The sequence below is a fragment of the uncultured Parvimonas sp. genome (assembly GCF_963524015.1).
In the GTDB taxonomy this organism is placed as follows: domain Bacteria; phylum Bacillota; class Clostridia; order Tissierellales; family Peptoniphilaceae; genus Parvimonas.
In genome coordinates this window covers 1-45,871 of the sequence record NZ_CAURDT010000008.1, presented here as the reverse complement: position 1 = coordinate 45,871, position 45,871 = coordinate 1, and the positions used below count along the sequence as shown (strand labels likewise).

Annotated in this window: 30 protein-coding genes and 1 pseudogene; all 31 read right to left on the bottom strand. The window is 29.6% G+C overall.

The window, feature by feature from the left end; genetic code table 11:
* Window positions 1-514: ORF6N domain-containing protein (locus tag RWJ08_RS06890; RefSeq protein WP_313961555.1), on the bottom strand; the 514-nt coding region annotated here is incomplete at its 3' end.
* 13 nt (window positions 515-527) lie between these two features.
* Window positions 528-2,051: a recombinase family protein gene (locus tag RWJ08_RS06885; RefSeq protein WP_313961554.1), complete on the bottom strand. Its 1,524-nt coding sequence runs from the start codon at window positions 2,049-2,051 to the stop codon at window positions 528-530.
* A gap of 1 nt (window position 2,052) precedes the next feature.
* On the bottom strand, window positions 2,053-3,735 hold the full coding sequence (locus RWJ08_RS06880) for a recombinase family protein (RefSeq protein WP_313961553.1): 1,683 nt from the start codon (window positions 3,733-3,735) through the stop codon (window positions 2,053-2,055).
* Window positions 3,736-5,400 carry a recombinase family protein gene (locus RWJ08_RS06875; RefSeq protein WP_313961552.1) on the bottom strand — a complete coding sequence of 555 codons (1,665 nt, stop codon included), beginning with the start codon at window positions 5,398-5,400 and terminating at the stop codon, window positions 3,736-3,738.
* 144 nt (window positions 5,401-5,544) lie between these two features.
* Window positions 5,545-5,775: a DUF6870 family protein gene (locus tag RWJ08_RS06870; protein WP_313961551.1), complete on the bottom strand. Its 231-nt coding sequence runs from the start codon at window positions 5,773-5,775 to the stop codon at window positions 5,545-5,547.
* A gap of 463 nt (window positions 5,776-6,238) precedes the next feature.
* Complete coding sequence (locus RWJ08_RS06865) at window positions 6,239-6,649, bottom strand: sigma-70 family RNA polymerase sigma factor (protein WP_313961550.1); 411 nt, start codon at window positions 6,647-6,649, stop codon at window positions 6,239-6,241.
* A gap of 249 nt (window positions 6,650-6,898) precedes the next feature.
* A complete protein-coding gene (locus RWJ08_RS06860; protein WP_009530038.1) occupies window positions 6,899-7,507 on the bottom strand; it encodes an MptD family putative ECF transporter S component in 609 nt (202 codons plus the stop codon).
* A gap of 29 nt (window positions 7,508-7,536) precedes the next feature.
* Window positions 7,537-8,235 carry an energy-coupling factor transporter transmembrane protein EcfT gene (locus RWJ08_RS06855; RefSeq protein WP_009530037.1) on the bottom strand — a complete coding sequence of 233 codons (699 nt, stop codon included), beginning with the start codon at window positions 8,233-8,235 and terminating at the stop codon, window positions 7,537-7,539.
* Between the two features lie 5 nt (window positions 8,236-8,240).
* The gene (locus RWJ08_RS06850; protein WP_040012624.1) at window positions 8,241-9,710 is read right to left on the bottom strand and encodes an ABC transporter ATP-binding protein; all 1,470 of its coding nucleotides are present in this window, start codon (window positions 9,708-9,710) and stop codon (window positions 8,241-8,243) included.
* A gap of 2 nt (window positions 9,711-9,712) precedes the next feature.
* Window positions 9,713-10,318 (bottom strand): annotated as a pseudogene (locus RWJ08_RS06845) (ABC transporter ATP-binding protein); the annotation flags it as partial.
* A gap of 95 nt (window positions 10,319-10,413) precedes the next feature.
* Window positions 10,414-11,457 (bottom strand): Fic family protein, encoded by a 1,044-nt coding sequence (locus RWJ08_RS06840; protein WP_313961549.1) that lies wholly within the window; start codon window positions 11,455-11,457, stop codon window positions 10,414-10,416.
* A 145-nt stretch (window positions 11,458-11,602) separates the two neighbouring features.
* Window positions 11,603-13,123, bottom strand: a complete 1,521-nt coding sequence (locus RWJ08_RS06835; protein ID WP_313961548.1) for a recombinase family protein — start codon at window positions 13,121-13,123, stop codon at window positions 11,603-11,605.
* The gene (locus RWJ08_RS06830; RefSeq protein ID WP_313961547.1) at window positions 13,116-14,864 is read right to left on the bottom strand and encodes a recombinase family protein; all 1,749 of its coding nucleotides are present in this window, start codon (window positions 14,862-14,864) and stop codon (window positions 13,116-13,118) included. The genes RWJ08_RS06835 and RWJ08_RS06830 overlap by 8 nt, the downstream gene beginning before the upstream one ends.
* The gene (locus RWJ08_RS06825) at window positions 14,857-16,575 is read right to left on the bottom strand and encodes a recombinase family protein (RefSeq protein WP_313961546.1); all 1,719 of its coding nucleotides are present in this window, start codon (window positions 16,573-16,575) and stop codon (window positions 14,857-14,859) included. Before RWJ08_RS06825 ends, RWJ08_RS06830 begins: the two co-directional genes overlap by 8 nt.
* Before the next feature lie 98 nt (window positions 16,576-16,673).
* Window positions 16,674-16,841, bottom strand: a complete 168-nt coding sequence (locus RWJ08_RS06820; RefSeq protein WP_313961545.1) for an aminoacyl-tRNA hydrolase — start codon at window positions 16,839-16,841, stop codon at window positions 16,674-16,676.
* Between the two features lie 465 nt (window positions 16,842-17,306).
* On the bottom strand, window positions 17,307-17,705 hold the full coding sequence (locus RWJ08_RS06815; protein ID WP_313961544.1) for a sigma-70 family RNA polymerase sigma factor: 399 nt from the start codon (window positions 17,703-17,705) through the stop codon (window positions 17,307-17,309).
* A gap of 387 nt (window positions 17,706-18,092) precedes the next feature.
* The gene (locus RWJ08_RS06810; RefSeq protein ID WP_313961543.1) at window positions 18,093-19,838 is read right to left on the bottom strand and encodes an ABC transporter ATP-binding protein; all 1,746 of its coding nucleotides are present in this window, start codon (window positions 19,836-19,838) and stop codon (window positions 18,093-18,095) included.
* Window position 19,839: 1 nt separating this feature from the next.
* Window positions 19,840-21,546, bottom strand: a complete 1,707-nt coding sequence (locus tag RWJ08_RS06805; RefSeq protein ID WP_313961542.1) for an ABC transporter ATP-binding protein — start codon at window positions 21,544-21,546, stop codon at window positions 19,840-19,842.
* Window positions 21,547-21,553: 7 nt separating this feature from the next.
* Entirely contained in the window at window positions 21,554-22,240 is a 687-nt protein-coding gene (locus RWJ08_RS06800) for an alpha/beta hydrolase (RefSeq protein WP_313961541.1), read from the bottom strand.
* 16 nt (window positions 22,241-22,256) lie between these two features.
* Window positions 22,257-28,010 carry an amino acid adenylation domain-containing protein gene (locus RWJ08_RS06795; RefSeq protein ID WP_313961540.1) on the bottom strand — a complete coding sequence of 1,918 codons (5,754 nt, stop codon included), beginning with the start codon at window positions 28,008-28,010 and terminating at the stop codon, window positions 22,257-22,259.
* Window positions 28,011-28,087: 77 nt separating this feature from the next.
* On the bottom strand, window positions 28,088-29,167 hold the full coding sequence (locus RWJ08_RS06790) for a Gfo/Idh/MocA family oxidoreductase (RefSeq protein ID WP_313961539.1): 1,080 nt from the start codon (window positions 29,165-29,167) through the stop codon (window positions 28,088-28,090).
* Between the two features lie 41 nt (window positions 29,168-29,208).
* Window positions 29,209-30,597, bottom strand: a complete 1,389-nt coding sequence (locus tag RWJ08_RS06785) for an ABC transporter ATP-binding protein (RefSeq protein WP_313961538.1) — start codon at window positions 30,595-30,597, stop codon at window positions 29,209-29,211.
* The gene (locus RWJ08_RS06780) at window positions 30,594-31,274 is read right to left on the bottom strand and encodes an energy-coupling factor transporter transmembrane component T (protein WP_313961537.1); all 681 of its coding nucleotides are present in this window, start codon (window positions 31,272-31,274) and stop codon (window positions 30,594-30,596) included. The genes RWJ08_RS06785 and RWJ08_RS06780 overlap by 4 nt, the downstream gene beginning before the upstream one ends.
* Complete coding sequence (locus RWJ08_RS06775; protein ID WP_313961536.1) at window positions 31,274-31,867, bottom strand: MptD family putative ECF transporter S component; 594 nt, start codon at window positions 31,865-31,867, stop codon at window positions 31,274-31,276. The genes RWJ08_RS06780 and RWJ08_RS06775 overlap by 1 nt, the downstream gene beginning before the upstream one ends.
* A complete protein-coding gene (locus tag RWJ08_RS06770) occupies window positions 31,860-32,975 on the bottom strand; it encodes a saccharopine dehydrogenase NADP-binding domain-containing protein (protein WP_313961535.1) in 1,116 nt (371 codons plus the stop codon). Before RWJ08_RS06770 ends, RWJ08_RS06775 begins: the two co-directional genes overlap by 8 nt.
* Complete coding sequence (locus tag RWJ08_RS06765) at window positions 32,975-40,684, bottom strand: non-ribosomal peptide synthetase (RefSeq protein WP_313961534.1); 7,710 nt, start codon at window positions 40,682-40,684, stop codon at window positions 32,975-32,977. The genes RWJ08_RS06770 and RWJ08_RS06765 overlap by 1 nt, the downstream gene beginning before the upstream one ends.
* On the bottom strand, window positions 40,674-42,158 hold the full coding sequence (locus RWJ08_RS06760) for an AMP-binding protein (protein WP_313961533.1): 1,485 nt from the start codon (window positions 42,156-42,158) through the stop codon (window positions 40,674-40,676). The genes RWJ08_RS06765 and RWJ08_RS06760 overlap by 11 nt, the downstream gene beginning before the upstream one ends.
* Window positions 42,118-42,858 carry a 4'-phosphopantetheinyl transferase superfamily protein gene (locus RWJ08_RS06755; protein WP_313961532.1) on the bottom strand — a complete coding sequence of 247 codons (741 nt, stop codon included), beginning with the start codon at window positions 42,856-42,858 and terminating at the stop codon, window positions 42,118-42,120. Before RWJ08_RS06755 ends, RWJ08_RS06760 begins: the two co-directional genes overlap by 41 nt.
* Window positions 42,842-43,576 (bottom strand): thioesterase domain-containing protein, encoded by a 735-nt coding sequence (locus RWJ08_RS06750; RefSeq protein ID WP_313961531.1) that lies wholly within the window; start codon window positions 43,574-43,576, stop codon window positions 42,842-42,844. The genes RWJ08_RS06755 and RWJ08_RS06750 overlap by 17 nt, the downstream gene beginning before the upstream one ends.
* Window positions 43,576-44,634, bottom strand: a complete 1,059-nt coding sequence (locus tag RWJ08_RS06745; protein ID WP_313961530.1) for a class I SAM-dependent methyltransferase — start codon at window positions 44,632-44,634, stop codon at window positions 43,576-43,578. The genes RWJ08_RS06750 and RWJ08_RS06745 overlap by 1 nt, the downstream gene beginning before the upstream one ends.
* Window positions 44,635-45,002: 368 nt before the next feature.
* Complete coding sequence (locus RWJ08_RS06740; protein ID WP_313961529.1) at window positions 45,003-45,614, bottom strand: TetR/AcrR family transcriptional regulator; 612 nt, start codon at window positions 45,612-45,614, stop codon at window positions 45,003-45,005.
* Window positions 45,615-45,871: the final 257 nt, after the last annotated feature.

The window sequence follows — 45,871 nt, the reverse complement described above, 5'->3', positions numbered from 1 at the left end:
CCTTATCTTCCACATTCATTAAATCCCGTCTTAAATCCTGCATTTCTACGACATTGCTTGTAATCTGCATCGAAAGTTGTAAAAACTCTCTTTTCCCAATCAACCCTTGATTTTCTACAATGTAGTCTTTCATTTGTTTGAAAGTACGAACTAAAGCTCTACTTTGCCTTACTACAAGATCACCCTTTAATACAGTCATCAACATATAGATTCCTTGCTCTGTAAAGACATAAGGATTGTACTTAATATTACTACCTCGTCCGGTGCCTCTGTTCAAGGTGAAATTTTTGCACCTTGAAAGTTCTTCAACTTCTTGAGTTGTTAGTTGAAACATAAAATCTTCGCCTTCAAACTTCTCAATATTATTCTTGACTTGCCTGTTGAAATTTTTCGTTTCATATCCATAGATTTCGGCTAATTCAAAATCAAGCATAACCTTTTGTCCCCTAATAATATAAATCTTTTTTACAAGGGATTCATGATTTACAATCATCATTTCATCTTTTTTATCCATTTCTTTGTCCTCTTTATTCAAATTTCCAAACAATCTCCACCTTGTCCTTGTCATAAACATAGATTTTTTTTATCACTTCGTTGATCCAGTCTAAAACAAGTTCTCCTTCGGATACTGCTTCTCTTAACTTATCGACATTCAAATGATGTCTTGAAACTGTATTTTCTTGTATCTTGTTCTCTATAATCGATATTTCCTGCTCGATATTCTTTGCTCTTTGTGTCAGGGATTCTCGTTTTGAGAGATATTCTTCTTTCTCCACGATCCCTTGCTTATACCTTTCATAACACTGCATTTTGGAAATTTGATTCCTTTGTTGTTCCGCTTCCAGTTTTTTCTTTCGCTCAAGCAGGCTCTCACAAATACTTTCTCTGACTCTATGCTCAATCATTCTCGTCTGTTCTTTTTCAAGAAAGCTCTCGGTATAAAGCTGAATTTCCTTTGACACGATTTCTTCCAGTACCGAGGCTTGTATCTTTCCTTTCATACAGCCACAGTCTTTTGCCTTGTACCGATACGGACAATAATATCCGTCATTTTTTCCGGAGTAAACGGTATAGCTCATCTTATGATGGCATTTCCCGCAATAGACTTTATCCTGAAGAATATGGAAATGCTTCCGTTCTCGGCTGATATATTTTGCATTGCTGCTTAATCGGTTTTGAACTTCCGCAAAGTCCTCTTGGGATATGATGGCTTCGTGCATATTTTCTCGTATAATCCAGTCCTCGCTATCTATCCATTGCCGATGATCCGATCCGACTTCATACACTCTTGTCTTTCCGCCAACAATTGCTCCGGTATAAACCCGTTGGGTTAAGAGATAGCGAACAATCTGTCCTGTCCAAATCCCCGTTCCTCTTTTCAGTCCTATGTGCTTACCGGGTGTTAAGACTTCTCTCTCATTCAAGTCTTTGGCAATCGAAAGCATACTTTCTCCGCTTAAATATCTTGCAAACACTTCTTTCACAATCGGTCTTACTGCTTCATCTACAATGAGCTGATGATAGTCGTTTTCATCTTTCACATATCCGTAGGGTGCTTTTGAGCCGAAGTAATAGCCTTTCTCTTGTCTGATTTTAACGGAAGAACGGATTTTCTGTGAGATGTCCTTGGAATAGTAGTCATAGACAAGATTCTTAAAAGGAATTTCCAAACTGCTGATTCCGTTCTCGTTGTTCTTACTGTCATAGTTGTCATTCACCGAAATAAATCGAACTTGCATAAAGGGAAAGATCTGCTCAATGTAGGCTCCCGATTCGATATAATCTCTGGCAAAGCGAGATAAATCTTTTACGAGTATGGTCTTTACTTCATTTTTCTTTACAAGAGCAATCATCTTTTGAAATGCGGGGCGATTAAAGTTTGTTCCGGTATAACCATCATCTATGTGTTCCCGTATCTGAAAGCCTGTAAATTCTTCTTTGGAGCGGATATAGTCTTTTAAGATTTCTCTTTGGGAAGTGATACTGTTGCTTTCGTCTTGCTGATCGCCATCTTCTAAGGAAAGTCTTAAATAAAAATCTACTGTATTCATATCAGCTCCTCCTTGTCTTTCTACCGAGTTTTTCAGTAATCACAGGAGTTTCTTCAAAATTAAATTTGATTTCTATTGTGTTATCTTTCCCTATAAAGATCTTATCAATGATGCTATCTACAAAGTCTTTATCCCATTTCTTTGTTTTACCTTTAAAAAGCGCTGTAAGGTACTTATGCCTTTCTTCAAGTTCAAATACTTCTTTTTCAAAGATAGCAACTTGTCTTTCTTTTAGGCTTTCGAGTTCTGCTTTCTTTTTACCCAGAAGTCCTTTTTCCCTTTCAAAATCTTCTTTACTCCACTTGCCCAAAACATATTTTTCATAATACTCACTTTGAAGTCTGCTAAAGCCTAAAATTTTTCTTTCAATTTCAGTTATTTCTTTTTCCTTTTTCTTATCCAACTCTATTTTAAGATTGTCATAAGCATTCAGATAAGCCTTATAACTTTTACTGTTATTTAAAAGAATAGCATCAAAGGCTGCTTTAACAGTTTTTTCAAGAGTAGCCTCTGTAATAGATGTTCCGCATTTTTCTGTTGTAAATTCTCTGAACCGATTACAGCTAAAATAAAATACAGTTTTATTACCGCTTTTTTGCCTGTGTACGCTCATTTTTCTCTTACAAATCCCACAATAGAGTTTTCCTCTAAATACTGTATCATCCTTAGCATTCTTATTTTCTTTTCTGCTATTTTTAATGGAATTAGATTTTGAGGAAATTTTCTCCTGTACCTTTTCAAATGTATCAAGCGAGATAATTGCTTCATGGGCATCTTCTGTTATTGTCCAATGTTCTTCGTCAAGCCTTTCTCTCTTTTTACCTTCAAATAAATGCTTTTGATTTCTGCCTTGAATGAGTGTTCCTGTATATACACGATTTTTAAGCACTTGTAATATTGTTGTTGGCATCCAAGCTCTTATAAGTTCATTTTCATCAGCTTTAGCTTTTCCAAACTTCCTATAATCAGTTGCTATATATACTTTCTTTTCAAGCAGTAACTTTGAAATATCAAGTGTACTAAATCCCTTCAAATACGCATCAAAAATTTCTTTTACGATGGAAGCTGTATTTTCATCAACATATAACCGTCTTACTCCATCTTCATCTTTTCTTGCTGTATAGCCATAAGGAGCCGCACCACAGATGAATCCGCCTTGTTTGATCCTCATCTGATGAGAGCTTGATACTTTCTTTGAAATGTCTTTTGCATAAGTTTCATTTACAATATTCTTCAAGATTACCTCAAGAGATTTATTGGGATTTTCCATGTGAAAGGTATCCAGATTGTCATTAACCGCAATAAATCTTACTCCAAGAAACGGAAATATCTTTTCAATGAAGTTTCCAAGCTCCGTATAATTTCTTCCAAAGCGGGATAGGTCTTTTACAATAATGCAGTTGACTTTTCCCGTCCTTACTTCTCCCATAAGTTTTTCAAAGTCAGGTCTTTCAAATTCTGTCCCTGTCTTTGCGATGTCTTTATATATTCCAACCAAATTATGACCATCATTTTTCTTTATATAACTTTCACAAAGAGCAATTTGATTTTCAATGGAATCACTCGGCTTTTCTTTTTTATCTCTTGATATTCTTGTGTAAATCGCTGTTTGAAAACTGTTTCCGCTTTCTTTGCTTAACAGAGCTTCTTCCGCTTTTGCCCGCCTGTTCGCTGTCCTTGCCATCTACACCACCTCCTTCATCAGCTCGGAGGATTGCTTTGTGTAGTCGCTTAACTTATCCAGTATATCTGTAGTTTCATCATAGTTAAAATGGATTTCTATCCTTTTTTCTTCCAAAACATAGATTTTATCGACAAGTCTTACAAGAAGCCCTCTTTCTAAGGTGCTTATATTCCTGTACTTTTTAATATCTGACAGGAAGTTTTTGTTTCCCAAACTCTTTTGATAGAGTCTTGAAATTTCTTTATTCTGCTTTTCTAAAATCAGTTCGCTTTCTACGATACGGTTTGTATAAAACTCTCTCATACCGTAAAATTCTTCTTCAGAAATGATTCCTTCTTTTAAGTCCTGATACAGAGCCGATTTTAAAAGTTCAAACTTTGCCTTGCTTTTCTTGGTATACTCCTGTCTTTTATCTATTTTCTGAAAAAGCTCATAAGATACTTCCATGTCCCTTACTTTTTCCGAAATGCTTTCATACTTCCCAAGAGAGTTGATATAATGGCGAATCATCTCAAGTACGCTTAGCTTTAATTCTTCCTGTTTGATTGAATGCCTGCTGCACTCTTTTCCTTTGTTGTACTGGGAGCAGATATAGTAAATAGTGGGAGTTTTCCCTCTCTTATCGACTTTCTTTGTCATCTGAGCATTACAGTCCTTGCAAAATAAAAGACCTGAAAACAAATCCGCTTTCTCCCCAACATTTTTTGCCTTTATATCACATTTCAAAAGTTTTTGGGCAATTTCAAAGTCATAAATATCAATAATAGCTTCATGATTGTCCTCGATTTCAATCCAATCGCTTCTATCCTTGGAAACCACCTTATCCAGCTTATAGTTTATCTTTTCCCGTTTTCCCTGTTGCAGTGTTCCGATATAGATTTCATTGGTTAAAATACGATTAACTGCCGGCGTATCCCATTTGGCAACCGCCTTTGTGCTGAAGCCTGTCTTATACCTTATTCCCTTTGCCTTTTTATGCTCCATCGGTGATGGGATTCCATTATCGTTTAAGTGTTTGGCAATAGAGTAGGAGCTGTACCCTTCAAGCTTCATTGAAAAGATTTTACGCACCACATATTCCGCTTCTTTATCAATTACTATTTTGTGCTTATCTTCCTTATCTTTTTCATAGCCGTAAGGAGCATAGTTTGAGATAAACTGTCCCTGTTTTCTCTTTACCTTGCAGACACTTCTGACCTTTGCGGAAGTATCCCTACAATAATTGTCATTGATGAAGCTTTTAAACGGAATGACCAAGTTCTTTTCCGTTTCACTGGCTGTATAGCTGTCATAATTATCATTTAGGGCAATAAATCTTATATCAAGAGAGGGAAATACTCTTTGCAGGTATCTTCCGCTATCAATATAATCTCTGCCGAAACGGGATAAATCTTTTACCACAATGCAGTTGATATTTCCTGTGATTACATCCTCCATCATTTCTTTAAATGCCGGTCGCTCAAAATTGATTCCTGAATATCCGTCATCTACATATTCGCCTGCAAGCTCCATCTCCTCGTTTTTATCAATGTAATCTTGGATTTGAAGTCTTTGATTGGAAATACTGTTGCTTTCCGCCTTGAAATCTTTATCGTATTTTTCGTCATCCTGAGATAGTCGAAGATACATGGCTACCCGATAGGTATCCAAAATTCTTTTAGACATAACAAAACCTCCAAACTTTCATATTCTTTTTCAAGAGAAATATGATAACTTGGAGTCTTTTCAAGCACTTATTTAAGTTGTATCCCTATTTGATTCGTATTATACCATAAATTCGTAAAAAAGTCTGCCCCTTTTATCATATTTTTAATCAAGCAGCATCGCTTTCTTTTCTAAATAGGACAAAAAGCAATCCGCTAAACTTCTTCCGTTTCCTGCATAACTGCATTTGACGATAACATTTCCGACTTTCATAAAGTACATGGAAATCGGATCAATATTCTTCTTACTTTTTATATCTTCAATGTCCGGAACGAGTCTTTGATCAATCTCTTCCACCGACATATTTTTATATCTTGTTAATTCTTCTGCATTCATTAGAAAACTCCTTTCCCTGTTGTTTTCTTTCTTTAAGTTTTTTGACATTGGTAGGTGTCTTGGCTGACAACATAGGAATCTCACCTCCGCCTCTTATTCCAGACGAGCCGGCATAAACTATTGAAGTATCATTATCACTGCTTATTTCAACGAACAGATTGCCACCTCTGTTTTTTATGTAATCTTATTTGTCGCTCGCTTTCTTGTTTCCTTGGTTTACCCAGTATTCATAAAACCGAAATCTCTCAGCAGAAAGGTCATGGCGTAAGTCATAATTCTCCACAAGCAGATAAAGTCCTACCTTGGTCTATTCAGTTGTCAAAGAACAAAATATTTGAAAGGGATTTTTCTTTCTATTTTCCAATTTGCCATAGCAACCTATCTCTTATAAAAGAAAGTAAAAGAGGTCAAACTCCCCTTCACTTTATATAAGGAAAATTTGACCCCTTTGGTTACCGAAATTCTAAATTTCTTCGATAAATTTCTTCAGCTTCGCCAAGATTTTGTTTCTTTTCTTAATCAAAGCCGGGTGTGTGATACTTTTTAGCCTTGCTACCGAGCGGACGGTTTCATCCTGAAAGTACAAACGCTCTATGATGTCCCTTTCTTCTGCATTGAGTCTTGACATGGCATTTCTGACTGCTTCAATCATCATCTGCGTTTCCACAATCTTTTCGACATCAACGCTTTCATCAATGATATTCTCTGCAAAATGTCCATCCTGATCCAAGGACGAAAAAAAGAGCAAGTGGTTTTTTCTGTCCACCTGCTCCAAATACTTTTCATGTTCTCTTTCCCGCCAGTAGACTTTGTATATCTCCTCACTGACTTTTACCTTTTGTCCGTTTACATATAGATAATATTCTTTTTTCATTTCGAAGTCCTCCATTTCTTTTGACTGACTGTTTTTCAGGCAAAAAAAGGAGGACTTCTGCATCCGGGCGTAAGAAGTCCTCTAAAATGAACGAAATTTGTTCTTTCCCTATATTTTAAATTGGTTTTTTTATGATAATTGCCAGTATCAAAAAGGTCTATTGTTTTTTTCTATATGAATGACAGACCCTAAATACATAGCAATTACCTCCATTATTTAATCCATTTTCCCCTCACTAATAAAGATTGATTAAATTACTCCCGCTTTTTCAAAATGCTTTTTCAATATTCTCATGGAAATCCATGCCCCTAAGAAGCTCGTTACAATGGTTAAGGCTACCATAGAACCATACATCTCCCAAGAACCTACCACTTGTAAGTATTGTTGTAATGCCTCATCTGTTAAATGTAAAATTTCTTTCCTCTGAACAAAATATTCTCCATGCGACATATACATTGGCAATGTAAATAAAGCAGTCTGTAATGTTGAGCCGACTACATAAGGGATTATTATTGCCTTTTTATCCCTATATTTCATTTTTGTTGCAATAATTTCTGCAATCAGCCATCCAATAATTGAAAGCCCTACACCGATTCCATTCGCCGCCATAAAGCCCGGTAAAACAATTATTGTTCCCATGATAAGAAAAGATCCTGTTTTTCTCACTTTGGATACCAAAAGCATAAATGCTATTGATACAAAAAACAGAGTGATTGGAATGTTGGCAATCGTACCGAACACTGTTAATGCAGCAATTGCTCCTGTAACAAAGAAAATCAGTAATGCAACTGCTCCAAAAATACCAATAAAGATAAAATCTTTGGCATTTAGTTTGTTGTTTTTTTGAGTCTTTTCCATAAAATTCCTCCTTAAATTTTTATCTGTTATCAGAACTGTAAGTAACACAACATACTGACAGCAATAACCGTAAATAAAGCATATCCTGCATCAATTTTTGTAAATTTCAACGGATAAATATTTGTTCTATTTTTATAATTTTCAATTCCTCTAAGTAATACCGATGTTGACAACTCTTCCGCTACTCGAATACTCCGAAATAAAATAGGAACAATCATAAACTCCAGTGAGCGGATAGGGTGAATAAAAAACTCAATTCCGGAAGTTCTAATTCCTCTGATTTTCAAACTATCCTTTAAGTATCCGTAATCCTCTCTTAAAGTTGGCATATATCTCAATATGACAATAAACGGAATTGCAACAGCATTTGGAAACTTCATCGTTTGCATGGCAGATATAACATACGGCATTGAAGTCTTTCTCTTCAAAAATTCAATCATCATCACGGCAATAACAAACTTCTGAACAAAATAGCTTATCGAAACAATTGTTAATGCCAATGTCGTATTGGGAATATGGTAAATATAGAACATCAATCCGGCAATTATTATATAAATCACGCTATATAAAACACATTCCCGATACGCTTTTGAAGTTATTAAATATATATTGCAAATCAACAGTAAAATATGTGATGATAACGGTTTATTGATAGCAAGCCCAAGTGTGATGAAAATAAATACGATGCCAAGAACGGTTCTGGGATCTAATTCTTTTTTTACATTCATTTTCATCACCTGCCTTTACTCAAAATTTCCCAAAGTTTCTTCTTGGTATCATTATTTAATTTAAAATCAGCCTCTATACTTCCATTTTGGAAATAAATTATTCTATTGCATACTGACAATAAGAATTCATAATCATGAGAGATTACAAATAAAACTTTATCAGCATCGGAAATTCCCAAAATGCTTTTTGATACTAAATCCATCGAATTTTTATCTAATCCGCTCGTAGGCTCGTCAAAAAATATCACTTTACTCTCGCTACTTACCGCAGTTGCAATGGTCAATCTTTGTTTCTGTCCCCTTGACAGAGTCATAGGATGTCTATCCTCAAAATCTGAAATTCCAAACTTTGATAAAATCTTATTTTTCTCCTCATCTGTAAGTTTTACATTAGGTTTTCCAATGCTAAGCTCTTCCTTTACGCTTCCTGCAAAAAGCTGAAAATCAGAATCCTGCATAACGAAATAGACCTTCCCTAACCTTTTTTTATATTTGAGTTTTTTACCTTGAAGAAATATACTTCCATTTTTTTCCTTTAACAAACCTGCACAAAGTCTACCAAAAGTCGTTTTTCCGACTCCATTTTCACCTATAATTCCTATAATTTCATTACCAAATGCGGTGATTGATATATCCTTTAAGATACTGTAATTTTCTGTTTTGGAATGAAAGTATGAGAGCTTTTTAACTTCCAATATAGGTGTTTCCTCTATCTTAGGCTCTTTCTGATTTACAACTTCTAAATCATTCAAATATAGACTTCTAATATCTCGATGTTCACTCTGTATCTCTATTAGATATTGTGAAGAATATTCTCCTTCAATTTTTCCATCATTAAGTACAATGATACGATCCAATAGCTCCGTAAGATAAAACAATCTATGCTCTAAAACCACTATTGTTTTTCCGGTTTTTTTTAATTCTATTAAAATATCTCTTAAATCAAAAATAGATTGAATGTCTAAATTCGCAGTAGGTTCATCGAACAAATAAATATCCGGTTTCATAGCATAACAGGATGCAATTGCCACCTTTTGTTTTTCTCCACTGGAAAGCTTAAAAATACTTTTTTCTTTTAAGTGTTCTATACCGAAAATCTGCAAGCTGTTTTTAACACGCTGTTTTATCTCATCTTTGTTCAAACATCTATTGCATAAACCAAAAGCAACTTCATTAAATGGATCCATCATAAAAAACTGACTTCTCGGATCTTGAAATACAGTTCCTACCTGATTGCCTATCTTAGAAAGCTCCAAATCATTGATTTTCTCCCCATTGATATATGCTTCACCTGTTAAAGTACCCTCATAATAATGTGAGATAAGCCCGTTAATTACTGAAGCAAGTGTAGTTTTCCCGCTGCCACTTTTCCCTGTAATTACAACAAACTCACCTTTTTTTATGTTTAAGTTTATGTCATCGAGGATTTTTTCATTAGAATTTGTAGTATATGAAATATTCTTAAGAATTATCATAACTACACCTCATACTGTGCTTTCCATAATTTTTTGTAGTACCCATCTTTCTCTAAAAGTTCCCTGTGCTTTCCTTTTTCCAATAGTTTTCCTTTTTGGAACACAAGAATTTGATCTGCCTTTTGAATGATTCTTAAATGATGAGCAATCACAAGAACAGTTCTGTCCTTTGCAAGCTCTGTAATGGCATCTTGTATCAGCGACTCATTGACAGGGTCAACATTACTTGTCATCTCATCAAGAATTAAAATCGGTGCATCTTTCAGAAACGCTCTTGCAATGGATATTCTCTGTCTTTGTCCGCCTGACAATATTCCGCCGTTTTCGCCAATATCCGTTTCATAACCTTCAGGCAAACTCATAATAAAATCATGGATTCTTGCTTTCTTTGCAGCTTTGATGATTTCTTCTTTTGTTGCCCCTTTTTTTCCTACTCTGATATTTTCCTCAATCGTATTATCAAACAGTTGAACATTCTGCATAACAATGCTGATACGATCCAAAAGTTCATCATAAGGAATATCTCTAATATCCACACCGCCAAGTGTAATTTTGCCTTGCTGCACATCATAAAATCTTAATAACAGGTTAGTTATCGTCGTCTTGCCCTACAATGTCAAGCAATTGATATTAAAATTTTGAGATTAATTTTACTCATTTTTAAGTGCTTTTTATTTTAGCTGTTTTACCTTTTACATAGAGTTTAAATCCTTACATATTTTGTTGAACGACCACTGCCTACCTGTTTTATCTTTTCATTGTCCTGTAATTCTTTTAAGGCTCGTTCTATTGTCCTTTGTGATATATCCGGACAAAGAATCACAATATCTTTTTTGGAAAGTGGCTCTAATGATTTTTGAATAACAGAAAATACTCTTTCAGGTGAAGTCAATTTTTCTTTTCCAATTAGGTTAAATCTGTCATCACACTCTTTGTATGCTTTTAAGAAAACCCCTAGCATATACTTTATGAATGGAAGTTCATCATTTTCTCCGGTATGCCATTTTTCACTGGAGTTCTGTAATTCTTCATAATAAGAATCTTTACTTTCTTCAATAAGCATTTCTATACTGATATACCTTCCAACAAAATAATCGAACTTATAAAGTAAAAGAAGTGTCAGTATTCTACTCATTCTTCCATTACCATCATCAAATGGATGAATACATAAGAAATCATGTATAAGTGCAGGTATTAGAATTAGTGGTGGAATATTTGCTTTCACTGCTTTCTTGTAAGCCTCCACCATTTCATCAAAGTAATATTCCGTTTCAAAGCTGCTTACCGGATGAAATCGTACTTTTTTATTCCCTAAAACATCTACTTCTACAATGGTGTTATCCATAGTCTTAAATTTTCCCTTATGATTTATATAGGAATAAGAATATAACTGATTATGAAGTGTTAAGATGTCATTTTTATTAAATTCTATATAGGCATAATTTTCATGGATTATATCAAGCACATGCCTATATCCTGCAATTTCTTCTTCATTTCTGTTTTTAGGTTCTGCTTTTTTATTCATCAGCTCCTTAAGTCTTGCATCATTGGTATAAATTCCTTCAATAGCATTGGAAGACTTTGTACTTTGTATTTTAGCAACATCTATCATCTTTTTTAAAATATCTGGATAATTTTCGACATAAAGTTCCTGCTTTCCCTTATATTCATGAATCTTTGCAATAGTATGATATATATTAACAGGTAAAGATAGTTCCATAAGTTTTAAATAATTAAATTTCCTCAAAACAGCACCTCCTTTTTTCATAGCCATTATATCATATTTGGCTATGAAAAATCAATAGTGGCGAGAATAATCTCGCCATTATTTTCATTTTGGCGTATTAAAATTAAAGTTGGCGAGATTATGAGTTACTTTTAATGCTATCCATCTATATTTCTACAATTTCTATTTTCCCACTTCTTGATACGATTATTTTATCAATTGAAGAGTCCACATAAACTTTCAGCAAACCTTCCTCATCTAAGACATCAATATCCGTTTCTTTCTTTGAATCAATCTTCTCCGACTTCAATTCTTCCAATCTACTCTCCAATAATATCTTTTTATCTTGGATAAGAGTTTTTTCCTTTAAATACTCATCTTTTGAAATATTTTTCTTTTTGTAGTTTTCATAAATATTTTGTAAATTACTGTTTAATATGGATATTTCCTTTAGAATATCTTCTTTTACATTCTTGTGTTCTATAACCCTCTCTTCTTTTAATGTCTTTTGAATTTTGAAATCTTTTAATTTGGGCTTTATCAATTCAATAATATCTTTCTCTTTGATATTATTTGGTGTTTTCTCAGCTTTACAGAAATAACAAAAATAACTTTTGTACTTGTATATTTTATCTGATTTTTTCTTTTGTCTACTGTCGCAGCGAAAACTCATATGTCTGCCACATTCTTTGCAAAAAATCTTATCAGAAAAAATAGAGCGATTTTTCTTCCCTGTATAAACACTAAAACTTTTTTTGGCTTTTATCTTCTTAACCTTATCAAATACTTCTCTGGAAATAATCGCTTCATGAGTGTTGAGGACTATCTTCCACTCTTCTTCAGGAAGTAAAATTCTTTTTCTTCCACCTATTTTGGTTTCTTTGTATTTATTGTATACATAATCCCCTGTATAAAGTTCATTATTTGTAATCTGTGAAATACAAACATTTGTCCAAACTCTTTTATTTATTTCACTCCCTGTAACCAAATTTTTAGCATAATCCGAAAGTTTAAGTTCTTCTTTTCGTTCAGAGCGAGTGATATAACCTTTTTCATTAAATATATTGGCAACTTGAATACAAGAATACCCTTTTAACAATAAATAAAAGGCTTCTTTCACTATAAATGCTGTCTTTTTATCAATAATAATATGATATTTATCTTTAGGATCCTTGATATATCCAAAAGGTGCTGACCAGTTCGTATTCTTTCCTTGTGATTTGATTTGTTTAAGAGAACTTCTTACCTTTTCAGATAATTCCTTGCTAAATAAATCATAATACAAGGTCTTAAACTGTGCATCTGTATCTATACCGTTCCCTTGTTCCTTTAAGGAATCATAGTTATCATTAATAGCAATAAATCGTATTTTCAAAAATGGTAATATATTACTCAAATAATCTCCAAGCAAAATATAATCTCTTGAAAATCTCGACATATCCTTTACGATTATAGTTCCTACTCTACCATTCTTTATATCATCAACAAGTCTTAAAAATGAAGGTCTGTTTGTATTAGTAGCAGAATACCCATCATCTATATATTCTTCTATTTCGCTGTCCTTCAGAGAGTTCTCATTTTCAATGTAACTTCTTATATAATCTCTCTGATTTACTATGCTTATACTTTCATCCGTTTTTTTATAATCTTCCTCTGAAAGTCTCAGATAAATAGCTATCCTATTCATTTTCTACCTCCAACTGTTTCTCCATATCTTTATCAAGGTTAAATTTAAAGTATATAGTTACTTGCTTATATTTTGAAATTTCTATATAACTAATTAGTGTATCAACCAGTTCTTTATTCACATCTATACTCTTATCCTCTAGGTAGCAAAATAGAGCTTCTATGAATTTTTTAAGTTCCTTTTTCCTTTTCTTTACATTTCTTTTTTTATCGTCCAAGATTTTCAATTTATTTTTTATTGTTTTTATCTGTCTATCTATTTTATTGCTTTCTGTTTTAAATTCACTTAAAAGAACTTCGCCCTTAACATAATTTTCGTATTGTTCCTGCAATTTAACTCTAAGAGAATCAATCTTTTTATTATTTGTATCTATTTTTAGAGAAACTTGATTTATCTTTTCAGCACTTACCTTCTCCAAATAAGTTTTGAGGTGCAGTCCTTTATCTTCTTGATTAAAACTTGAAAACAGTCTTTTTAAAGTATCAACTAAAATCCTATCCAAATCCGTTTCATAAATTCTGACATGAGATTTTTCTAAATTTAACCTATCGCCACCTTTACAATAGTAGCAATAGCAGACTTCATCATTAACTTTGAGTCCCCTTGCACGATATTGTTTTTGCAAATCTCTACTGCATACACCACAAACTATAATACCATCATACTTTCCTTCTTTATTTTGGTCTCTTTGGATATTTGAACCTGCATTTTCTTTACCATCTTTTATAGCATTCTTCAATGAATGATATGGCAATGAACCTTGATTTTTTTCTTTAATTCTTCTTACTCTTTCAAATAAATCTTTTTCAACCAGTGCTTCATGGGTATTTTTTTTTACAATCCATTCATCTTTATCACGAAACTTACTTTTTCTGCTTGAATCATGTCTATTTGAATATACTCTTTGCATTAAATTCCCAACATAGACTTCATCAGAGAGGATTTTTGATATATAAGAAGTATCCCATTGTTTTATATCTTCTTTGTCTTTAAAAACCTTACCGGTTCTTTTATATTCAGCAGGTGTCGTGTATGTTTTAGTCAATTCTCTTGCTATGTGTATATTGGATTTGCCTTGACTTGCTAAATGAAACACAAGCCTTACCACATCTGCTACTTTTCCATCTATAACCAGAACTCTTTTCCTATCAATTTTATCCACCTTATAACCATACGGAGCCATAGCTCCTATAAAAGATCCTTGTTTCATTTTTACTTCTTTGGAGGCTTTTACTTTCTTTGAAATGTCTTTGGCATATAAATCATTGAAGATATTTTTTATTGCTATTTCATAGCTCTTATCCGATTCTATACCGTCTTTGGTATCAAGGTTGTCATTTATGGAAATAAATCGAACCCCTAAAAATGGAAATACTTTTTCTATATAATTTGAGATCTCTAAATATTCCCTTCCAAATCTTGACATATCTTTTACGATGATACAATTTATTCTTCCTATCCTTATATCTTCCATCATTTCAATAAAGCCAGGTCTTTTAAAATTTGTTCCGGAATACTCATAATCCTTATATATTCTAAAAACCTTTATATCTTTTTCATCTGCTTCTTTTACACAAAGTTCTTCCTGCATTTCAAGAGAATTACTTTTATTTCTGTAATCTTCTTTTCTTTCCTGAGATAATCTTGCATAAATTCCGGCAATATATATCTTTTCAATCGCTTTTACATCTTCTGTACCTGTTTCTAAATGTGATATATGTCTATTTTTCGTTCTAGCCATAGCATACCTCACTTTCAGCATTTACAAGATTTTTATTCATAATGGCATGTATGGTTTTTAACTTTCTGTTTGTAGGCGTGCTTTTCTTTTCTGCAATATTATTCTTAACCCTTGTCTTATCAGTATTTGCCATTTCTTCAATCAAAGATAACTCTTCAGTGTGATTAAACCTAACGTCTATTGTTTTATCTTCAGCGATAAAGATTTTATCAATGAGCATTACAACGGATAATCTATCTATTTCAGATAAATTTTTATATTTGTTAATATCAATAATCCAGCTCTTATTTTCATCTATCTTATCCTTTGTATCTTCCTGTCTTTTTAACCTATACTGAATACTTTCATCTAGCTTAGTGAGTTTTTCCATATAATTTTTTCTAAAAAGTTGATATTCTTCTTTATTAATCACATCTTCTTTTAAATCAAGGTAAAGCGAAGATAAGAGTTCTTCTGTCATAGCTTTTTCTCGTTTTAATATAGGAATTTGATTGTCTTTTAGATTTATATTTATATCTATAAGCTGAACTTTGGAATATAGCTTTTCGTTAAATTCAATATATGATTTTATTATTTTAGACACTGCTTTTATCAATGTATCTTCCTTTATGCTGTGTCTTGAGCAAGATTTTTCCTTGTTATACTTTGAGCATATATAGAAAACTTCTTCTCTTTCTTTATATTTTACAGTTCTTCTAATCAAAGAACTTCCACATTCTTTACAAAACAGCATCCCGGTAAAAATATCAATTTTATCCTTACCACGAGAGTTGTTTAAATCTCTTTTAAGCATTGTATTTGCAATAGAAAAAACTTCCTTACTTACGATTGCTTCGTGGGTATCCTCTACCCTTATCCATTCTTCTTTATCTTTTCCAATTTGCTTTTTATTTTTATAGTTTAAGGTGATACTCTTTCCCTGCAAGGTGTTTCCAATATATACTTCATTTTCTATAATTCTGTTTACTGCCTTTGCCGACCAATTTCCACCTTTTATATTTTGAAATCCATTACACTTAAAGCCTTGACTTTCTTTATATTTTCTTGGAGTTAAAACACCTAAACGATTTAATTCATCCGCAATTGCCTTTGAGGAATATCCTTTAAGCTTCATATCAAATATATTTTTGATGTTCGGAGCTGCCTGCTCATCAACCACCAACTTATTATTATTTTCCTCAGATTTTTTATATCCATAAGGAGCAAATGCACTTATATAGTCTCCTTTTTCTCTTTTTATCTTCTGAGAACTCTTTACCTTATTAGAAATATCTCGGCAATAGCTGTCATTAATAAAGTTTTTTATAGGCAGTATTAGATGTGTATCGTTCATATCTGCACTTTTGCTATCGTAATTGTCATTTACAGATATAAATCTTATTCCGTTTTCAGGAAATATTCTTTGAATATATTTCCCTGCTTCTATATAATCTCTTCCAAATCTCGATAGGTCTTTTACAATAATCGTATCAAATTTCTTATCATAGGCATCCTTTATCATTTCTTTAAAATTCGGTCTATCAAAATTCGCTCCTGAATATCCGTCATCAACATACTCCTTGACCATTGTAATTTGATTTCTTTTTACATATGAATTTATAATTTCTCTTTGATTGGATATAGAATTGCTTTCTACTTTTTCTCCATCTTCTTTTGAAAGCCTCAAATACATAACTGCAATATTTTCTTTATCTACACTATTTTTAAACACAAAAAAGCCTCCTTAAATTCAATTTACATACAATAAATCGAACCAAGGCTAGGCTTCCACAAAAATATTATAACGCTCCTTATATTTTTTGTCAGCCCCTAATAGACAGAAAATTTTTCTTTGATGTATTCCTCTACTAAATTTTCTAAGCTAAATCCATTTTCATTAAATTTAACTTCGATATTCCAACCATCAATTTGATTTATTGTCTGTTTATCTTTTTTATTTGTTTCCACATCTATATTTATATCATGTTCATCACACATAATATTTTCTCCTTATCTTTAAGATTTTTAAGTTTTATGACATTGACAAGTGCATTGGCTGCAACATAGGAATTTCACCTCCGCCCCTTTTCAAGATGAGCCGGCTTCAACTGTAGAAGTATCATTATCCCCGTTAGTATCATCGCACAAGAGCTGCCACCCTCTTTTTATACAGACTTATTTATCGCTCCAAACCTTATATCCTCTACAAACGCAGGTATTCATTTAAACCAATCTTCCTTAGCAGGTTTATCTTGGCGTAAGTTGTAAATTGCTACACTAACGGTTAACGTCTTGTCTTGGTCTATTCAGTTGTCAAAGATCAAATCTATATATAACGAGGTCTAAAAGTCCCTCTATATATAAACCTTACTTTCAGAGACTTTTGTTTCCACTTTTTTAAAAATTTTTTCAAAAAAATAGAGAACAAACTATAAATTCAGTCTGTTCCCTACTTGTTAGTTGTTATTCAAGCATCTCTTTGAGCTTCTTTAAGATTTTATTTCTAAAACTGAAAATCTTCTTAGAAGATACTTGTTGTTCTTTTGCCAAATCACGAATGGTCATTTCTTTAAAATACAAAGAATCTATTACTTTTTTCTCTTCTTCATTAAGTTTTTCCAGAGCTTTATATAAATCTTCAATTCTCATTTTCGTTTCAATGATTTTTTCAATATCTACATTTTCATCTGCAATGGAATTTAAATCAATCTTATAGTCCTCAAAGCCATAGACTCTATTCTTTCTATCAAGTCTATTTAAATATGCTTCGTGATTGAGTTGTTTTTTATATACTTTATATACTTCGTCAGGTACATATATTTTCTTTCCTCTGACATAAATGTATTTATTATCATCTGCCATTTATGAAGTCCTCCTTTTTCTCCAAAATCTGAAATATGTTTTTTGTAATAAAAAAGGAGGACCTCGGCATTTTGACATGCGAAGTCCTCGTGAAAATAAGTAAATAAAAGTTCTTTGAATTTCTTTATATTCAATTTCTAATATTTTAAAAAGGGCAACAGATAGAATTTGATTTTATTTTACAAGTGTATAGATTTTCTTCTTGATATCTTTCTATTAATAAAAATACTCTATCCATATCTTTCTCCCAATTCTTAAAGAATATAAAATATACCTCCTTAAAAAATCAGCTGAGAAAATAACATTCTCAGCTAATAAAATACATTAATGTAATGTTTTTAAATGTCTTCTTAATTCATTTCTTCTATATTTTGAATTTATCTATCATTATTGCAATGCCCATTCATCAGATTGTTTCCTTCTTTCAAGAAATTCTTTATATATACCGTGTTTAGATGCAAGCTCATTATGAGTTCCAACCTGCTCTATAACTCCATCCTTTAAAACTATTATCTGATCGGCATTTTTTACGGTAGCAAGCTTATGAGCAATTATGATTGTTGTCTTACCTTTTAATAGATTTTTCAAAGCAAGCAATAATTGTTTTTCATTTTCTGGGTCTACACTTGAAGTTGCTTCATCAAGAATTACAAATTTACTGCGTTTTAACATAGCTCTCGCAATAGAAATCCTCTGACGTTCTCCACCAGATAAGTTGGAACCTCCTTCTTGCAAAACTGTGTCATAACCCTGTGGTAATTTCACGATAAAATCATGGCACTGTGCCTTTTTGGCAATATATATCATTTCTTCATCTGTTGCATTCGGATTTCCGAATTTGATATTATTTCTCACGGTATCATCAAAAAGATATACATCTTGAAAAACAAAACTAAAATTTGAAAGTAGTTCATCATATTTGTATTCCTTTATATTTAGCTTTCCAACTTTTACTTCACCGGAATTCACATCCCAAAACCTTGACATTAAATTGCACAGTGTTGTTTTACCACTTCCTGAAAATCCAACAAGAGCAGTAGTTTTTCCATCAGGAACAACCATACTTAAATTGTTAAAAAGATTTTCTTTCCCATATGAAAATGAAATATTTTCCATTGATATTTCTGCTTTATCTACTTCCGTTTTTTTACCCTCTTCAATTACAGGTAAATTTCTCAAATTGATAACACTGTTAAGATTTTGTACAGCAACCCCCTTAATACTCTGCATACTTCCCGCTAATTCAAATCCTGAAAAGACAACAAAGCTCATAACAATTAAGATAATGGCCTTGGTAGCTTCAATATTTCCCGAAAAATATCTTATAAGAGAACTAAAAATTATCGTGCAAATACCTATTTTGAATACTAATAAGAATAAGAACTGTGTCGGAACTAATATTTTTTCTACTGATAGGAACCCTTTACGACTTTCTGCAATACTTTTATTTAATTCCTTAACTGTATTTTTATCTTTCCCAAATGCTTTGGTTACTCCTATTCCTCTGACATATTCAAGCATTTTTTCGCTTAAATCCAATTTAAGCCCCAATAATTTCTCTGTTAGCTGATCAGTCTTTTTTTGTGTAATTAAATTAACTATAACCCCAACAATTAAAGTCAGTAATATAATTACAGCAGTTATAAAATCATAAGGCAGAACAAAAATAACCATTATAAGCGTTTGTATTGTCCCTACAAGTATTTGCTCAATAATCGGAACACCGATTGTTTCAAGTTCTCCTATAACCGTTGAAAGACCTCCTGCTACATTTCCCAAAGAATTTGTATTGAAATACCCCATATTCACATTTTTCAGCCGATCCCCAATATATAGCCTGTTTTCAGCACCTAAACTGTACGAAGCAATATATTTGTTCTTATCAGCTAAATATCCGAATATAATTTTACCGACCATACTTGTGGCTGCAATAGCAAAAACAATATACACATCCCTTATTAAAACGCTCTGACCTGTGAATACATTTTCGCAAATTTTAGTCAAGCAAAACAAAATTGCACCTAAAGAAATACCTTCAAACACACCCTTAAACACATCAAAAATGAGCATTCTTGTTATTTTATTTGAATATGAGCCCGAAACTTCATACAAAGTTTTTATCAATTCTCTCAATTTAGATCACCTCAATTTCTTTAGATTCTGTATATATATCCCACATTTCTTTGTATTTGCCATTCAATTCAAGCAATTCTTTATGAGAACCTTGTTCTATAATACTTCCGTTATCTACAACGATGATTTTATTCGCATTAACGATTGTAGATAATCTGTGAGCTATCATAATTACAGTCTTGTTTTCAATAAGATTATTGATAGATTCCTGAATAACCGATTCATTATCAGGATCAGAATATGCCGTTGCTTCATCAAGTAATACAATCGGGCTATTTTTTAAGAAGCTTCTTGCAATAGCGATACGCTGTTTTTCTCCACCGGAAAGATTTGCACCACTTTCTCCAACAATGGTTTCATATCCATTCGGAAGGCTCATGATGAAATCATGGCAGCTTGCTTTTTCACACGCCTTCTGAATCTCACTCATACTTGCATCTTCCTTAGCTATCTTCAAATTTTCCAAAATCGTTTTATTAAAAAGAAAATTCTCTTGAGATACATAGGTTACAAGTTCCATATTTTGTTTTAACGGCATATCATTCAAATTATTTTTTCCAATTAAAATTTCTCCGCTATTTACATTCCAAAATCCTGCAAGCAGCTTTGCGATGGTGGATTTACCACCACCCGAATTTCCGACTATTGCAGTCAATTCATTCTCATTAGCGTTAAATGAAATTCCGTTCAATACATTTTTTGACTTATTATAGGCAAACGTTACATTTCTAAATTCCACATCATAAGAGCCTATGTTTTTTGTTGTTTTCCCTCTTTTTAAATCTGGAATATCCATCACCTTATTTATCTCTTCCAATATGATTTTTATATTTGTTATTGTTTCCAAGTGACTCATAGCTTTTATCAAGGGTTTATATGAGGCATAGGACAGCAATATACACATAACGAGAGCTCCTATTTCAATGCTTCCATTCATAAAGAAATATAGGGATGCTGGCAAAACGAAGATCATGGTTGCTGGTATAGTTTCCATCGTTGCGGTCATTGAAAAACAAACACTCAAATACCAATCAAGCATTGCTTTTTTATTTTCATTAACAGTTTCTTTGAACTTTCCAAAGGACGAAGCTGACTTATTGAAAGCCTTGATTACCTTAATACCATTCACATATTCAACCATTGTAGTATTCATAGCTTTAGATGCTTCTTGATACCTTTTAGACTTTGCTTCATACCCTCGCATCATCAATGCAGAAAAAAGCAATCCTAATGGAATAGTAAGCAGATTGGCTATTCCTATTCTCCAGTCAAGAACAAAAATTATAACAATCAATACGATAGGTATAATAATATTAGCAATTACTTCTGGAATAACATGAGCGATAGGTTTTTCCATTTTATCAAGAGTTTCTACCATGAACTGTGACCATTGACCGCTACTTTTTTTTTCAACATCTCCCATAGAGATTCTGCTTAATTTTTCAGCTAGTAGTTTTCTTTTATCCTCAATAATTCTGTATGCAATATTATGTGATATGATTGTAGATATTTCATGAAATAATATATTTCCTAATAATCCCATCAATACGATTAAAAGATATGGTAAATAATTACCAATATCAGTATTATTATTAACAATATTATTAATAATAGTAGCTACAGAAAAATATGGAAGTGTGCCAAGTGCAACACCTAATATAGCTACAAAAATCGATAAAAATATATTGTATATATTTTTTTTAAACATAGAAATATCACTCCTTTCCTAATAAATTATTCATAAATAACAAGATCTCTTTTGCTATCTCTCGCCATTCACAATCAAGCATCATATCATGGCACATATCGTTATAAATAATTGTTTTAGCATTAAAAAATTGCCCTGCTTTTATGACTGATGTAATTGGAATGCACTTGTCTTTATATGAACCCAAAACCAAACATGGGATACTAATAGAATCATTCTGTTTAAAAACCTGCTTTGCCACCTGAATTCTTACTTTAAAAGGTAACTCTATAAATTTATCTAAATATTTTTCTGCATCATCAACCCTGCCAGAAAAAAACATTTCCGATTTACTTTTCCCTATACACTTATACTGAGCTTTTAACATTTCAACAAAAGTATTTATAGGTGATGTTGGAGCAATAAATATAACCCCTAATACTTTATTAGAATTTTTAAGCAAAAATCTATTAACTACGGCCGCTCCTAATGAATGTACTATTATAACAGGCTTTGTTTTCATTTTGTTAATTGTTTTTTCTAAAGAAATTACATAATCAGACATTGAAATTTTATATTTATTTTCATCTTCCATTTCTGGATAATTATTGATGTTGCATTTATATCCATTCTTTATGAAGAAATTTATAAAGTTTTCCCAACACCAATTATCATGATAAGCCCCATTCACAAAAACAATTTCTTTATTACTCATTGTTATGTCTCCTTATTCATTCTTTCAAGTAGGATATAATCTTTTCAATATTATTTTTATCGTTAATAATCGTAAAATGATCAGAGTCAATATCTATATACTCTATATCACCTATTATAGAATCATTAAGTAGTTTTATTCCTTGATGATTTATTCCGCCACTTTTTTCTTTATTGTATGACTTAAAATATACGATATTCCCAATATAATTTTGTATATTGTAATTTAATGCACGATAACCATAACAAAATTCATGAAACATTTCCTTTATTAAATCTATATTATCTGTTCCAAAAAGCTTCTCAGAATAAACCTTAAATCTTTCATTAATATTAACTCGATTTATTTTTTTCATGGTAGAAATAACATCTTCAAATTCCTCTATGATACTATCATCTTCATAAATCGAATTATCTTCTTTTAAATTTTTATCTACGCAATTTGAAATAAAATTTTCAAGTATATTGTATGGTATATTTTTTATATTAATACTACTTAAGTCAACTCCTATAGCATGTTGAAATATCATTTCTGTCAATACTTGGTTTTCGAAATTCCAATGAATTGGATATGCTTCTATTAAATACATTTTCGAAATATTTTTTCCATATAACTGTAAAGTAGCACCCACCTCATAAGCTATCATCCCACCGAAACTATGTCCAATTAAAATTATTTTTTCATATGGCAACTTCATTATCATATTAGAATATCTTTCGGATAAGATTCTTATAAAATTATTTTCATTAATATTTTTATATATCTTAGAATCTTTAATTTTAAAGACAGCTATAGCGTCCTTTATGTGTGTTTTTAAATACTCAGTAAACATTTTATATTCATCAATACACCCCATGCTAGAATGGAAGAAAATATACACTGTATTACTATCCAAATTCTCATTAATAAACTTTAAATCTATACAACTGTCTATTTCAAATACATTCGTAAAATCATCGTTCTTTTCAAATTTAGATAATACGGTACTTATAAATGGCTTATTTAGAATATTTCTTAACATTTCATCAAAATACACATCTTCTTTTAAAATATTACAACTTCTAGCAACTCCTTGTGCTATTATTAAGGAATCTGCTCCATACTCATAAATATTCTTGTTTATGTCAATTTCGTCAACATTTAGCAAAGTTTTCCATTCAGAAATTATTTCTTCTTCGACTGAAGTTTTTTCATCTAATGCTAACTTACTGTTAAAATAACTTACAATAGTTGAAAATGAAGGATTCTGAATTAATTTATTTAATAACTCTTCAAACTTTAACTTATTATTGTTATAATATCTATTGTGTATTTCAATTGTTTTAGAAATGCCTTGTGCTAATATAAGTGAATCTGCTCCATAGCTATACATATTTTTATTGTAATCAATTTCATTAACACATAACAAATCGCACCATATTTTTTCTATTTCTTCAACTATTGGTGTATACGATATTACTTTATTTTTAATAAAATTGCTTATATCAGATATCCTTGGATATTCTAAAACAAATCGTAAAACCTCATCAAATCCACTTTTTTTATTAGAATTTAATTTATCAATATAATCACATATTTTGACAACTCCTTGAGCTATCAAGAGTGAATCTGCTCCAAAATCATATAAATTATCATTTATACCTATCACATCTGTATTAAGAACATCCTTCCAGATTAGAATAATATCATCTGAAATTATATTTAATTTGCTATTTTCATTACACTCCAATTTCATACTGCTAATTTGTTTTTTGGGATATTTCAAAAGACTTTTTCTATCTATTTTGCCATTGGAAGTTAGTTCAAAATTATCAACAATTTCTATATAATTAGGAATCATGTATTCCGGCAATATTTTTTTTATTTTTTCTTTAATACTCTCCAAATCTACATACTGCTTATTTCTTTTTGCAATACATGCAAATAATGCTGTTCCTATTGCTTCCATTATTTTTTTATCTGGATACTTATAAATATTTGAAACACAATATGGTTCAAATATTTTTTCCCAATCATCTACATCAAAAAAATTTTTTTCTATTCTTATTCCATCTTTAGGCTCTGTCATCATAAATAATTGTGAAACTAATATCCACGATAAGTCTTTAGTAGGATCCATCCATAAAAACAATCCTTCTGGTTTTATGATATTCATAACACTTTTTAAACTTTTATTAATATCTTTACAATTTTCAAAAACACCAGAAGCTATTATAATATCAATACTATTGGACAAAAAATATTCATCTATGTTATTATCATTCAAATCATATTCTAAGTATACAAAATTATGATCTCTATACTTTCTTTTCGCTTCATTGATAAACATCTTAGATTTATCTGTAAAATAATACTCATAGGAGTACATATCAATTTCTTTTAAGATTTTATCAGTACTTCCACCAGTTCCCGCTCCTATTTCTAAAATCTTAACACTTGTATCTCTTTTGTTTGCAATGTATTGATTTACTATTTTTGATGCAACAAAATTCAAATCATCAAATAAAATATTTTTATTATAAAACTCCTTTAATAACTCTATGTTGTTATTAGGCATAAGAATTTTATGAGGTTCAATATTTCCATAACATACATCAAATAAATTATTAATAGAATCTTTTATATAATTGATAAATACTTTTGTATTTGGAAAGATACCATATATACTGTCTAATATTTTTATTGACTCTGATATTTCTAGTTCATCAAAGCCCTCGCCATTTTTTTCAATATATATTTTCCACCTATTTATAATCCATTCATATTCTTTTTTTAATTTAGAAGTATCTAGATTCCTTAGTACATGTTTAATTGCACCAACACAAGCAATATCAATATTTTTAAAATAACTTTCAAAAACATCTACATCTACATTTTCAAAATAATTTGCATATTCTCCAAAATCAATAATTTTATTTTCATTATTTTTGTACTTAGTATTAATTAGTGCAACTATAGATTTTTCATTATTTACTCCTACAATACTGCTTTCTACCTCATCTATCTTATTAATTGCATTTTCAATCTCATTTAATTCTATCCTATATCCATTTATTTTTACTTGAGTATCTTCTCTACCCATAAATTCTATGATACCGTCTGGATGATACATAGCCTTGTCCCCAGTTCTATACATTACATGTCCATCTTCTGGATCCGTAATAAAAGACTTTGACGTAATTTCATAATCATTAACATATCCTTTTGCCAATCCAGTACCTTTTATATATAAATCTCCCTTAACCCAAATTGGTACAGAATTTAAATTTTCATTTAAAATTTTAAATTTTTGATTTGATAGTGGTTTTCCATAAGGAATACTATCATATTCTTTATCAATTTTTTCTACTTTGTATATGTTTGACCATATAGATGCTTCAGTAGCTCCTCCTAAAGAATATAATGAAGCATCACACAAAAAATATTGTATTTTGCAAGGTAACTTTAGTGGTATCCAATCTCCACTAAGCAGAATCTTCCTTATTGTATATATTTTATAATTTTTATCTTCTAAAATATTTGTCATTAACTCCATTAAAGCTGGAACTGAATTCCATATAGTTACCTTATGTTTCTTTATTAGATATATCCAATCATTGGGATTGGTTAAACTATTTTGTCTTGGCAAAATCAATTTTGCACCAACTGATAATGCCCCAAAAATATCATACACCGACAAATCAAAACATAATCTTGAAACTCCAAGAAAAACATCTTCTTTGTTACAATCAATTCTTTCATTTACATCTTTTATAGTATTCCATGCCGCTTTATGACTTATTTCAACACCCTTAGGCTCACCAGTTGTACCTGAAGTAAATATAATATATGCCGTATCATCAACTGACACTCTAACTGGTTCAAAGTCAAGGTCTTCATAGTCAATAAGATTTTTTAATAAAAGTATAGGAATATCAATATCTAATTGTAATTCACTAATTATCATAGCGAAGTTTGCTCTCTTATTAATATTGTTAATTCTTTCTATAGGCATATTAACATCTAAAGGAACATATGTGCATCCTGCCATTAAGATACCATATACAGATATTATTTGCTCGATACCTTTTGGAAAATATATCCCTACTCTATCTCCAGGTTTTAACCCTCTTTCAATTAAATTTTTTGACAATTTAACACTTTCTTGAATTAACTCCCTATAATTCATAACCCTCTCACCATGAAACAAAATATTGCGATTAGGTTCTATTTTATACATTTCTAAAGAGTCATCATATAATAATTTAGGTTCTATTTTTTTGAATGTTTTATTGCTTTCTTCAAATACATCTGCTTGCCATTTAGGTAACTCCACAATACTAGTATTTACATGATTTATATTGGTATATCCAATTTTTTTTAATAGTATTTCCAATGTATTAAACATATCAACTATTACATCATTCCTTATTATATCTTTTCTATAATCCCAATTAAGTTTTAATTTTCCATTAATATCCATAGCTTGACAATCAATAAATACCTGTGGTGTCTGACTTAATCCGTATTCAAAATTCCCTTTAATTTCTCTTATTTTATTATCATCATATGTACCAATTGCACTTGTAAATACAATAGGCATCAATGACTTTTCATATCCATTTTTTTTGGCTATTTCTCGTATTACTTCGATCCCATTAAACATATTATGTTCTAAATCCAAAATTAATTGTTTTTGCATTTTTCGTGCATTTTCTAAAAAAGATGTTTTCTCATCTATCTTAACTTCAAGTAATGTGGTTTTAGTAAAATCTCCAACTAAAAAATGTTTTCTATATTTTTCATCTCTGCTTAATGTAGTTAAATTCAAACAGAAATGATTGTTTGTAGCCCACTTTGCAATTACAAGAGAATAGCATGTTAATACAATTGTCGTTGGTGTTAAGCGGTGTTCCTTTGCCACAACTTTAATTCTCTCCCATTGTTCTTCATTTAATTCCATTGACATTCTAGAAAATTCATTCTTTATATTTGTGTCAACATTCCTATTCATAGGTAACGATGGTGCCTCTGGTAAACTACCTATCCTATCCTCCCAATATGATTTATGAGCACCATATTTAGCAGATTCTTTTTTAATTTTTTCTTCTTTAACATACTCCCTAAATGTATATATAGGTTTTTCTGCATCAAATTGTTTTTCAAAATATGCCTTTTCGAATTCAGAAATCAAAAAAATTATACTAATCCAATCCGCGATTAAAAAATCAATAGATAAATGTAATATTGTCTTATTTATTCCATTAGACAGTTTAACTTCAAATAAAGGAGCCTTATTTTGGGAAAAAATATTATTTTCCATATTTGCTCTAATATTATTTATTCCACTGTCAAATTTTTCATCTGTAAATTCATTAATCTCAACATTAAAACTTTCAATACTCGAAATTATTTTTTGTTTTTTATCCGGAGTGAAACAAACTCTAAGCATATCATGCTTTTCAATCATTTTCGACCATATATCATTTACTAATCTTGCGTCTAGTCGTGGGTATGATATTTCCAAGTATAAATGACAAGCAACATCACCATATTTGTAGATATTTTCTCTTCCTATCAAGTAAGCTGATTGAACATCAGTTAAATCAAATTCATCATGGTATAAATCTTCACATATCAAATTCATTATTTCTTTTTTATGCTCTTTTAGATATTTTATATCATCAATCCCAAGAGCACCTTTCGGAGCCATATATTTTATTGACTTATCTTCTATTCTTAATTTAACTCCTCTATGAGTTAAGCTTTCTAAAAAATTGTTAATATCCATTCTAACCCTCCTTATATCACAAATATTATGAAATCATTCGATTTTGAAAGCGTCTTTACATATTAAATCATAGAAAATTAATGCATGTTCTCAATTTCTAAACGCTTATAGATTTTATTTTTTTTAATCTCTGGATATCCTAAAACCTCCATAATCATCTTCCACAATTTTGATATTTTAATCTCATTATTTATATAAGAATTGTACGAAGATACATTTCTTTCTCTCACACAGTTCAAGAAAAATTTTAAATCTTCTGCAATAGATTCTACCCATATATTTTCGAAGACAAATTCAAAACTATTTTCCTCTATATTTTCTGATAACATAACAGTAGTTTTGTCATATAAATTATTTGTCTTCAAGATTCCTAATTTATTATTTTCATTGTAGTTTCTATCCTCTTCTATATACATAGCAGGTAACCAATTCGTCCTTCCAAAAGCTTCTTGTAAAATTAGTGTTCCAGAATTAAAGCTGGTATTTATTTGAAAAAAAATAGGTAAATGCCCATCAATGTTACTCAAATCTATCCTATTATCTGCTAGCATTATAATTGGAATTTTTTTAGCTTCACATTTAAATAATGAAATTCCTTGCCCTATATTAACTTTAACTGCATTATAAGTTATATCTGATGACAACAAATTACTAAGTATGGATGCAACTGGATACGAAACTTGAGTCGCTAATTTAATTTCAACATATAACGGATTTTCATTAGCTGTTATTTTTTCAAAATTTTTTATATATTCTTTAACTGATGGTAAATTATTATATAGATTTCCTACAAAAAACATTGTGTCATTTTTTAGTGCCACTTTAGTACACTCAATTATATCTTTATAGTGTATAGGCTGTTCTATAACAACAGGTATGCCTGACTCCAGAATCCTTAAAGCGATTTTCGTTCCTTCTCCACCCATTATACTAGATTTAATTGATATACATGCTAAGTCAATGTTATCTAGATTAACTTGATCTATCTCTGTATATACTTCTATACCTAATTTTTCTGCATATATTTTTGATGAATCACTTCCCCTGCAAAGAATTGCTTTAACGTTAATATTATTATATTTCAAAGCTTCTACATAAAATTTACCAAATCGAACTCCGCAAACTAAGGCATTAGTATTTTTAAATTCTTTTGTCATGTAATTCACCTCACATATCCTATTTTTGTGTTAATCATACACTAAGGTAAATCTAAATTTATCTTTTTTGTGCAACAATGTAATAGAAATTCATCATCTTGAGTAATAATAAAAATTATTTTATTATCAGATATTTTTTTAATTAAATTAGATATTTCAATCATATTTGCATAATCCAATCCACTAGTAGGTTCATCAAAAATCATTATATCCTTATTTGAAAATATACCCGTAGCTACAGCCAATCGTTGCATTTGCCCTCCAGATAGACACAACGGATGTTTATTCTTATACTCAGATAAATTTACCTCCTCCAAAACATCAGTAATAGTATTTGTACTAATTTTTTTATCTATAATATTAAATTCTTCTATAACACTGTTGGCGAATAATTGATGAACCACATCCTGCATAACCATATAACAAATCTCTAAACGCTTCTTATAAGTTACTTTTTTACCTTTATATAAAATTCCTCCACCACTTTCTTTTAAAAGTCCACAAATACATTTACCAAGAGTTGATTTACCCACGCCGTTGGACCCAGTAATTCCTATAATATCACCTTTATTTGCAGATAAATTTATTCCTTTTAATATGAAATTATCCCTTTTACAATATGATAAATCCTTTATTAACAATTCATCTTTCTGACAATATTCAAAATCTGTAACTAAATCATTACTTAGTGTTGCTTCAAATGATCTCAAACCCATTTCTTTTCTTTGTTTATCATCTATATTTCTGAACTCATCTCCAAGATAGATTTTATTTATTTTACCATCTTCAAGATATACAGCCTTATCAATCAAATCCATAATATAATAAAGTCTATGTTCTGCAATAATAACTGTTTTTCCTTGTGATTTTATGTGTTGTAAAATATTTCGAATTTTAGTAATTCCTATCTTATCTATATTAGCTGATGGCTCATCAAACACATAAATATCCGGATTTGTAGCATAAACTGATGCAATTGCTAATACCTGTTTTTCTCCGCCAGACAACTCAAAAACTTTTCTATTTAATAAATCTTTTATACTCAGTTCTTCTATAACTCCATTAACTCTTCTACTTGCAGTTGATAGTTCTTCCCCTTTATTTTCTAGTCCAAAGTACAATTCACCGTCTGTATCTAAATTAAAAAATTGTGTTTTAGGATTTTGAAAAACTGAACCTACAGTTTCTGCCAGTTCATACATTTCAATCTGTTTTGTCTCCCTGCCTTTTATTTTTACTTTTCCAGAAAAATCGCCTTCTACGAAGTTAGGTATTAATCCATTTAATAGTTTAGCAACAGTTGATTTACCACAACCGCTTTTACCACACAGTAGAATTAAGTTTCCTTTAGAAACATTAAATGTAATATTTGAAATTTGTTTTTCTACTTCATTTTTATATATAAACGACACATTATTTACTTCTATCAAATAACACTCCCCCAAAATAAATTAAATACTGAATATATAGCTATACCAAAAGAAATTAATGCTAACATCTTATCAAAAACATTATTTACAGTCACCACATAACATATTCTATTTGGATTTTCTATACCTCTTGCTATAATTGCTTGACTTAATTCATCTGCTGTGTTTGAAGCTGAAATCATAAGAGGTATATATGCAAATTTAAATCTAGATAATCCTTTTATATTCCTAATTTTCATAGCGTCAGAAATTGAATGCCACTCCTCTATCAATGTAGGGAAATACCTTATACTGATAGATAGAGGAATTATAAACGTCATAGGAATATGTAATTTTTTCAAAGAAAATATTAATTCTCTTATAGTTGTAGTTCTTATAAGAGTTTTCCCCACTAAAAAACATGGCAAAAGTTTAATAAATGTAACTATCAATATATTAAAATTAGTTGCTACCATGTTAGGAAGTGCTGGTAGTACTATATACTTAACAATATTAAGAACTAAATATGAAATAAGTCCTTCAATTGCCACTTTATAAACACCAATTAACACTGCTATAAAACAAATAAGACTTAATATCACTATTTCTTTTCTAACATCATTGCAAGAAAATACAAATAAACTTATTGCTATGAGAAAAAAAATCTTTGTAGTTGCATTAATATAAATTTTACTCATTATAGAATACCTGCTTTTTCAAAACTCTTTTTAAACATTTTACTCCCTATAATTCCACCAATCATCCCCCCAAAGTAAGCTATAATAATCATTATAATTAAAGAGGGGGCTGATATCATTTGTTGCATTTTTTCAACATAATCCACACTCATTCCCATTTCTATAATAGATTTCATGTAACGCTCTTGAAACAACCACATAGGTAACGGAGAACCTATAAACCCTATAGATACTATCCCTGAAGAAATTAGTGCACTTTTATTATTTTTATAGCCTATAATTTTTCTTGTTATTTCTGCTGTTATTCCTACAATAGCAAAAGTAACTACAATTACCCATGTGCATTCTCCAGTAACAAAGTATAAAATTCCAGTTATAACTGAAAGCAAAAAGGCTGTTCCTTTTTTTGGTACTTTTACCACTAAAAAAATATAGGCAAAACTACACACTAATCCTGCTATAGCTGGCCACAATAACCATAACATTGGAGAGAACATTGCTAAAATCATTGTAACTATTGAAATAACCATATAAATTGTTGAAAATATTCCTATACTAACTAGATCTTTAATTCCTAATCTCTCTTTATTCATTTTTATATATCTCCTTATTATTTTTATTCATTTGTAAATATGCCCCTTGTTGGATAAGCATATTTACAACTTTTTCACAATTAACAACCTCAAAAGAATAAAAGACTCCATAGTCATTAATCCTATTTTTTAATAATGAATCAATAACACAGTATGCCACTGTAGCAGAAACGACCTCATTCTCACCAGAAAAAATGAAATCTATATAATCTTTCGTATCATTTGAATTTGAGACAAAAATTTTAATCATCAAAGTTTTACCATAATATTGCGTCATTTCTCTATATGCATTTAGCAACATATCAGCACTCATATCTTCATTAATCTCTCTGCCTAAAATAGTTTTTATTCTTATATCCATCAAAACATTAAAAATATTTTTATTAGGAAACGCTGTATAAAATTCAAATGTATCTAAATTTTTTTCTTTATTGGACATTTCAATCATTTCGAAACTAATAGAAGGATAAGTTTCTTTAAACATTTTTTCGTGTTTTAATTTATCAATATAATCCAATTGAATATTTTCAAGTTTTTTTGTAATTCCGTGAGAATACATACGCATGCCCAATCCTTGATTTTCTTTAATCCCATGTATAAAATCTTTAGCTGCCATTTTAGATATTTCTCCACAACAACAAAAAAATTCTCTAATAGCAATATTTTCTTTATATTTTTGTGCAATAAACTTAGGAAAAATTTCTGTAAATCCTGGATGCAATCCAGATGATAAAACTATTCTGATTTTATTTTTAGTTATTACATCTTTATTATTTATTGCATATTCTCTCAAATCCATATCACCTGAAAGATCAATAAAATCAACCTTTTTTTCAATACAAATCTTAGCAATAATCACAGATAACTCACTAGCAGGACTTGAGCAATTTACAACTAAATCACACTTGCTTACAAATGAATGCAACTGTTTTTCATTATACACATTAACTTTAACAATCTCCAATTTATCTGAATTTGAATATTTTGATTTTATCTTTTCAATATTCCTACTCCCAGCAATAATCTTTATATTTTGTAAATCCATGGAAATTTCTAATAGTATTCTCCCTATTTGTCCAGTTGCTCCGATTATTCCAATATTTTTCATCATATTTCACCTTCTTCAATCTCAGAAAAATCATTCTTGTCAATTATTTTGGCTCTCTTGGCTAAATCTCGTAATGAATCCGCTTCAAAAATATCCGATATATTAATTTCAATATTGTAATCACTTTTTAGCATACTTACACATTTTATTGCTAATATTGAATCCCCACCAGCTACAAAAAAATCATCCTCTATACTAATGGCACTATCATTCAATATTTGAGACCAAACATTATATATTTGTGTTTCAATATCATTTGTAGGTCTAATAATTTCTTTCTTTTTATTTAAAAGTTTTTTCTGATTTATATCCAAAAGTTTTTTTCTATCAACTTTACCATTTCTTGATAGAGGTAAGTTGTCAACTAAATTATACAAATATGGAACCATATATTTAGGCAATTTTTCTTGTAACTGTTCTCTTATATATGGCTCATTCAACTCATATGCAACATCATTATTAATTGCAATTATAATGTACTCTCCGAAATCATTGTCTTGAGTTTCACTATATCCGTATAAAATATCAAATCCAACTTTTTTTAATTCTTTTTTCATTTCATCAAATGATATGATTGGATTAAATCTACTTTTATAATTACCACTATTATTTTGACTGTAATTTATAATATTTAATATTGGGACAGATATTATACTATTAGTAACTGGTTCCGTTAATATAAGTAACCCTTTCGTTTTCAATGATTTTTTTATATTTCCTAATGTAAATTTAATATCATTACACCTATGCAAAGCTTTATTTGCAACAAATAAATCTACACTTGCTATCTCAATTCCTTGCGTATCTAAAGAATCATCATAGTTAACTATCCTGCCTTCCACATTGCATAGTTTTTCTATATTTTTAGATAAAACATAATTAGATTCATCTGTATAAATCATAGAATGAAATTTTTTATCTAAATAATCATTTACATTTTCTGATACACTCTTTACTCTAGTCCCAATTTCATATATATGACAAATTTCATTCATAAATCTGCAGTTACTGATGATTCTATCTAGTATTTTATAAATCTTTGTTTTTCTTAAAGAAAGACTTTCAAATTTTTCTGCTAGATCTATTAATTTATGTTCATCAAATACATTGATAAATTCTTCTCTATCATCACCGGTATTTATTAATTTTATATATTGATGTAGATTATTAACATAAATATCGTTTATTAATTCAAAATCATATTTATCCGAATTTAAGTTTTCAAATTCATTGATTTTTCTTTTAATATTGTCGCAATTAATTCTATTTATTTTGTATATAGAGTTTGAATTATTTATTATATTTTCAGACAATAATATTTTAATAAAATTATTAACAATATCGTAACAATACATCGCTCCATCTTTTTGAATTTTATTTTCTAAATATCCACCTTTTTGCACTATCTGAAGCATCGCATAAACTGATTTCATTTTCAAATAAATAATATACTCACTATCTGTAAATTGTTCTTTATCATTTTTAATACAATCTCTACATATAGAGCTAATATCTAATTTTCCCATACAAGATTCATTTATTTTTTTTATTATATTATTATTTGTTTTATCATCTATAGTAATATTAGCTATTAGTTTTTTTCCATGATTTTCATCTTCAAGTAAATTTACAATGCTGTCTTTCACGCCATGTAAAGATTTAATAGAGCTTTCTATATCTCCTAGTTCCACCCTATATCCATTTACTTTTACCTGAGAATCCATCCTTCCCAAAAATTCTATATTACCATCTGGTAAATATTTTCCCATATCTCCTGTACGATATAACCTCTCTCCTAATGCCTTGCAGAAAATAAAATTTTCATTCGTCTTAGCTTCATCATTTAAGTATCCTTCTGCTAATCCTTTGCCTGATATATATAACACTCCCGGTACATTAACAGGTGTACGCCAAAATAATTCATTGAATATATAATATCGTTGATTTTTTAAAGGTTTTCCATATGGAATTGATTTTAATTCTTTTTTAATTGATTCTAAATTTACAACAAAATAATTTGACCATATAGATGCCTCAGTAGCTCCACCCAATGCTACAACATTCACTCTGTTTCCAAAATAATTTAATATATCCACGGCCAACTCAGTATGAAACCAATCTCCACTTAATAAAATTGTCTTCAATTTTATATCATTTGATGCAATTTTATTCCTAACAACATAATCAATCAAAAGCTTCATAAACTGCGGAACAGAATTCCATACTGTAATATTTTCTTTTATAATTAGATCAACCCAATACTGTGGTTCATTTAAATATTTTTCTTTAGGAATAATTATCTTAGAGCCAGAATCTATTGCTCCAAAAATATCATAAACTGACAAATCAAAACTAAGGTTAGATATTGCAAAAAAAGTATCTCTATCAATATTAAATTTATCATTGATATCTTCTATAGTATTAACTACACTTCCATGCGATATAACAACGCCTTTAGGATTGCCAGTAGTTCCAGATGTATAAATTATATATGCAACATCTTTACTATTTACCTCAAAGGCTTCATAATTTATCTTTCCTTCATATAATATACTGCTTTCTACTAATATATTTTTTATATTATGTCCCATGTTCATATATTTCTTTGATATTACCGCTTCACAATTTGCATCATGCATAATATACTTCATTCGTTCATAGGGCAAATCTGGTGAAATAGGTACATAAGATGCTCCTGATAACACAACCGCTATAACTGACACAATTTGCTCCCATCCTTTTTCCATGACTATTGCCACTCTTTTACCTCTGGAAATATTAATTTCACTTAATTTATTAGCTAGAATATAACTTGAATTTTTTAACACATCATAACTAACCCTTATCTCACCATCCACAATTGCTTCTTCTAAATGATACTTTCTAAATGAATTTTTAACCATTTCAGTTAAAGTCGACTTATTAACAACATCATCTGTATCATTTGCAGCTATAATATTTTCATCAATTTCAGCAGGGGGTATATAATCTGTATTTTCCCAAATCTCAATACTGTCAGATAATTCATATATAATATTTATATATACTTCAAACATTTCTTTTACCATATTTTCAGGAAAAATATTTTCTGCATAGTCCCAACATAATAGTAATCCATCTTTATCTCTTAAAATTTGATTATCTATCCATACTTGAGGTGTTTCTGAACAATTAAAAATTCTCCTACCAATCCACAAATTTTCACTTGGAACTTCACTATTTAGCCCTATTCCACTAGTGAATACTATAGGCACATTACTTAATTCATTATCATTATCATTAGACTTTAACCTTAATATATCTATTGCACACATCTTTGAATGCTGTAGGCTATCCAACAATTCCTTTTGAAACATTTTAGCATGACTTATAAAACTAAAATTATCTTTGAGTGATATCGGGACTAGTATAAGTTTGGTAAAATCGCCAACTACTTTCTGAATATCATATTCACTATCTTCTCTATTAAAGGTAGTTAAATTTATTGTAAACTCACACGAATTTGAATACAAAGCTATCACATATGCATATGCAGTCAAGAGTATAACTGATGGCGTTAGCCCATACAAAGCTGCTGTGTTCTTGATTTTATCAAATATTTCAAAATCTAATTTATGTTCAATGTGATTAAAAATAGCTTTACTTTCATTTAGCTTGATTGGTAAACTTGGATTTGGTCCCAAATTTTCTATCTTCTCATTCCAATATTTTTCTTCGTTTTTATATTCATCCAATTCTTTTTGTTCGTTGATTTTAATAACATAATCTTTAAAAGAACAAGAAAGTTTCGGTAATTTTTTATCAATATCGTTATACAGTTGATTCAACTGATTAAGTATAAGATATATACTCCCACCATCAAAAACAATATTATCGAAGCACATATGAATACGATAACTACTATCGTCTAAAATTGACACTTTAACATCAAATAGAGGCCATTCACTCGAATCATTTATATCTTTATAAAAAGATTTTCTAATATTGCATAATTCATTCTCTACTGTTTCATTATCATAACCTCTGAAATCATTAATTTTTATATGATAACAACCTACATCCTTTAATATTTTTTGTTGTTGACCATCAGGTAAAATTATAGCTCTCATCATTTCATGATATCTTATTAGATAATTAAACTTCTCTTCAAAAACCTCTATATTTAAATTTTCTTCTTCAAATTCAAAGTAATAATGAGTAGGAATACTTCCTAAGTTATGAATGTCCTTTCTCCCCAACCAATAAGCCTGTTGAATACTGGTCAACGGAAATAATTCAACTTCATCATCTAACTGTTTATCATTAATTTCAACTATATTCCTTTCAATAACTTCAGGCTGTCCTCTTTTTTCTATAAATTCAGCTAACGTTATAAACTTGCTATTATTAAAAATATCTTCTATGTTAATATCTATATTAAATTTTTTTCTGATTTGAGAAATCATTTTTATTGCAATTAAAGAATCCCCGCCCAATACAAAATAGTCACTTTCTTTGCTTATTTCATTTATTTTAAGTAACTCTTTCCAAATTTTTTCTAAATTTATCTCTATACTATTTTTAATTTCTATCTCTTTTCTTTTAGTTTCATCTTCACTATTTTTAATTTCTATGCCTTCCTCAAATAATTTAATTAATTCCTTTCTATCTATCTTTGAATTACTGCTCATAGGAAAATTGTTAACTAACATATACTCATTAGGTAACATATAAGTTGGTATATAATCACTGATGAACTTATTTAAAACCGTATAGTCTAATATCTTTATAATTTCGCCATATTCCTTTTTTAATTGAATAAATGCAATTAATTTATTAGTATTTTGTATAACTACAGCTTGCCTAACCATGAAATGTTTTAGGATAGCACTTTCGATTTCTTGTAATTCAATTCTATTACCATTAATCTTAACTTGGCAATCCCTTCTACCTAAAAATTCAATAGTTCCATCATTCCAAAATTTACCAAAATCTCCAGTCTTATACCATTTTATGCCATCTTCTTCATAAAACGACTTTTCTGTAAGTTCAACATCCCCAATATATCCAGATGATACACCCATCCCACCTATGTGCAGTTCTCCTGTAACCATTGGCGGACAATCCCTTTTAGACGAATTTTTTATCCTAAAGAATTGATTTCCTAATGGTTTTCCGTAAGGAATTGAAGTCCATTCAGTTGGAATTGGTAAATTTACCAAAAAATAATTAGACCATATTGACGCCTCTGTAGCACCTCCCAATGAAATAAATATTGCATCTTTACACAATTCATAAAATTTTTTTGGTAAATTTAATGGAATCCAGTCTCCGGAAATAAATGCTTTCCTTATAGAACTAATATCTAACTTAAAATCTTCAGATGTATCCATTAGAATTTCTAATAAAGTTGGAACTGAATTCCAAATTGTAATATTATACTTTTTAATAACTTGTCCCCAATACAAAGGATCCTTATCATATCTATCTGGTATTAAAACCAAAGTTCCACCTACGCTCAACAATCCAAATATATCAAAAACTGATAAATCAAAATCGAATGAAGATACTGATAAAACAGAATCGTATTCAGAAATATCAAATCTTTTAATGACATCATTTATAGTATTCACAGCAGAGCAGTGGCTTATTCTAACTCCCTTTGGCATTCCAGTTGTTCCAGAAGTAAATATAATATACGCATCATCACTAGGCAATATTTCAACTTCATTAAAAATATCCGATTTCATGTCTTCAATGTACAGGTATTCAATATTACTGTCAAATTTATGATTTTCATACTCTTTACTTGTTATCTCAAAAGGTATATCACCTCTGTCATAAATCAATTTTTTTCTGTTCTCTGGTTGAGTTCTTTTTACAGGAACATAAGTATTTCCAGACATAACTGTCCCAATAATAGCGACAATTTGTTGAACTCCTCTATCCAAAGATATAGATATATTCTCTCTATAAATATTCTTACTTTGTAAATATCCAGAAACCTTTTTTGACATTTCTAAAACTTCTCTATATGTTGAGACTTTTCCTGTTAAACTATCGATTATACATTCTTTATCGCTAAGGAATTTAGCATTTTTTACAAAATTATCAAAAATTAGACTTGTATTTTCAACATTCTCTCCTAAAGAAAAAGCATAATTAAATTTATAATCAAAACACCCGTTCCAATTTGCTTGATCAGTTAACCAATCCAAGTATTGGACGAATTTATCAAACATTAAATCAACCATTCCATCAGGGAACAGCTCATCTACATAATCCCAAATAAATGTCAATCCATCATCAAATTTATATATCTGAAAATCATTCCAAACCTGAGGTGTCTGGGTTTTCATATATTTTAATTTACCAATATTATTTAAAAATTTTATATCGAAAAAATCAGTCTCATAATAACTAGAAAACACAAATGGAGCAATATGTCCATAATCCCAGCCATTTTTAATTAAATATTTTTGCAATTTTACTCCACTATAAGATCTATGTTTCATAGCTTCATAAAAATTCTTTTTAACCATATTTACCTTATCAATAAAGGAGTATAAATTTGTATAGTCTAAAGGTATTAATACTATATCAGTAAGTTCTGCTACCAATGATTTATTTTCTTCTATATGGTTATTAATAGGTACTGATACCATGAATTTTTCAGAATCATTCCATCTAGAAATTATATCTCCATATATTGATAATAATACCATCGCAAATGTAACTTTATTATTTTGAGAAATTGATTTTATTTTTTCAATTTTTTCTTTTTCAATTCTGTATCTTTTTCTCATTGTCGTATGTCCTTGTATATTTTTAGGATCAGTTTTTAAAGGCATACGAATTTCTGAAAAATTGTTTAAAATTAATTTTTTCCAATAATTTTCGTCACTTTTTTCATAATTTTCGTTTAAATATGCTCTTCGAGTAATGCATTGTTTTAAATCATCAGAACTGCATTCAAAAACTTCCTCACCTAAATAAATTCTAGTTAAGTCTTTAAAAATACACTGAAGTGAATATAAATCTGCAACTAGCATATCAATTTCAAAGTGTAATATTTGAAAGTTTTTATCTATGCTTACAGACAGATTTGCAACTTGACCTTCTTCTATATTCAAAACTCTGTTTTCTAATTTTTTTCTCAATTTTTTTCTACACAAATCAGAATCTGCCTCGCAACTATAATCATATATGTCTATAGATGCTTTAAATGGCTCTTCCATTAAATTTTGCATTCCATCCAATCCAAATTGTGTCCTTAGTGCAGGGTGAATATGTTGTATTTTTGCCCAAGCATATTCTAGTCTTTTTAAATCTAGATTCGCATCAGCTAAAAATTCAAAATATCCATGACAACCAACATTACCTAGTGGCTGATTCCCCTTTCTTCCAATCCAGTATGCATATTGCGTATCAGTCATAGGAAAGTACTCTTCTTTGGATTTAGTAGTATCTTCTACAGAATTGCATCTTTGCTTAGAATTCTCAATCATATATGCCCAATCATGCATAGTGGGATTAGTAATTAAATCATAGAAGGAAATCCCCTTATAGCCTTTTTCATTCAGTTTAGATATAATATTCATCAGTTGTATAGATGTTAAACCATACTCTATTAAGTTGGATTTCTCATTTATATCTTCAGTGTCTAGCATAATTTCATAAACTATACCCGTTAAAACTTCAATAATTTTTTTCTGTTTATTATTTTCCATAATTGATTATTTCCTCCTTTAATTTATTTTTATCCAACTTTCCAACATTCGTATACGGTAGATTTTTTCGTACAACCACTTGTGTTGGATATTTATATTTTGATATTCCAATCCTGTCAAGTTGATTTTGAATCTTTTTTCTGATAATTTTATATTCTAAATCTTGTTCAGTAACTATAACTGCACAAATCCTTTCTCCTGTAAATTCATCTGGCAAACCTAAAATTATGCTTTCTTTAAATCCAGCTATCTTTTTTAAATGATATTCTATTTCCTGTGGAAATACTTTTTCTCCCGCAATATTAATTTGTTCTACCTTTCTTCCCACTATTACTATATTTCCATCATCATTTATAAACGCCATATCCCCTGTTTTAAAATAGTTATTATTAAAAATCCCTCCATTTAACTTTTTATTTAAATAACCTTTAAATAGAAAGTCTCCCCTATATAGTACTTCTCCCACCATATTCTTTTCTAATTCATTTCCTAATTCATCAACAATTTTCCAACTATCTTTAATTGATATATTTTTTCCTTGAGTAAAAAATCTGGTTTTGTCATTATCTTCAATTGATGTAGCAAAAAGAACACCTTCTGTCATCCCGTAAGATTGAATTAATGTACATCCCATTTTCAATTCTATCTTCTTTGCAAGAATCGAATCCACTAGCTCTCCACCAATTACTATTATATCCACTTTATAAGTATATTCTTCCATACAACTTAGTAACATCTTCATTAAAGATGGTGTGATTGAAATAAAATTAATTGAACACTTTTTTATTTTTTCAAATATAGACGGATTTTTTGCATCTCCAAAAATTACTGTGCCCCCCGCATAAAAAACACTAAGAATCCCTGGACTATATAAACCAAATTTATGATTTAACGGTAAAATACTAAGTAATCTTGTATTATTGTTCAATTTATAATGTTCCACGACTATTTTTAAATGTTTTTTTATTTTCTCACTATATATAGGCACAAGTTTTGGTATTCCTGTAGTTCCACCACTCATCATTATGAATTCAATTTTATTATCCTCAGTAAATTTAGTAGAATTAAAATCATTTGTTCCAGCAAATATTATATTACTTCCCTTATCAAGGAAAATATATTTTTCAAATCGAGTAATACTTTCCAAAAAATTTATATCTTCTTCACATATAATTCCTATACTAGAGGTCTCTTTAATAATATTATTTAACTCATAATTACCAATATCATATGGACATAATACTGGTATGGCACCTATATTCAATATAGAGAAAAAATATTCTATAAACATTTGTTCTGTCTTAAGTTTCAAAATGATTATACTGTTTTTCTTAATTTCAATATTATTTAATTTTTGTATTTTTTTACCTATATTGTTGTATAATTCTTCATAGGTTATTTTCGTGCATCCGTCAACAATAGCTATCTTATTTTTATTTTCTTTTAAATGTTTTTTTAATATAAAATCTATCATATCTTTTTCCCTTTATCATAATCGCAAAAATATAATTGTAATTTAGTTCATATATATATACATTGCCTATAAATTTACCACTAATACTATAAACATCATTTGTACCTACTCTAATTTTTTCGACAAAGGTATTTTTCAATAATTTTGAATCTAAACCTAACCCAAAAGCTTTAACCATGGATTCTTTATAAACCCAATACATATATCCTTTTTTTACAACTTCTGAATAACCTAAAAGCTTAAATTCACCTATCTCAAAATCTGATAAAATATATTCATACATACTATCCCAGTTGAATTGGTATTCTATTTTTTCAATATCAATCCCTATTTCATAAATATAAAATCCTACAATGACATAATCATGTGAATGAGATACATTAAAAAAAATATCTGTATTGTAATATAATTTCCCATTACTATTTAAATAGAATTGTATATCATGTGGATGCAAGTTATATAATTCTCCCAGAAATTTTTTAATAATACTTCTACCAATAAGACTTCTTTTTATATCATTTCTTTTGAAATAACTATATATCCTTAGAAGCTCCTCATTATCAAAATAGTTTTCTACATTATCTATTGAAAAATCGTTTATGCATGCTGTATATATCAACACATTTTCTTTATCAATCCCATGAACATCTCTCTTAATTACTTCAGCTACATCTGTAATACTTTTAAGCGTAACTCTCATCCATTACCTCTTGAATAAATCTAATTACATCAGCTTTTCTATTATTTATGAACATATGTCCCCCTTCAATTGCTATATATTTAAAATCTGATTCAGTGAAGTTCTTCCAATTTAAAAAGTCTTCAATCTTGACCTCAGAATCATCTTTTCCTATAATTCCATATATTTTACTTTTCACTTTGTTTTGTTTACATATATATGTTTCGTCTAAAATAAAATCAGATCTCAAAGAAGGTAAAATAAGTTTTTTCAACTCTTCATTATCAATAAACTCTTTAGGTATACTATTATATCTCTCTATTATGCTTTTTATAAAATGCTCATCATCTAACTGATGTATTGGATTTTTCTCTTTAATATTAGGAGCATTTCCACCAGAAACTATCAAGGCTTCAGGAAAAATTCCATATTCATTTTGTAACATCAATGCCAATTCATATTGAATTTTTGTTCCAAGACTATGCCCAAAAAAATAAAATGGACAATCTCTAATATTACTAATCATTTCTTCACAAATTTCTCTAATTAATATGTTCATGTCAGATATTGGTTCTTCGTTTATTCTTCTACCCCTTCCAGGATAATTAATAGGATATACACCTACTTTTTTCAGTTTGCTCTTCCATTCAAAAAATATATTTGAAGCTCCTCCAGCATACGGAAAACAAAAAATCCTCTTTTCATCCATATTACGCATATAATCTATATAATTTCCCATTATCCCTTCCCCTTTCTAACTATAAATAATTTTTGTCCCAATATATCTTCAGATTCAGGAATAATTTTTAAAATTTCAAATTCAGTTTCTTTAAACAGACACTTCCATTCTTCAAAATCAAAAAATGTTCTATTATGCTCTTCTCTAAGATCTTCCGCTTTTTCCATCATAAAAACTTGTGAAATTAACATAACACTAAATTCCATAATTGTTTCAATAACCATGAGTATCCCATTGAATTTCAATATTTTTCTAATTTCGATTAATGTTTTCTTTATATTAGAACAATTATTTAGTACTCCAACAGCTATTACTACATCAAAGTATCCATCAAAATATTCATTTTCATTCATTTTATTAACGTTTATTATTTTGTATTTCATGTTTAAACATTCACTAAACTTTTTTTCACCATAATTAAGAAAAAATCTAGATATGTCTGTATAATAATATTCTTCAATACACTTTTCTTTGCCCTTAAGTATATTGATTACCTGTGAAGTAGTTGCTCCTATACCAGCCCCTAACTCTAAAATATGTATTCTTTTATCAGTAATCATCTTTTCTAATTCAGAAGAAAGAACTTCATTTAAATATTTTGCACTATAAATTTGTTCGTATAAAACTTCTGCATACCTTGTATTTCCCTTAGGAAAAAGAATCCATGTCGGATTATATTTATCGTGCAAAAATAAGTCCAAGTATTTTACATTTTCATAAAAATAATCAATAACTTCATATGGACATATACTACTGTATTGAATATTTTTTAGTTTCTCCCACATATAACCTATATCATCATCCGACATAATTATTTTTCTTTTCATTTTATATATTGACTCGTCTATTTTAATTAAGTAGTCATTATCAAGTAAAATATCTATCCATCTCAAAACTATATTATAAGATTTATACTTACCAAACTTTAAAAAAAGATCTTCTTTATGTACATAATTATTTTCATTTACAAATAAGTTATTTTTTTGTAGCACCCATAACATACTTAAAAAAACAGCTCTATCAATATCTATTGTAAATTTTTCCAATGTTTCATTCATACTGTTCTCCTTTATTATAAAATTTAGGTAATCACTGATTACCTAAATTTTACTCCTATTTTTTTCTTTTGTCAATCACGAAACTTTGAGTATAATACTATTTCTAGATAGTAGTGTGCTTATATCATCTCAATCATCAAAATTAACTATTTTGGGTTTCAATAAGTTAAACTCATCGATATCAACTGTTCAAATAGATAGTAGTATAAAATAATAATAAGCATGAGGACTAAAAAATATTTTTTAGTCCTCATGCTTATTAAAAATAATTTTTAAAACTTGTCAAAGTATAGAATTTATGAAATCAACTCTATCAAAAATTTTATCGCATAACAAAAATCAACCTTGTAATACCTTTTTATAAACTATTATCCTATTATTTTTTTCCATCCAAAATCTACAACTTCCAACATTAATTCAAATGCGACAATTGCCTGTTCATATGAATGTGAATGAGTAATGACTTCAAATAACGGAGTTAATGCTACACTATATAACATATGTAAATATTCTTCATCTTCCCTTTCTATGGACATGCCTTTTAATTTCATCACATCAATAAGTTTTTTTGCCCCACTCACTTCCGCCATAACCATTTCATGCCTAATATTCTCATATTTAGTTCCAACAGAACAATTAAACAATAATTGGAATGTTTCGAAATTTTCATAAATAAACTCTAAAACCTCTCTGTTACTATCACATGAGACAGAAGAAAAATCATCAACATCACTACTCAAAAAAACTTCAATAGCAGAGTTCGTCAGTTTTTCATTCATTTCATAATATGACATCAATGTGTCTTTGACTAAGATATCAAAAATTTCCTCTTTTGTTTTAAAATGTTTATAAATTGCCCCTGATGTTATCCCTACATTACTTGCTATTTTTCTTATTGACGAATTTTCAAAACCTTTGATTGAAAATTCCTTTCTTGCACTTTCTAAAATTTTATCATATGTATTTTTAACATTACTCATATTTACATTACCTCATAAATCTAAAACTATTATTTATTTCATTAATCGTTATATTAATTATTAAATAATTCATGCATTGCTAAATTCATTTATTATTTCCATAATTATAACTTGTTTCTTGTAGAATAGCAAGCACAGTAAGTGCATATGCACTTACGAAAAAATGGACGAAGCATACCATAAAGGTGCTGCCTGTTTTCGTCCATTTTGCTTGTTGGGGAAATCCCCAAACCCCTGTGCAATCAATCTTACTTGTA

What these genes read in the sequence shown, in the direction of transcription:
- RWJ08_RS06830 (WP_313961547.1), bottom strand. Translation starts at nt 14,864, where the DNA reads ATGGCTAGAACGAAAAATAGACATATATCACATTTAGAAACAGGTACA.
- RWJ08_RS06820 (WP_313961545.1), bottom strand. Translation starts at nt 16,841, where the DNA reads ATGTGTGATGAACATGATATAAATATAGATGTGGAAACAAATAAAAAA.
- RWJ08_RS06855 (WP_009530037.1), bottom strand. Translation starts at nt 8,235, where the DNA reads ATGAATGTAAAAAAAGAATTAGATCCCAGAACCGTTCTTGGCATCGTA.
- RWJ08_RS06745 (WP_313961530.1), bottom strand. Translation starts at nt 44,634, where the DNA reads ATGAATGAAACATTGGAAAAATTTACAATAGATATTGATAGAGCTGTT.
- RWJ08_RS06815 (WP_313961544.1), bottom strand. Translation starts at nt 17,705, where the DNA reads ATGGCAGATGATAATAAATACATTTATGTCAGAGGAAAGAAAATATAT.
- RWJ08_RS06865 (WP_313961550.1), bottom strand. Translation starts at nt 6,649, where the DNA reads ATGAAAAAAGAATATTATCTATATGTAAACGGACAAAAGGTAAAAGTC.
- RWJ08_RS06885 (WP_313961554.1), bottom strand. Translation starts at nt 2,051, where the DNA reads ATGAATACAGTAGATTTTTATTTAAGACTTTCCTTAGAAGATGGCGAT.
- RWJ08_RS06775 (WP_313961536.1), bottom strand. Translation starts at nt 31,867, where the DNA reads ATGAATAAAGAGAGATTAGGAATTAAAGATCTAGTTAGTATAGGAATA.
- RWJ08_RS06835 (WP_313961548.1), bottom strand. Translation starts at nt 13,123, where the DNA reads ATGAATAGGATAGCTATTTATCTGAGACTTTCAGAGGAAGATTATAAA.
- RWJ08_RS06870 (WP_313961551.1), bottom strand. Translation starts at nt 5,775, where the DNA reads ATGAATGCAGAAGAATTAACAAGATATAAAAATATGTCGGTGGAAGAG.
- RWJ08_RS06760 (WP_313961533.1), bottom strand. Translation starts at nt 42,158, where the DNA reads ATGATAGATTTTATATTAAAAAAACATTTAAAAGAAAATAAAAATAAG.
- RWJ08_RS06770 (WP_313961535.1), bottom strand. Translation starts at nt 32,975, where the DNA reads ATGAAAAATATTGGAATAATCGGAGCAACTGGACAAATAGGGAGAATA.
- RWJ08_RS06805 (WP_313961542.1), bottom strand. Translation starts at nt 21,546, where the DNA reads ATGTTTAAAAAAAATATATACAATATATTTTTATCGATTTTTGTAGCT.
- RWJ08_RS06740 (WP_313961529.1), bottom strand. Translation starts at nt 45,614, where the DNA reads ATGAGTAATGTTAAAAATACATATGATAAAATTTTAGAAAGTGCAAGA.
- RWJ08_RS06755 (WP_313961532.1), bottom strand. Translation starts at nt 42,858, where the DNA reads ATGAGAGTTACGCTTAAAAGTATTACAGATGTAGCTGAAGTAATTAAG.
- RWJ08_RS06795 (WP_313961540.1), bottom strand. Translation starts at nt 28,010, where the DNA reads ATGGATATTAACAATTTTTTAGAAAGCTTAACTCATAGAGGAGTTAAA.
- RWJ08_RS06790 (WP_313961539.1), bottom strand. Translation starts at nt 29,167, where the DNA reads ATGACAAAAGAATTTAAAAATACTAATGCCTTAGTTTGCGGAGTTCGA.
- RWJ08_RS06875 (WP_313961552.1), bottom strand. Translation starts at nt 5,400, where the DNA reads ATGTCTAAAAGAATTTTGGATACCTATCGGGTAGCCATGTATCTTCGA.
- RWJ08_RS06860 (WP_009530038.1), bottom strand. Translation starts at nt 7,507, where the DNA reads ATGGAAAAGACTCAAAAAAACAACAAACTAAATGCCAAAGATTTTATC.
- RWJ08_RS06850 (WP_040012624.1), bottom strand. Translation starts at nt 9,710, where the DNA reads ATGATAATTCTTAAGAATATTTCATATACTACAAATTCTAATGAAAAA.
- RWJ08_RS06880 (WP_313961553.1), bottom strand. Translation starts at nt 3,735, where the DNA reads ATGGCAAGGACAGCGAACAGGCGGGCAAAAGCGGAAGAAGCTCTGTTA.
- RWJ08_RS06780 (WP_313961537.1), bottom strand. Translation starts at nt 31,274, where the DNA reads ATGAGTAAAATTTATATTAATGCAACTACAAAGATTTTTTTTCTCATA.
- RWJ08_RS06765 (WP_313961534.1), bottom strand. Translation starts at nt 40,684, where the DNA reads ATGGAAAATAATAAACAGAAAAAAATTATTGAAGTTTTAACGGGTATA.
- RWJ08_RS06800 (WP_313961541.1), bottom strand. Translation starts at nt 22,240, where the DNA reads ATGAGTAATAAAGAAATTGTTTTTGTGAATGGGGCTTATCATGATAAT.
- RWJ08_RS06750 (WP_313961531.1), bottom strand. Translation starts at nt 43,576, where the DNA reads ATGGGAAATTATATAGATTATATGCGTAATATGGATGAAAAGAGGATT.